We start from the raw sequence: 57671 nt of genomic DNA, 5'->3' as shown, positions 1-57671 counted from the left end.
GAAGGTGCGGCGCGCGGCCCGCCACGCCATTGCCACGGCCTTGGCCTGCACGGCCTTCGGCAGGAGGGTGAACTCGAGCATGTTCTCGGGCATGAAGTGGTTCGTGCCGACGATGCGGATGCCGCGCTTGGCCGCCTCGATCCCGAGGCCGCGGCCGACGATGATGTGCGACTGGAAGTGCACGACGTCGGGCTTCACCTCGTCGAGGATGCGCGCGCTGTTCTGCCGGATGCGCCACGGCATCGCGAAGCGCAGCCAGTCGTGCGGGTACCAGCGCCAGCTGTAGAGCCGGTGCACGATGATCCGTTGGCCCTCGTGCGTCTCGACCCGGGTGCCGCTCCAGCCGTCGGCAGAGGGGGCGACGACGTGGACCTCGTGGCCGCGCTGCGCGAGACCGGCGGCGAGGCGCTCGGCGAACTTCGCGGCTCCGTTCACGTCGGGAGCGAAGGTGTCGCAGCCGATCACGACCGTCAGCGGTCGGGAGTCGGGCGATCCCGGTCGGGACGCGTCGCGGGGATCTGACACGGGAGGTCCTATCGGTGTCGTGCCGCTCGGGGAGAGAAGGGAGCGATCGGCGGAGGTCGGTCGGTTTCGTGGCTCTCGGCGCGGAGCCATTGTAGGCAGAGGAGTCCTCACCACTCGGGATCCCGCGCCGTCAGCGCGCCTGCGGGTGGTGCTTGGCGAGGAGGAAGACGCCGTAGATGGCGACGGCACCGGCCGCGATGAAGAGCGGGATCGCCCACGGGGCCGCGTACTGCGCCTCTCCGAGCACGACGATGCCGATCGCGACGGCGACCAGCGGGTCGATGACGGTGAGGCCCGCCACGACGAGGTCCGGCGGGCCGGAGGAGTAGGCGTTCTGAACGAAGTACCCGCCGAGCGCGGTCGCGGCCAGGAGCGCCACGATGCAGACCACCGTCAGCGGGTCGAACTCGCCGTACTTGATGCGGTTGAGCACGACCTTCGCGAGAGTCGCGACGAAGCCGTAGACCACTCCGGCGCCCACGATGTAGAAGATCGCCTTCGCTCCGCGGCGGAAGACGCGGAAGGCGACGACGAAGACCGTGAGCACCACGGCGAGGATCACGAGGATCGTGATGAGCTCGGGCGTCTGGATGGACTTGTCGACCGCGTTGAACGCCGCTACGAGGACGAACGTGCCGACGCCTCCGACGCAGAGCACGATCGCCCGGATCGATGCCGCGTTCAGGCGCACCCGGCTGACCCGCGCGTTGACGACCGCGGTGATCACGAGCGCCACCGCTCCGAGCGGCTGCACCACGATGAGCGGGGAGAAGCCGAGGCTCGTCAGCTGGAAGACGATCGCGAGACCCAGGAGCAGGGTGCCGATCACCCACGAGGGGCGCGAGAGCAGCGCGACCAGCTGGCCGCCGCTGAGCCCGGAGGAGCCGGAGCGCTTCGAGAACCGCTCCACCTTCGCCACTCCCCGGTGCTGGAACTGCGCGCCGAGGGAGAGGAACACCGCGCCCACGAGAGCGATCGGGATGCCGATGAACTTCGCCGGGTCGTTGAGGAGTTCGGCGAGATCGGCGGGCATGGGTCGACCCTACCCAGAACGCCTCCGGGAGTCCTCCGACGCACGGGTGAGGGGCTGAGCCCAGCGGATGATCCTCGCGGACCCGGTCGGCGGCCCCGCGGTACCCTGTCCACCATGGCCGTCCTCCCCATCCGCATCGCCGGCGACCCCGTCCTGCACTCCCCCGCCGCCCCCGTCACCGAGTTCGACGATGCGCTGCGCACCCTCGTCGCCGACATGTTCGAGACGATGGACACCGCCCCCGGAGTCGGCCTCGCCGGCCCGCAGGTCGGCGTCCCGCTGCGCCTGTTCGTCTACGACTACGCCGACGACGACGGCACCCCCCGCCGCGGCGTCGCGATCAACCCCGAGCTGTTCGTCACGCCGACCCCGCTCGGCGAGGCGGACGAGGACACGGAGTCGGAGGGGTGCCTCTCCTTCCCCGGCGAGCGCTTCCCGCTCCGCCGCTCCGAGCGCGCGATCCTCCGCGCGGTCGACCTCGAGCAGGAGCCGTTCGAGATCGTCGCGGACGGTTGGTTCGCCCGCGTGTTCCAGCACGAGTTCGACCACCTCGACGGCGTGCTCTACATCGACCGCCTCGAGCACGACTACCACAAGCCGGTCGCGAAGATCACCCGCAAGCGCGGCTGGGGCGGCCCCGGCGTCTCGTGGCTGCCCGGCGTGGAGCACCTCGAGGACTGACTCAGGCCAGGTCGACCCCGTGCACGCCGTTGTGGTGGCGGATCGCGGGGAACGAGGCGGTGACGCTCCGGCCGACGCCGGGCGTCCGCTTCTCGGTCACGTCGCCGCCGAAGAGGGCGGCCCGCTCGCGCAGCTCGGCGAGCTCGGGGCTGTCGATGCGCTCGGTGAGCGAGCGCAGGTCCGCCTCGAGAGCGCTGGCGTCCTGCTCCGCCGCGCCGTGCTGCTCGCGGTCGTCGTCGACCTCCACCCGGAGGCCCGTGGTCGTCCATCGGGAGCTGATGCGGACCTCGGTCCCCGCGCCGCCGGTCTCCAGCGCCGAGTCGAAGGCGTACTCGAGCACCCGGAGCACGGCCACCTCGGCGCCGTCCTGCAGCGGGAACGGCTCGCCGAACGACTCCTCGCGGACGCTCAGGCCTCGCTCGCGGGCGCCCTCGATCAGGGGGACGGAGCCGCCGGTGCGCGGCAGCTCCCCCGGATCGACGGAGGCGACGGTCGCGATGCGGCGCAGCTGCGCCAGCGAGGCCTCGGCCGCCCGCACGGCACGCTGCGCCGACCGCGCGGCTGCGGCGGGGTCGCGGTCGATCGTGAGACGGACGCTCTCGGCCTCCTCGACGACGTGCGCGGCGCTGCGGACCGCGAGCTGCTCGAGCTCGCCGACGATGCGGAGCCTCGCCTCCTGCTCGCCGACCGCCAGCTCGAGGCGGACGACGCGCGCCGCCTCCTCCGCACGGCTCTCGGCGGCACGGCGCTCGGCGCCGACGGCGCGGCGCCACAGCACGACGACCGCGACCAGGGCGATCAGGGCGAGGACGAGGACGACTTCGAGCACGACGGCCTCCGGGGGGACGGGACGGGTTCGGCACAGGAGCGCCGGAGAGAGATCGTACCCGCGCCGCGGACAGCGGACCTGAGGCCGCGGAGGGGGTTGCGGAGCCGTACTCAGCCGTCGGAGCGCACGGAGCGGGTGACGATGAAGCGGCGGTCGCGCGCCACCACCGTGGTCGGCCCGACCGCGCGGCGCAGCTCGGCCGGATGCGCGAGGTGGGAGTTGAAGACCGTCCACAGCACGCCTCCGGGGCGCAGCACGCGGCCGGCCGCGCGCAGCATGCGCCGGGCGACGAGGTCGGTGACGGCTCCGTCGGAGTGGAACGGCGGATTGCAGAGCACGACGTCGACGGAGGACGCCTCCAGAGTCGAGGCGTTGTCGTCGCGGAGGACGCGGACGGCCAGCCCATTGGCCGCCGCGGTCGCCCGGGCGGACTCGACCGCGGCACGCGAGGTGTCCGTCGCGGTCACGGCGAGGTCGGGGCGGGCCCGGGCCACCACGGCGGCGAGCACGCCGGTTCCGCAGCCGAGGTCGAGTGCGGTGCCCGCGGGGAGGGAGTCGAGATCGAGGGCGGCGAGGAGGGCGCGGGTGCCGAGGTCCAGTCGTGCACCTGCGAAGGCTCCCGGCAGTGCGACGACCTCGAGGTCGAGCTCGTCCAGACGGCGCCGCTCGGGCCCTGGCGCGGGCGGCTGGTCGGGGAGCGCGCCGCTCGCGAGCAGGGCGCGCGACTTCTGCCGGGCGAGGGAGACGTCGATCCGCTCGTAGCGCACGGCGAGCACGTCGTTCATCGTGCGGGTCATGTGCTTGATGCGGCCGGCGCCGATCAGGGTCGCCGCCGGGTTCGCGAGTGCGGTCCCGGCCGCGACGGCGGCCAGCGCGTCGAGCGAGCGCGGCAGGCGCAGGAGCACCGCGTCGGCGTCGCGGACGGCCTCCGCGACGGAGTCGACGATCTCGATCGGCGCGAGATCGACGCCCGACCCCCGCACCGTCTCGAGGTTCTGCGCGAGAGCGCGCTCGGCGGTGATCGAGTCCTGCACGACGCGCACGGCACGGCCGTCGGCGGCGAGGCCGAGGCTCAGTGCCCCGTAGGCGTCCCCGATCACGGCGAGGCGGCCGCGATCGGCGGCGAGGTCGAGCAGCAGACGGTCACTGGCGTCGACGGCGACGAGATCCGCCGCCTCGACGTCGGGGCGGCGGCGCAGGAGAGCGAGCACGTCCTCGCGCATCGCCCCTCCGATCGTCGGTCCGAGCGGGTGGGCCCTCGAGGGCGACCGCTCGCGGGCACGAAAAAAGGGCCCGAGAGTGGAGTCCCGGACCCTTCGCTCCCCGACTTGGACTCGAACCAAGAACCTACCGGTTAACAGCCGATTGCTCTGCCAATTGAGCTATCGAGGATCATCCGACCGCCCGGAGGCGATCAGCGCGGTACTACTTTAGCAAACTCTCCGCGAACGCAAAATCGGGCGCGCACTCAGTAGCCGGAGCCCGGGTCGACGCGGCCGACGAACGGCCCGCCGGCGGCACAGGCGGCCACGTTGGCGCGCACGCGCTCGGCCAGGAGCGGCGCGGTGATCTCGGGGGTGTCCGCGCTGTGGGGCGTGATCAGGCACCGGGGCTCGCTCCAGAGCGGATGCCCGTCCGGCAGCGGCTCGGGGTCCGTCACGTCGAGCGCGGCGCCCGCGAGACGGCCTTCGGCGAGGGCCGCGACGAGCGCGTCCGTGTCGACGAGGCTCCCCCGGGCGACGTTGACGAGCACGGCGTGGGCGGGGAGCCGCGCGAGCAGACCCGCGTCGACCATCCGCTCCGTGCCCGCGGTGGCGGCGGCGGCAAGGACCAGCACGTCGGCGTCCGCCGCGGCCTCGGCGAGCCGCGACGCCGGCAGGGTGCGGGCCGCGCCCTCCACCGGCTCGTCTCCGCGGCGGACGATCGTCACCCGGCAGTCGAAGACGGCGAGCAGCCGCAGGAGCTCGCGAGCGATCCCTCCTGCTCCGACGATCACCACGGAGGCGCGGTGCAGCGTGACCGCCTTCTTCGGCCCCCACGACGCGGCGCGCGCCCGCTCCGGCAGCGAGCGCAGGAGGGCGAGCACCAGCGCGAGCGCGTGCTCCGCCACCGGCTCCGCGTAGGCGCCCTTGGCGCTGGTCCAGACCACGTCCGCGCGAGACGCGGCGAGCACGGGCGCGAAGACGTCGACGCCGGCCCAGGGCAGCTGCACCCAGCGGATCGACGGGTGCTCCTCCAGCACAGCGGCCAGCTCGTCCGTGCGGCCGTAGGACAGCCAGAGCAGCGCGTCCGGACTCCCGTCGAGTCCGACGACCACTCCCCCGCCCGACTCGACCGCCTCGGCGAACACCGGCTTCGGCCGCGGGAGCACCGCGACGCGCGGGACGGTCACTGGTCGGCCGCCTCGACGCGCTGCGCTCGGGAGGCGTCGAAGCGCTCGTACTCGGCGAAGGCCGCTCCGAGCTCGCGCACGTAGGGGTGCCGGGCCTCGATCAGCACGTCCAGCAGCGGCCCGTACGCGACGACCTCGCCGCCGACGAGCACGGCGATCCGGTCGGTCGCCCGGCTCAGCACGTCGATGTCGTGGCTGACCACGACGGCCGCGAATCCCTCCCGGCGCCGCAGGTCGGCGAGGAGGTCGACGATCGACTCGCGCACCGTCGCGTCGATGCCCGAGGTCGGCTCGTCGGCGATCAGCACCTTCGGCCCGAGCACGAGCGAGCGGGCCACGGCCACGCGCTGGCGCTGGCCGCTGGAGAGCTCGTAGGGGTAGCGGTCGAGCAGGAACAGCGGCAGGTGCACGGAGTCGAGCAGCGTCGCCACCCGCACCGCCGCGGCCTTCGGGTCGTAGTGGCGGTCGCGGAGGAAGATCGGCTCGGCGATCAGCTCCGAGACGGTCAGCTCGGGGCGGAGGGCCGCTCCGGCGTCCTGCGCGAGATGCGCGACGTCGACGGTGAAGCGCTTGAGCTCGCGGGCGGGGAGCGAGCGGAGGCGGTGCCCCGCGACCGTCGCGTCCCCTCCGATGATCACCGGGCGCGTGCGGCCTCCGTCGTGCCCCAGGCCGTCGCCGCCGAGCACGCGCGCGAGCGTGGACTTGCCCGAGCCGCTGCCGCCGAGGATCCCGAGCACCTCCCCCGGCTCCACGCGGAGGCTCACTCCCCGCAGCGCCGTCCACCGGCGGCTGATGCCGCGCGGCGGGTACTCGACGCTGAGGTCGTCGACGACGATGGGGGCCTGATCCTCGGCGGTCCGGCTCACGCCCGGCGCTCCGCCTCGACGATGCTGCGCAGGAGCTCGCGCCTCGAGGCCTGCTCGACCGGGTCGGGCACGGGCAGAGAGGCGAGCAGGCGCTGCGTGTAGGGGTGCTTCGGCGCGGCGAGCACCTCGGCCCCCGTCCCCTCCTCGACCAGCTCGCCGCGGTAGAGCACCGCGATGCGGTCGGCGAGCAGGTCGACCACGGCGAGGTCGTGGCTGATGAACAGGGAGGCGAAGCCGAACTCGCGCTGCAGCTCGGCGAACAGCTCGAGCACGCGGGCCTGCACCGACACGTCGAGCGCCGAGGTGGGCTCGTCGGCGATCAGCAGCTTCGGCTCGAGGGCCAGGGCCCGGGCGAGGCTGGCGCGCTGGCGCTGGCCGCCGGAGAGCTCGTGCGGGTAGCGGTCGCCGTAGGAGCGGGGCAGCTGCACCGCCTCCAGGAGCTCGTCGACGCGCGAGCGCGCCCCGGCGGCGTCGCCGGCCCGTCCGTGCACGATCAGCGGCTCGGCCACGCACTCCGCGATGGTGAGCAGCGGGTTGAAGCTCGACGCCGGGTCCTGGAACACGAAGCCGATGTCGCCGCGGACCGGCCGGAAGGCGCGCTCGCGGATGCCGCGCATCTCCTTGCCGAGGACCTTCAGCGACCCGCCGGTCACCGGCGTCAGGCCCGCGATGGCACGCCCGATGGTGGTCTTGCCCGAGCCGCTCTCGCCGACGAGGCCGAGCACCTCGCCCGCGCGGATGCGCAGCGAGACGCCGTCGACCGCGACGAAGCCGGGACGGCCGAGCCGGCCGGGGTACTGGATCCGCAGGCCCTCGGCGGCGACGAGCGTCTCGGCCTCGGGGGCCTCGGCGCGCTCGACGGCGCGGACGCGGGCGCGCTCGACGCCCTGGCCCACGTGCGGGACGGCGGCGAGGAGCTTCCTCGTGTACTCGGCCTTCGGCGCCGAGAACAGCTCGGAGACCGTCGCCTCCTCGACCAGCTCGCCCTGGTACATCACGGCGACGCGGTCGGCCAGATCGGCGACGACGCCCATGTTGTGGGTGATCAGCACGATCGAGGTGCCGAACTCGTCGCGGCACCGGCGGAGCAGGTCGAGGATCTCGGCCTGCACGGTCACGTCGAGCGCGGTGGTCGGCTCGTCCGCGACGATCAGGCCGGGATCCAGGACCAGGGCCATCGCGATGACGACGCGCTGCTTCTGGCCGCCCGAGAACTGGTGCGGGTAGTAGTCGACCCGCTTCTCCGGCTCCGGGATGCCGACGGTGCGGAGGACGTCGATCGCGCGCTTGCGCGCCTCCTTCTTCGAGACGGAGCCGTGGGCGCGCAGTCCCTCCGCGATCTGCCAGCCCACCGTGAAGACCGGGTTGAGGGCGGTGCCCGGCTCCTGGAAGACCATGGCGACGTCGGTGCCGCGCAGCTCCCGGAGGCGGGCCTTCGGCACGGAGACGACGTCGGTCGCCGCGCTGCCGTCCTTCTTCGAGAGCAGGACCACTCCGGAGGCGGTGGCCGTCTCGGGCAGGAGGCCGAGGATGGTCTTCGCGGTCACGGTCTTGCCGCTGCCGGACTCGCCGACGATCGCCAGGACCTCGCCGCGCTCGACGCGCAGGCTCACCCCGGCGACGGCGCGGACGGCGCCGCGGTCGCTCGCGAAGGCGACCTCGAGGTCGGTGATGTCCACGATCGGACGCGCTGAGGCGTCCCGGACGATGCGCTGGTCGCTCATCGCGTCTCCTCCACTCCGGCGACGGGGTCGTGCCCCGGCGTCTCCAGGCCGTCGGCGGCGAGGACGCCGCCCGGCACGACGGACGTCGCGGCGACGTCGCCGGCACCGGCGGCCACCGCGCGCCGACCGCGCAGGCGCGGGTCGGCGAGGTCGTTCAGGCTCTCGCCCACGAGGGTGATGCCCAGCACCACGAGCACGATCGCCAGGCCCGGGAAGACCGAGGTCCACCAGATGCCGCTCGTGACGTCCGACAGCGCCTTGTTGAGGTCGTAGCCCCACTCCGCGGCCGACGTCGGCTCGATGCCGAAGCCGAGGAAGCCCAGGCCCGCGAGGGTCAGGATCGCCTCGGAGGAGTTCAGCGTGAAGATCAGCGGCAGCGTGCGCGTCGCGTTCCGCAGGACGTGGCGGAACATGATCCGCGGCGTCGACGCTCCGATGACCTTCGCCGACTCGACGAAGGCGTCGCCCTTGATCCGCACGGTCTCGGCCCGGATCACGCGGAAGTACTGCGGAATGTAGACCACGGTGATCGAGACCGCCGCGGCGAAGATGCCGGCCCAGAGGTTCGACTGCCCGCCGGAGATGACGATCGACATCACGATCGCCAGCAGCAGGGTCGGGAACGCGTAGATTGCGTCGCAGATCACGACGAGCACGCGGTCGAGCCAGCCGCCGAGGTAGCCGGAGACGAGGCCGAGGAAGACGCCGAGGAAGATCGACAGGACCACGGCGACGACGATCACGAGGAACGCGGTCTGCGCTCCCCAGATCACTCGCGAGAGGACGTCGTAGCCGCCCACGGTGGTGCCGAGCAGATGCTCCGCGCTCGGCGGCTCCTGCGCGCCGAACGACTCGCCGCCCGAGCGCAGCTGCGAGTATCCGTAGGGCGCGATGAGGGGCGCGAACAGGGCCACCAGCAGGAACGCGCCGGTGATGATCAGGCCGGTGACGAGCATCCCCCGCTGGAGGCCGACGCTCTGCCGGAGCTGGTGGACGACCGGCAGACGGTCGACGAGACGACGGCGCGGACGCGCCGGGGAGGTGGTGCTCATGCTCAGTACCTCACTCGCGGGTCGATGAGCGCCGCGATGACGTCGACGATGAAGTTGGTCAGCGCCACGATGACGGCGAGCAGGGCGACGATGCCCTGCACGGCCACGAAGTCGCGGGCCTGGAGGTACTCGGCGAGCTGGAAGCCGAGGCCCTTCCACTCGAAGGTGGTCTCGGTGAGGACGGCGCCGCCGAGCAGCAGGGCGATCTGCAGGCCGATCACGGTGATGATCGGGATGAGCGCGGGCCGGTAGGCGTGGGTGCGGACGAGCCGGAACTCGCTGACGCCGCGCGAGCGCGCCGCATCCACGTAATCGGTGCCGAGCGTGCCGATCACGTTGGTGCGCACCAGGCGCAGGAAGATGCCCGCGGTGAGCAGTCCCAATGCGACGGCGGGGAGCACCGCGTGCGAGAGCACGTCCGAGATCGCGGCCGGGTCGCCGGTCTGGATCGCGTCGATCAGGTAGATGCCGGTCTTGTTCTCGAGGAACTGGAGCGAGAGCTCGGTGCTCGTCGAGGCGCGCCCGGCGACGGGGAACCACTTCAGCCAGACGGAGAACACCAGCTTCAGCAGCAGGCCCGCGAAGAACACCGGAGTCGCGTAGCAGAGGATCGCGAAGATGCGCAGCACCGCGTCGGGGGTGCGGTCGCGGTGGTAGGCGGCGAGCATCCCGAGCGGGATGCCGACCAGGAACGCCACGATCAGGGCGTAGAAGGCGAGCTCGACCGTCGCAGCGCCGTAGGTGAGGAGCACCTCGGTGACGGGGCGGTTGTCGCTCAGGGTGGTGCCGAAGTCGCCGGTCAGCAGCTTGCCGAGGTACTCGAGGTACTGCACGATCAGCGGCCGGTCGTAGCCGGCGGCGGCTACGCGCTCGGCGAGCTGGTCGGCGGTCAGGCGGCCGCCGAGGGCCGCCGTGATCGGGTCGCCCGTGGAGCGCATGAGGAGGAACACCAGCGTCACGAGGATGAAGACGGTGGGGATGATGAGCAGGAAGCGGACGAGCAGGTAGCGCCCGAGTCCGCCCCCGGAGCCGCGCGGTCGCCGGGTGGGCGCCGTCGCCGCAGCCGTCGTGGCTGTCGTCACGTGATGCCTTTCGTGGAGAACGGCCGGCGCCTCCTGTCGGGGAGGCGCCGGCCGCGAGGGGGGTGGATCAGCCCTTGCTGAGTGCCGCGTAGCGGAACTTGAACGAGGCGTCGAGGGTGTCCTCGGCTCCGCTCACGGTGCTGCCGACGACCGCGACCTGCGAGCCCTGCAGGTAGGGGACGGTCGAGAGCTGCGCCGCGACCTTCTCCTGGATCTGCTCGATCAGCGCGGTGCGCGCGTCGGCGTCGGTGGTCGAGACCTGCTGCGCGATCAGGCTCTGCACCTCGGCGTCGTCGAAGTGGTTGGCGAGGAAGTTCTCCTTGATGAAGAACGGCGAGAGGTAGTTGTCGGCGTCGGAGTAGTCGGGGAACCAGCCGAGCTGGTACGCCGGGTAGACGTCGCTCGAGCGGTCCTTCGAGTACTGCACCCACTCCGTGGTCTGCAGGTTCACGGTGAAGAGGCCGGTCGACTCCAGCTGGTCCTTGATCAGCGCGTACTCGTCGCCCGAGGACGGACCGTAGTGGTCGTTCGAGTACTGCAGGTTCAGGGTGACCGGAGCGGTGACGCCGGCGGCCTCGAGGGTCGCCTTCGCCTTGTCGGCGTCGGGCGCGCCGTTGCCGTCGCCGTAGAGCGACTTGAGCGGCTCGACCGCGCCGGTCAGGCCGGCGGGAACGTAGGAGTAGAGGGGGGTGTAGGTGCCCTTGTAGACCTGGTCGGCGATCTCGTCGCGGTCGATCAGGTCGGCGACGGCCTGGCGCACGGCGAGGGCCTTGGCGCTGTCGGCCTCACCGGTCGTCGCGCCGAAGGGCTGGGTGTCGAAGTTGAAGACGATGTAGCGGATCTCGCCGCCGGGGCCGTCCACGACCTTGACCGTGTCGTTGCCGCGGAGGTCGTCGATGTCCGTCGCCGAGAGGCTGCGGAACGCGACGTCGATGTTCCCCTCCTGGATGTCCAGCTTGAGGTTGGACGAGTCCGCGTAGTACTTGACGTTGACGGTGTCCGTCTTCGCCTCGCCGAGAACGCCCTGGTAGTCCGGGTACGCCTTGTACTGGATGAGGTTGTTCACGTCGTAGTTCGCGATCGTGTACTGGCCGGCGAAGGCGTCGCCCGAGACGATGTCGGCGTCCGCGGTCAGCTCGTCGGCCGAGAAGACCTCCTCGTCCACGATCGGGCCGGCGGGGCTCGAGAGGATCTGGGGGAAGGTCTGGTCGTTCTCGGACTTCAGCGTGAAGACCACGGTCGTGTCGTCCGGAGCCGCGACGCTGTCGAGGTTCGCCAGGAGCGAGGACGGGCCGTTCTCAGCCGCGATGCCGACCTGGCGGTCGAAGGAGAACTTCACGTCGGAGGAGGTGAGGTCGTGGCCGTTGGCCCACTTCAGTCCCTCCTTCAACTTCACGGTGTACTCCGTGGGAGCGGTGAACTCCGCCGACTCGGCGATGTCGGGCTCGACGTCCGGGCTGCCGTAGGGGGTGTTCATCAGGAACGGGAACACCTGGTTCATCACGGCGAACGAGCCGTTGTCGTAGGAGCCCGCGGGGTCGAGCGTCGTGATCTTGTCGGTGGTGCCGATGGTCAGGGCCCCTCCGGCGCTGCCGCCGGACGAGTCGTTCCCGCCGGCGGCGCAGCCCGTCAGCACGAGCGCGACCGCGGCGAAGCCTGCGGCGGCGGCCAGTGCACGGGTGCCGCGAGTGGATGCGGAATTCATCTCCGTCTGCCTCTTCCTGTCAAGGATGGGATGCGGGCGCGCTCCGGGCGCGCGGACTCTCGGCACACAGATCTCCTGTGGGCTGTGGCGTCACGACACTGGACGCCCGCATTGCTGTTCCTCATAGGTAACACAGTTGGAAGCGCTCTCCGAACCGGCACGGGCGTGCGGCCGATTTCTTCACACGACCGCAACACGCTCACTCCGTGCGCAGCGCCCGCTTCTCGCGCTCGAGCTCGACCAGGCGCACCTGCACCGCGCGCGCCATCACCGGATCGGCGGACGCGCGCTGGAGCGCCCCGCGCAGCTCGGCGATCTCGCGGAGCAGATCGCGCTCGATGAGCGAGATCGCCACGTCGCGGGAGTAGCGGGCGAGCCCCTCCTCATCGGCGGCCGGGATCGGCGCCACCGCGAGCTGGCGCACCAGCGAGGCGAAGGGACCGGGGACGTCGCCGGCGACGTGCTCGACCCAGTCGCGGTCCTCCGCCCGCTCGAGGTTCGCGACCACGGCGTCGCGGACCACGCGGAGGGTCTCGTTGGTGACCGCCGCGTGCGCCGCCCGGGCCAGGAGCTCCGGACCCATCGCCTGCGGAAGCTGGAGCATCGCCATCAGCGCCTCGCGCTCGATGCGCGTGACGACGTCGACGGGCAGGTCGGCGATGCGCGCGCCGAGGGGCGCCTCGGCCGCGGGTGATCCGCCGCCGCCCCGGCCGCCCTGCTGGTCGCGGCCCTCGGGTCCGGAGGAGCGGGGCCGGGATCCGGCGGAGCGCACGGCGGAGTTGACCTCGGCCATGTCCAGGCCGAGCATCCGGGCGAGCTCGCGGGAGTAGCCGGGCCGCAGCGCCGGGTCGCGGATCTCGGCGACGACCGGGGCGGCCGCGCGCAGGGCCGCGATCCGGCCCTCGACCGTCTCGAGGTCGTAGCGGTCCAGCAGCTGCCGGATAACGAACTCGAACATCGGCTTCTTGTCGTCGATGAGGCGGCGGACGGCGTCGTCTCCGCGGTTCAGGCGGAGGTCGCAGGGGTCCAGGCCCTCGGGCGCGACGGCGACGAAGGTCTGCGCGGCGAAGCGGTGCTCCTCCTGGAACGCGCGCATCGCCGCCTTCTGGCCCGCCGCGTCGGGGTCGAAGGTGAAGACGACCTCGCCGACGCCGCTGTCGTCGCCCAGCACCCGGCGCAGCACCTTGATGTGGTCGACGCCGAAGGAGGTGCCGCAGGTGGCGACCGCGGTGGTGACGCCGGCGAGGTGGCAGGCCATGACGTCCGTGTAGCCCTCGACGACGACCACCCGGTGCCCGCGAGAGATGTCCCGCTTGGCGAGGTCGAGCCCGTAGAGCACCTGGGACTTGTGGTACACGGGCGTCTCGGGGGTGTTGAGGTACTTGGGACCCTTGTCCTCCTCGAGGAGGCGGCGGGCGCCGAAGCCGACGGTCTGGCCGGTCACGTCGCGGATCGGCCAGACGAGGCGGCCGCGGAAGCGGTCGTAGACGCCGCCGCGGTTGTTGCTGCTGACCAGGCCGGCCGTGGTCAGCTCCTCCTCCGAGAAGCCGCGGCGCTTGAGCGCGGTGGTGAGACCGTCCCAGCCGTCGGGTGCGAAGCCGACGCCGAAGCGGTCGGCGGCGGCGCGGTCGAAGCCCCGCTCGCCGAGGAAGCGCCGGCCGACGTCGGCGCCCGGGGTCGCGAGCTGCTCGCGGAAGTACTCCTCCGCGGCGTCGTTCGCGGCGAGGAGGCGCGCTCGCCCGCCGGTCTCGGGCGCGCGGCCGTCGCCGTCCTCGTACTGCAGCGGGAAGCCGATGCGCCCGGCGAGGCGCTCGACGGTCTCGCTGAACGAGCTGTGGTCCATCTTCATGACGAAGCTGTAGACGTCGCCCGACTCCTGGCAGCCGAAGCAGTGGTAGAAGCCGGCCTGCGGGCGGACGTGGAAGCTGGGGCTGCGCTCGTCGTGGAAGGGGCAGAGGCCCTTCAGCGAGCCGATGCCGGCCGACTTCAGCGTGACGTACTCGCCGATCACGTCGCCGATGTTCACCCGCGCCTTGACCTCCTCGACATCTGACTGTCGGATCCGAGGCATGGGGTCCATCGTATCGGCCGCCGGGGCCGCCGAGCCGGGGTGGGGAGAACTGCACCAGGGCGGCGCGGATCACCCCGGAGACCTGTGATCGGCCCCGCACCCCGAGATCAGGGTCATCCCTGATCCGCACCCGCCCGCCGTCTCCGAGAATCGACCCATGCCCCCTGCCGCCTCCCGCCCGCCTCTCCTGCGTGCTCTGCTCGTCGCCCTGCTCGGCGGTCTCGTCCTGGGCGGGCTCACCAGCCTGCTCCAGGGCTCCCTCCCGCCGTCGGTGAGCTCGTTCGCCAACTCCTCCGGGGGCTGGTCCATGCTCGTGTTCGCGCTCGTGCGCCTCGGCGGCGTCCGACCGGCAGCGGGGGCGGCGCTCGGCCTGCTGAGCTTCTGGGCGCTGCTCGAGGGCTACGACCTGGTGACCGCAGCGCGCGGCTTCGGCTACTCGCCTCCCTTCACGGACGTCTTCTGGCTGCTCGCCGTCCCCGCCGGGCCGATCCTGGGCGCCGCCGCCGCACTCACCCTCCACGGCTCGAGGACATGGCGCGTCCTGGCTGTCGCGCCGCTCTCGGGCGTGCTGATCGGCGAGGGCGTCTGGGCGCTGGGCGCGGTCGCCGACACCACGAGTCCGGTGTACTGGTGGCTCCAGATCGTCCTGGGCGCGGGCTTCCTCGTCCTGGCCGTCGTGCGGAGGAGGCCGCGCGCACTCGTCTCGCTCGCGGCGCTCGGCGTCACCGCGGCGGCCGCCGTCGCCTTCTCCGTCGTCTACTCCGCGCTGTGAACCGCTCGAGAGGGTCGTCGCGGACCCTCCGCGCACTCGCGGGTTCCGCCCTCCTCCTGGCCCTCGCCGGGTGCACCACCACGGCGGACACCCCGGTCGCGCCGCCGTCGTCCGCCTCGGTGCCGTCGGCGACATCCTCCGCCACCCCTCCTCCGATCGACGTCTCCGCCGAGCTGGCCGCGCTCGAGAACGAGTTCGACGCCCGGATCGGCGTCAGCGCCGTCGACACCGGCTCGGGCCGCCGGGTCCATCACCGGGCCGACGAGCGCTTCGGCTTCGCCTCGAGCCTCAAAGCCCTCGCCGCGGCGGAGTTCCTGCGCACCGTCCCCGCCGCCGAGCGGGACGAGGTGGTCACCTGGACCGTGGCCGACGTCGAGGCGGCGGGCTACTCCCCCGTCACGGAGGAGAGCACCGCCACCGGCCTGCCGCTGTCGCAGCTCGCCGAGGCGGCCGTCCGCCGGAGCGACAACACAGCGCTGAATCTCGTCCTCCGGCGCCTCGGCGGACCCTCCGCCCTCGACCGAGGACTGGAGGCTCTCGGCGACACCACCACCGAGGTGGTGAACGAGGAGCCCGCGCTGAACACGATCGAGCCCGGCAGCACCGAGGACACCACCACCCCGGCCGCGTTCACAGCCGACCTCGCCGCGGTCGCCACGGGTGACGTGCTGTCCGCGGAGGACCGGGCACTCCTGCTCGACTGGATGAGCGGCAACGCGACCGGCGACACTCTCGTCCGGGCGGGCGCTCCGGCCGGCTGGAGCGTCGCGGACAAGTCCGGGGGCGCCGGCGGGATCCGCAACGACGTCGCCGTGGTGACGCCTCCCGGGCGGGACGCGGTCGTGCTGTCGATCCTCTCGGCGCGCAACGACCCCGAGGCGGACTACGACGACGCGCTGGTCGCCCGCGCCGCGGCCGTCGTGCTGGGAGCCCTGCGGTAGCGGCCGCGCGGCGTCAGCAGTGCCGGTTCACATAGCCCGCTGCGCCACGGGGGACGACGTCGCGGTCGCGGAGGGTGACCGAGATGCTCCGGCCCTGCGCGGCGCAGGCCTCGGAGTAGGCGGGCCGGCCGTTGTCGGTGTACTCGATCTCGTAGACCTGGCGCCCGTAGACGTCCGTGTACGCCGCGCACTCGTCGTAGACCTGGCACTCCTCGACGACGGCGAAGTCGAAGCCGACCGTCCTCTTCCCGGCAGCGGCGAGATCGGCTCCGTTCTTCTGGCCGATCGCCAGGCCGGAGCGGTGAGCGCGCGCCGTCAGGAGGGTGGCGAACGCCAGCGCCTGCGACTTCGTCAGCCTCCCGCCCGAGCGGGTGTAGCTGTCCAGATTGTCGGCCTCGACGGCGTCGAAGCCGTCCTCGGCGCAGCCGTCGATCCAGGCGCCGACGATCGCGAGCAGAGCGGTCCGCTTCGCGGAGGTCGAGACGTCGAAGAGGTACTCGTCCGGCCAGCCCGGATCGGCGAGGGGCTTCCCGTCCGCTCGCCTCACCAGGAGCTCGGGGTGCCGCTTCGCGAAGGCGGCGCTCTCGCCGGGCTGGGTCTGGAAGGCGTTCACGTAGCAGATGCTGTAGCGGCCGGCGGCGGGCGCGTCCGTGCGGTCGCGGTCGACGATGGTGACGCTCGACACCGGAGCGTAGGCGCCTCCCAGCTGGTAGTCGAGGACGCCGTTCGCGGGAGGGAGCAGCGGTGCCGCCGAGGCCGCGGCGGGCTGGATCAGCAGCAGCCCCGCGACGACCAGGGCGAGGAGGCCGAGCCGGGGCCGACGCGGCCTCATCCGGGAGCTCCCGGCGTGCGCCCTGCGGCTCGCATGCCCGTGGCCGCCGGCAGCGCGCCGAGTGCGAGCTCGCCGATGACCGCGATGCGGTCCGCCGGTGCTCCGTCGCGGGCCTGCGTCGACATCCCGCTGAGCACGGCGACGACGAAGGCGGCGACGGATCCGGCGTCCGTCTCCGGCGGCACGTCGCCCTCCTCGATCCCGCGCTCGACTCGTGCAGCGACGAGCGCCTCCATCTCGCGGCGACGGGCCTCGAGCCGCGGCTCGCTCAGCACGAAGCAGCCGGCAGGAGTGCCGGGCGCGGAGTACCCCTCCGCACTGACTCGGACGACGGCGGCGACGGCCTCGCGCGCCGTCGGCCGGTGCGAGTACAGCATCGGCTTGCTCATCCCCGACCGTGCCGCGATGCGGTCGACCCGCGCTCCCGCCAGCCCGTGCGCCGCGAACTCCTCCGTCGCCGCCTCGAGGATCCGCTGCCGTGTCCGCTCCGCTCCCACGCCCTCACCGTACCCGCCGCCCCGCGCCCCTCCGCGCCTCGCGGTGCGGTGCCCTCCCCGCCCTCCGAGCCGACCGGCCGACCCGCACACCAGCACATCGCCTCAGACGACGCACCCGGCTCCCTGGAACCCACCACCCCGACAAGCCGACCGCGGTGACGCCTGGCGGTGACCGGCGTGCACCGGCACCGCCGAACGGCCGATCCGCGTGCCAGCGGATCGCCCTAGGCGGACGCACCCCGCTCCACGAACCGCACCACCCCGAGAAGCCGACCGCGCCACGCCGGGCGAGGACCGGCGTGCAATCGAGCACCGCCGAACGGACGATCCGCGTAACAGCGGATCGCCTCAGGCGGACGCACCCCGCTCCCTGGAACGCACCACCTCGACAAGCCGACCGCGGTGACGCCGGGCAGGGACCGGCGGCACAGCTGAGCCGGGCGCCGCCCGGCTCAGCGCATCAGCACAGCCTCTCGAACCAGGCGAGGGCGCTCTGGTCGGTGAGGTTGGCGACCTGGTCGACGACGACGCGGCGGCGGGCGTCGTCGTCGGGGGCGGCGTGCCAGTCCTCGGCGAAGCCGGGCTCGAGGGTTCCCGGGCCGCGGTCGAGGAGGGTGTCGGCGAGGCGGGTGAGGACTTCGCGCTGCTGGGCGTAGATGGGCTGGCGGGTGTTCCGCGACATCACGAACGTCGCGACGATCCCCTTGAGCACGGCGATCTCGGCCTGCTGCTCGCGGGGGACGACGACGTGGCCGCCGAAGCGGACGAGGTCGGGGTGCTGGTACGCCTCGCGGGTGGCCTCGGTGGCGGCGGCGGCGAAGCGGCCGATGAGCTGGCTGGTGAGGTTCTTGAGCCGGGCCTGGTCGCGGCGGGAGCCGTCCCAGGAGGAGACCCACACGTCGAGCGAGTCGAGACGGTCGAAGGCGGCGACGAGCTCGTCGTGTCCGACCTCCCCGCCGACCCAGGAGTGCATCGACTGCACGAGGCCCTCGTGGTCGGCGCGGGAGCCGAGTGCTTCGACGTCGATGTAGCCGGAGACCACCGCGTCCTCGAAGTCGTGCACGGAGTAGGCGATGTCGTCCGAGAGGTCCATCACCTCGGCCTCAATGCAGCGCACCCCCTCGGGGGCGCCCTCGCGCATCCAGGCGAACGCGGGGGCGTCGTCGGCGTAGAAGCCGAACTTGGCGCGCCCCGACGGGTCCGCGACCGAGCGCGTGTCGGGCCAGGGGTACTTGCAGCTCGCGTCGATGCTGGCGCGGGTCAGGTTCAGCCCGTAGGGGCGGGCGTCGTCGCCGAACACCTTCGGCTCGAGCCGCGTGAGCAGCCGGAAGGTCTGCGCGTTGCCCTCGAAGCCGCCGATCCCCTCGGCCCAGGTGTTGAGCGCGCGCTCGCCGTTGTGCCCGAACGGCGGATGCCCGATGTCGTGCGCGAGGCAGGCCGTGTCGACGACGTCGGGGTCGAGGTCGAGGCTCGTGGCGAGCTCCCGGCCGATCTGCGCCACCTCGAGCGAGTGGGTCAGGCGGTTGCGCGCGAAGTCGACGCCCGCCGTGGGGCTGAGCACCTGGGTCTTCGCGGCCAGGCGGCGGAGCGCGCTGGAGTGGAAGAGCCGGGCGCGGTCGCGGGCGAAGTCGGAGCGGCGGGTCGAGTGGTCCTCCGGCAGGAATCGCTCGGTGTCGACGAGCGAGTACCCCCAGAGCGCGCGGTCATCCACCGCTGTTGTGGATCTCGGCGGCCGAGACCGCGTCGCGCTGCCCGGCGTCGAGCTCGCGGGACTCGAGCCAGCGGTCCGGGAGGGAGGGGACCTTGGGCGAGCCGGCGCGGCCCCGCTGCCCCTCGGCCGCCTCGCCCGGATAGGGCTGCGTCCAGTCGAGCGTCGCCAGGAGCTCGTCGAGCTGCGCGAGCGACTCGACGGTGGCCAGGCGAGCGCGGAGGTCGCCGCCGACGGCGTAGCCCTTGAAGTACCAGGCGACGTGCTTGCGGATGTCGCGGCAGCCGCGCTCCTCGCTCTCGAAGAAGTCGACGAGCAGCTCCGCGTGGCGGCGGAACGCCTCGGCGACCTGTCCGAGCGAAGGGCGGAACCGCTCGTCGGAGCCGGCGAACGCGGCGGCGAGGTCGCCGAAGAGCCAGGGGCGCCCGAGGCAGCCGCGTCCGACGACGACTCCGTCGCAGCCCGTCTCGGCCATCATCCGCAGCGCGTCCTCGGCCGACCAGATGTCGCCGTTGCCCAGCACGGGCACGCTCGTGACCGTCTCCTTGAGCGTGGCGATCGCCGACCAGTCGGCGTGCCCGCTGTAGAACTCGGAGGCGGTGCGCGCGTGCAGCGCGATCGACGCGACCCCGGCGCCCTCGGCGGCACGGGCGGCCTCGAGGTAGGTGAGGTGGTCCGGGTCGATGCCCTTGCGCATCTTGACGGTGAGCGGGACGTCGCCGGCGGCCTTCACGGCGCCCTCGACGATCTGCCGGAACAGCGGGAGCTTCCACGGCAGGGCCGCTCCCCCGCCCTTCCGGGTGACCTTGGGCACGGGGCAGCCGAAGTTGAGGTCGATGTGGTCGGCCCGGTCCTCGGCGACGAGCATGGTGACCGCTTCGGCGACCGTGACCGGGTCCACTCCGTAGAGCTGGATCGAGCGCACCGACTCGCTGGGGTGGTGGCGGATGAGGCGAATCGACTCCGGCGTGCGCTCGACGAGCGCGCGGGAGGTGATCATCTCGCTCACGTAGAGGCCGTTGCCGAACTCGCGGCAGAGGCGGCGGAACGCCGTGTTGGTGATGCCCGCCATGGGGGCGAGCACCACCGGCGCGTCGAGTTCGAGGGGGCCGATCCGGAGCGCCGGCGCGGTGCGCGCGGGCGGGGCGGCCGTGAGAGTGGAGGACATCGGTATCGATTCTCCCAGATCCTGTGTTGGGGAAGGCGGAGTGACGAGCGGAGAGGTGGAGAGATGAACGGGAGCACACCTGTGGAGGACGGTTCGCAGCGGCTGGAGGCGGACGCGTCCGCCCGCGGCCTTGCGGTCGAGATCGTGGAGAGGCCCGCTGCCGGCAGCCTGCACGAGGCGGCCGCGCTGCTCGGCATCGAGCCCGGCGACATCGTGAAGTCGCTCGTGGTGAAGCGCCACGACGGCGGCTACCTGTTCGCCCTGGTCCCCGGCGGGCGGCAGATCGCGTGGCCGAAGCTGCGCGCGGTGGTCGGAGTGAACAAGCTCCGCCTCCCGGACGAGACGGCCGCCCTCGAGGCGACCGGCTACCGGCGCGGCACCATCACCCCGATCGGCTCCACGACGGCCTGGCCGGTCTACGCCGACGAGCGGATCCTCGGCCGCCGCGTCGCGATGGGAGCCGGCGCCGACGGGCGCAGCGCCTTCGTCGACGCGGACGCCCTCGTGGCCGCCTACGGCGCGACCGTGGCCGACATCACCGTGGAGGAGCCTCCGCGCTGATCGGCGGCACCTCGGCCTGCGCTTCCGCGGCCTGCGGCACGGCGCAGACGCCGTCCTCGCACAGCGGCCCGCCGGAGTCGCCGAGCATCTCGAACGGCCCGCTCACGCGACGGCCGCCCGCTGCTCCAGCACGTGCTCGAGGACCTCGGTGAACGCCGCCGGCTCCTGGGCGCCGGAGACGCCGAAGCGCCCGTCGAGGACGAAGAACGGCACCCCCGAGATCCCGTACTCGCGGGCCTGCGCGATGTCGGACTGCACCCGCCCGAGGTAGCGCCGGTCCTCGAGAGCGCGGCGCGTCTCCGCCGGGTCGAGCCCGACCTCGCCGGCGAGCGAGGCGAGCACCTCCGGATCGGCCAGGTCGCGGCCCTCGACGAAGTACGCGCTCAGGAGACGCTCGACGAGCTCGAGCTGCAGTCCGTTCTCCTTGGCGTGGTGGAGCGCCTGGTGGGCGGTGACCGTCTTGACGTGGCGCACCGACTCGAAGTGGTAGTCGAGGCCGACACTCGCCGCGATCGCCGTGACGGAGTCGAGCATCTGCTGCGCCTGCGCCTCCGGGATGCCCTTGTGCTCGGCGAGGAACGCCGCCTCTCCCCCGCGGTAGTCCTCCGGCGTGTCCGGCGAGAGCTCGAAGCTGCGGTACTCCACGACGACCTCCGGAGCCTCGGGGTGCGCGGCGCGGAAGGCCTCGAGCCCGCGCTCGAACCGGCGCTTCCCGATGTAGCACCAGGGGCAGGCGATGTCGGACCAGACGTCGACGGACAGGGGGCTCGGCTCAGCACTCACCCCCAGGACAACGGAGGGGGCGCCCCGCTATTCCCGCAGCACGCGGACGAGCTCGTCCACGTCGGACTCGTCGTTCCAGAGGTGGAAGGCGATGCGGAGCCGGCCGCCGCGGCCCGAGACGCGCAGACCCGCGGCCTGCAGCAGCTCCAGGTCCGCTCCCCCCTCGTCCGGCCAGGACACGAGCGCCCGGTGCTGAGGCTCCCGGTCCAGCCGCTCGCACAGCAGGTCGCCGAGGCCGGAGGCGTGCGCCCAGACCGCGTCGAGGTCGAGCGAGCGGAACAGAGCGAGCGACGCCTCGGCGCCGGCGAACGCCTGCCAGGCCGGCGAGACGTCGAAGCGGCGGGCGTTCTCGGCCAGGTGCATGGCCGGTCCGTAGCAGGACGACCACACGTCCTCCCCCGAGTACCAGCCCGCCTGCACGGGGACGAGCTCGGCCGCGTAGGCGGGCGAGACGGTGAGGAACGCCACTCCGCGCGGCGAGCACAGCCACTTGTAGGCGTGGGTGAGGGTCGCGTCGAAGCGGGAGGCGTCGACCGGCAGGACGCCGGCCGCCTGCGTGAGGTCGCACGCGGTCCGCACTCCGTGGCGCGCGGCCTCCTCGAGGACGGCGTCGAGATCGGCGAGCGCTCCGCTGCTGGACTGCACGGCGGAGAAGACGACGAGGTCGTCCCCGTCCTCGACGGAGTCGGCCAGCGCCTCGAGCGCGACGGAGCGCACGGTCACTCCGCGGTGCGCCTGGGCGAGGAAGGGGAACACGATGGAGGAGAAGTCGCCGTCCACGCAGAGCACGCGGGCCCCGTCGGGCAGCGAGGCGGCGAGCACGGCGGCCATGGCGGAGGTCTGCGAGCCGATCGCGACACGGTCGACCGGGACGCCGGCGATCGCGGCGAACGAGGCACGCGCGCGCTCGGCGACAACGCCGTAGGCGGCGGCCGTGCTCTCCCCGGACGACCAGCCGTCGAGGTCCGCCCGCAGCGCCTTGACGGTCTCCCGCGGCGGCAGGCCGAGGGTGCAGGCGTTGTGGTAGCCGCGGGCACCGGCGAAGCGCGCGCGCAGGTCGGCGGAGTTCGGCAGTGCGGTGCTCACCTCTCGAGGATGACGCTCCGGAGCCGGATCGCCAAGACCGGGGAGCGACCGGGCGCGCCGGCGGCGGGCCCGGTCAGCGGGCGGCGAGGGCGTGCGCCTGCTCGAGCACGGCGACGACCTCGCGGGCCTCGCGGACGTCGACCGGCGAGGGAGCGCCGTCCTGGAGGGACAGCGCGACCTGCTCGAGGAACGCGGCGTATCGTCCCCGCTCACTCGGCACGGGGTGTGCGCCGGAGTCGTCGACGAGGACGCCCCATCCCTCCGGCGCGACCTCGCCGAAGCCGTCGTCGTCCGGTCGGGCGCCGCCGGTGCGGAGCGCGGTCTCCTGCGGATCGAGACCGTCGACGCTGAAGGCGGCGCGGGTGCCGAGCACGCGGAAGCGGGGGCCGGTCGCCCGGGCGACGCGGCTCATGGTGAGGTGGGAGCGGACGCCGCTGTGATGCAGGAGCGAGACGAACGCGTCGTCCTCGCTCGCGGAGCCCTCGTGGACGGTCCGGGTCTCGGCCGCCGTGACGACCGCCGGGCCGAACAGCAGCAGCGCCTGGTCGACCAGGTGGCTGCCGAGATCGAAGAGGATCCCGCCACCCTCGGCCGGACCCGTCTCGCTCTGCCACCGGCCCGTCTTCGGCGCGCTCCAGCGCTCGAAGGTCGACTCGAAGCGGAGGACCTCGCCGAGGACCCCTTCGCCCAGGAGGCGGCGGAGGGTGAGCAGATCGGCGTCCCAGCGCCGGTTCTGGAAGACGAAGACGGGCGCACCGCTCCGCTCGGAGGCGGCGATGATCGCGTCCGCGTCGGCCGTGCTCGGTGCGAAGGGCTTGTCGATCACGACGGCGACTCCGGCCTCGAGCACTCGGACGGCCTGCTCCCGGTGCACCGACGGCGGCGAGGCGAGCACGACCAGCTCCGGCCGCTCGGCGAGCACCGCGTCGAGGTCGGGCACGATCCGGGCCTCGGGATGCGCGGCGGAGGCCGCGGCCCTCCGACCGGCGTCGCGGGTGGAGACGGCGACGACCTCGAAAGCGGGATCCGCCGCGAGGAACGGACCGTGGAAGACGCTGCCCGCGAGCCCGAAGCCGACGATTCCGGCCCGGATCACGAGGAGGCCCCCGGCACGTCGACCGCGCCGCCGAAGCGGCGGGAGCGGCCGGAGTAGTGCTCGATCGCGTCCCAGAGGTCGGTCCGCGTGAAGTCCGGCCAGAGCCGGTCGAGGAACACCATCTCGGCGTAGGCGCTCTGCCAGAGCAGGAAGTTGCTGGTGCGCTGCTCGCCGGAGGAGCGCACGAAGAGGTCGACGTCCGGCATCTCCGGCACGTACAGCGCCTTGGCGATCGTCTTCTCGGAGATGCCGGAGGGCTTGAGCCGCCCCGCCTGGACCTCGGCGGCGAGCCGCTGCACCGCGTCGGCGATCTCGGTGCGCCCGCCGTAGTTGACGCACATGGTGAGCGTCAGCACGTCGTTGTCCGCGGTCATCCGCTCGGCGAACTGCAGCTCGTTGATCACCGACGCCCACAGGCGCGGCTTCCGGCCGGCCCAGCGGATGCGCACGCCCCACTCGTTGAGCTGATCGCGGCGGCGGTGCAGCACATCGCGGTTGAAGCCCATCAGGAAGCGCACCTCCTCGGGCGAGCGCTTCCAGTTCTCGGTCGAGAACGCGTAGACGCTGAGGTGCTTCACGCCGATCTGGATCGCTCCGGCCACGACGTCCAGCAGCGCCGTCTCGCCGCGCTTGTGCCCCTCGATCCTCGTCAGGCCGCGGGAGTTCGCCCAGCGGCCGTTCCCGTCCATCACGATGGCGACGTGCCCCGGAACGGCCTTCCGCGGGATCGCGGGCGGGTGGATCCCGGTCCAGTCGAGAGGGCGGTACGGCTCGGCGTCCTTGTGGGTGAAGGGCTTCATCGGGTGACGTGCTCCAGGGATCTCAGACCGCGTTCGAGATGGAACTGCGTGTAGGCGGCGACCACTCCGCTCGCCCGCGACCGCGTGGTCGGCTCGGTGGTCTCGGCATGGGCCCAGTCTCCCGTGAGCAGCGCACCCAGCAGGACCACGACCTCCGGAGCGACCCGCGGTGCGCCGGGCGGCGTGCAGTCGGCGCAGACGACGCCTCCGAGCTGCACCACGACCGCGCCGTGGGGCCCGGGGGCGCCGCAGCGCGCGCAGTCCTCGAAGCTGGGCGCCCAGCCCGCGATCGAGAGCGCCCGCAGGAGGTAGGAGTCGAGCGTCAGCACCGGCTCGTGCTCGTGCTTCGAGAGCGAGCGCAGGGCCCCGACGAGCAGCAGGTACTGCTGCAGGGAGGCGTCCGCGTCGGTGAGGCGGTCCGCCGTCTCGACCATCGCGCTCGCCGCCGTGTAGCTGTCGTAATCGGCGGCGATCAGCGCACCGTAGGCGCCGAGCGACTCGGCCTGCGTGACGATGTCGAGGCTCCGGCCCTCGTAGAGCTGGAGGTCGGCGACCATGAACGGCTCGAGCCGCGAGCCGAACTTGGAGCCGGTCTTGCGCACGCCCTTCGCCACCGCGCGGATCTTGCCGTGGCTGCGCGAGAGCAGCGTCACGATGCGGTCGGCCTCGCCCAGCTTGTGCGTGCGGAGCACCACGGCTTCGTCGCGATAGGTGGGCATCCTCCGATTATCCCCCCGACCCCCGACACCCGGCTGGCAGCCCGGCCGGAGCAGGGCCCGCGCCGTGGAACGATGTCCGGGTGGCAGCCTCCCTCTTCGAGATCCCGGCCTGGGCCGACCTGCTCGCGATCGCCATCGGCTGCCTCCAGGGCGCGATGTTCGCGGGCGAGTTCCGCGACCGCCGGATCGACCTGCTCGGCGTCACGATCATCGGCACGGCCACCGGCCTCGGCGGCGGCGTGCTCCGCGATCTGCTGCTCCAGACGCCCCTGGTGGCCCTGCACACCGACGCGTACCTGATCGTCGCGGTGACCGCCTCCCTGCTCGGGATGCTGCTCCAGCACCTGCTGAACCGGGTCGACGGGACGATCACCGCCCTCGACGCGCTGACCCTCGGGCTCTTCGGCGCGATCGGCACCACGAAAGCCCTGTCGCTCGGCGTGCCGGAGGTGCCGGCCGTGTTCGTCGGCACCGTCTCGGCCGTCGGCGGATCCGTCGTCCGCGACATCCTGCTGAACCGGCCGATCGCGCTGATGCACGTCGGCTCGCTCTACGCCGTCGCGGCCTCGGTGGGCACGGGCGTCCTGGTCCTCGCGCTGCGCTTCGGAGTGACGATCGACTTCGCCGCGCCGCTCGCGGTGGGCGTGACCACGGTCATCCGGCTGCTCGCGGTCCGCTACGGCTGGAGCCTGCCCGAGCAGCGCGCGCTCAGCGGCGTGCCGCGCCTGCGCTGGCGCCGCCGGACCTAGCGGCGGCCGACCCGGACGCAGGGAGCGGAGTCCCGCGCGGTCCGCGCACGGGAACGCCGGGGGAGCCGCGACGCATCACGGCTCCCCCGTCGGGGATCGGGCCCGATCAGGCGGAGGCGCCGGCCAGCTCGCGGACCGGGACCTCCTCGCGCAGGGCGCGGTTGACGGCCGAGACGATGGCCTTGAGGGAGGCGGTCGAGATGTCGGCGTCCACGCCCACGCCCCACAGGGTGCGGCCGTTCACCGTGCACTCGACGTACGAGGCGGCCAGCGCGTCGCCGCCGGCGCTGAGCGCGTGCTCGACGTAGTCGAGGACCCGGACCTCGACGCCCTGCTGCTCCAGCACGGCCTCGAAGGCGTTGATCGGGCCGTTGCCCCGCGAGCTGGCCGAGACGCGCTCGTCGCCCACCCGGAGGACCGCGTCCAGCGCGATGCTGCCGCCCAGATCGCTCGACGTGTTCGTGCGCAGCAGCTCGAAGCGGCCCCACTTCTCGTCGGCGCGCTCGGCGGGCGCGGGCAGGTACTCGTCCTGGAACACCGTCCAGATCTGCTCGCTCGTGACCTCGCCGCCCTCGGCGTCGGTCTTGGCCTGCACGACGCCCGAGAACTCGATCTGCAGTCGGCGCGGCAGGTCGAGCGCGTGGTCCGTCTTCAGCAGGTACGCGACTCCGCCCTTGCCGGACTGCGAGTTGACGCGGATGACAGCCTCGTAGGAGCGGCCCAGGTCCTTCGGGTCCACCGGCAGGTAGGGCACGGCCCAGGTGAGCTCGTCGACGCTGCGGCCGGTCCGCTCGGCCTCGGCCTGCATCGCCTCGAAGCCCTTCTTGATGGCGTCCTGGTGCGAACCGCTGAAGGCGGTGAAGACCAGGTCGCCCGCCCAGGGGCTGCGCTCGGGCACGGGCAGCTGGTTGCAGTACTCGGCGGTGCGCTTGATGCCGTCCATGTCGCTGAAGTCGATCTGCGGGTCGATCCCCTGGGTGAACAGGTTCACGCCCAGCGCGACCAGATCGACGTTGCCGGTGCGCTCGCCGTTGCCGAAGAGGCAGCCCTCGATCCGGTCCGCGCCGGCCAGGTAGCCCAGCTCGGCGGCCGCCACGGCCGTGCCGCGGTCGTTGTGGGGGTGCAGCGACAGCACGATGTTCTCGCGCTGCGCGAGGTTGCGGCTCATCCACTCGATCGAGTCGGCGTAGACGTTCGGGGTGGCCATCTCGACGGTGGCGGGCAGGTTCAGGATGACCTTGCGCTCGGGAGTCGGCTCGAAGACCTCGACGACGCGATCGCAGATCTCGCGTGCGAAGTCGAGCTCGGTGCCGGTGTAGCTCTCGGGCGAGTACTCGTAGTAGACGGCCGTGCCGGGGACGGTCGACTCCATCTCGCGGCACTTGCGGGCGCCGGCCAGCGCGATGTCGATGATGCCCTGACGGTCCTTGCGGAACACGACCTCGCGCTGCAGCACGCTCGTGGAGTTGTAGAGGTGCACGATCGCCTGGCGCGCGCCGCGGATCGACTCGTAGGTGCGCTCGATCAGGTGGTCGCGGGCCTGGGTCAGCACCTGGATGGTGACGTCCTCGGGGATCGCGCCCTCCTCGATGAGGCTGCGCACGAAGTCGAAGTCGGTCTGGCTCGCGCTCGGGAACCCGACCTCGATCTCCTTGTAGCCCATCCGGACCAGCAGATCGAACATGATGCGCTTGCGCCCGGGGCACATCGGGTCGATGAGCGCCTGGTTGCCGTCGCGGAGGTCCACGGCGCACCAGCGGGGCGCGGCGGTGATGCGCTTCGACGGCCAGGTGCGGTCGGGCAGGTCCACGGCGATCAGCTCGTGGAAGGGACGGTACTTGCCGATCGGCATGGGCGACGGCTTCTGGTTGTTCAGCATGAGGTGCTCTCCCGGCGCAGTGGTGCGCACGTGTCTGTTCTCGCTCGTGACCGATCCCGCTCGCGTGCGGCTCCGCTGGTGGGCGGTGCCGGTCGGGCGGTCTCGCGGGGATCCGGATGCGGATCGACCTCGCGGGCGAGGGATGGTTCAGCCGACGACGGACTCCGCGACGAGGATGGCCTGAGGATCAGATCTCGTCGCGGCGGAGAAGGAGGAGCTGTCCGAAGCGCACCCGGTCAGGGTAGCACCGCCCCCGCGGCGCGTCACCCCGGCGTCCCGCGCTAGGAGACCAGGCCGTTCTCGTAGGCGTAGACCACCAGCTGCACGCGGTCGCGCAGGCCGAGCTTGCCGAGGGTGCGGCTGATGTGCGTCTTCACCGTCGCCTCGCTCAGGAACTCGGCGCGCGCGATCTCGGTGTTGCTCATCCCCCGCGCGGCCAGGTGGAAGATCTCGCGCTCGCGGTCGGTGAGGGTCGCGAAGGCGGGCGGGGTCTCGCGTCCGCTGCCCGCCGCCCCGAAGTGCTCGAAGAGCTCGCGGGTCGCGGAGGCGGCGACCACGGCGGTCCCCGCGTGCACGGTGCGGACGGAGGCGAGGAGGAAGCCGGGCTCCGTGTCCTTCAGGAGGAAGCCGCTCGCGCCCGCCCGGATGGCGCGCGCGGCCGCCTCGTCGAGGTCGAAGGTGGTCAGCACGAGGATGCGCGGAGGCTCGACCCGCCGCTCCTGCGCGTCCGCGAGGATCCGCCGGGTCGACTCGATCCCGTCGACGCCCGGCATCCGGATGTCCATCAGCACGACGTCGGGGGCCAGCCGCGCGACCAGCTCCGCGCCCTCCGCTCCGTCCGACGCCTCGCCGACCACCTCGAGGTCGGGCTGCGAGCCGAGCAGCATGCGGATGCCGGCGCGGAAGAGGGCCTGGTCGTCGACGAGGACGAGGCGGATGGTGTCGGTCATGCGGGGCTGCCTCCGGAGGCGAGGGGTGGGGCGGTGCGGGCGAGGGACGGGGAGGAGGGCAGGCGCGCGTCGACGACGAAGTCGTCCCCGACCGGGCCGGCGGCGAGCACTCCCCCGACGAGCGCGGCGCGCTCGCGCATGCCGACCAGTCCGTGGCCCTCGCCCGGCAGGGAGTCGCGCTCGACGTCGGCGCACCGGGCGTTGCGCACGGTCAGGGCGAGCTCGCCGCCGTCCTGGCGCAGGGCGATGTCGAGCGGCGAGCCCGGGCGGCCGTGGCGGAGAGCGTTCGTGGTCGCCTCCTGGGCGATCCGGTACAGGGCCAGACCGACGGCGCGCGGCACCGCCTCCAGGTCGACGGCGAGCTCGGCGCGGACGGGGGCTCCGGCTCCGCCCACGCTGTCGAGGAGGGCCGGCAGGTCGCGGGCGCCGGGCTGCGGGCCGTCGCTCTGCGAGTGCCGCAGCTGGGCGAGGAGCACGCGCACGTCGCCGAGGGCGTCCCGGGCGACGGAGGAGATGGTCAGCAGCGCGGCGTCGGTCTGCTCGGGGCTGGTGGAGCCGAGGTAGCGCGCGCCGTCCGCCTGCGCGATCACGACGGCGAGGGAGTGGGCGACGACGTCGTGCATGTCGCGGGCGATCCGGTTGCGCTCCTCCACGGTGTCGAGCTCGCGCTGCGCCCGGGCGCGCTCCTGCTCGGCCTGCGCGCGCAGGGTCTGGCCCTCCCGCGCCCGGCGGACCGAGCGGGAGAGCAGTCCGATGGTCCAGGAGAGGCCGAGCGTCGCGAGGATCCCGCCGAAGGTGGCGCCGGCCGACAGCAGGCCGTCGTAGGCGCTCGCGACGAGGTCGAAGACCAGGACGAGGTAGACGACGGCGATCACGGCGCCGAGGACGGCCGACACCGCGCCCGCGATCCGCACCCGCCGCGACTCCGACGCGCCGGCGCCGAAGAGGACGGCCAGGATGGCCAGATCCGCGGGTCCGGGAGCGAGGCTCGCGCTCATCTGGAGGGCGGCACCGGCCCAGGCGATCGAGAGGGCGAGGACCGGGGACCGCCGGTGCAGCACCAGCGCGACCGCGAGCACGCCCGCGACCAGCAGCTGCATCGCGCCGTCCACCCCGGCGAACGGGAGGCCGGCGACGAGGAGGAGCACCAGCGCCTGACCACCGGCGACCCCCACCGCGAAGGGGTCCTGCGGACCGGCGACCCGGGTCAGCAGCGCGTCGATCCGATCGCCCGCGAGGACCGGCGCCCGCAGCGCGTTGAGGTACACGAGGACCTTCGCCGCACCGAGCACGGAGGCGACCGCGAGGGCGACCAGGGCGAGGACCACGAACTCCACGCGCGCCGCGAGCCCGGACGGATCGAGCGGGCCGGAGAGGCCGAGCGCGACGGTGACGCCGCCGATCCCGGCGAGGATCAGGCCGCCCGCGAGCGCCAGGGCACGGGTCCAGGGGCCCACCCGGCGGGTCGTCTGCCAGAGGACGACCAGGCCGACGAGCACCCCGTCGACGGGGACGCCGCCGAGCAGGACGCCTCCGTCGGCGAGCGCGCCGACCGCGACGAGCGAGGGGGCGAGCGCGGGCAGGAATCCCGCGACGGCGAGGGCCAGCGCGAGCACGAGGCCGCCGGCGATCCGCTCGGTCGGAGTGACCCCGGTGAGCCCGAGCAGCAGGTGGAGGGCGGCGAGCAGCGCCCCGGCGATCGGCAGGGCCGCCGGTCGGTCGAGGAGGGCGCGCATGAGGACCACGCTACGGGTCCGCGCGCCCGGGGGCGTCGTCCGCGAGGGTGACCGCCGTCGTCCCTCCGGCGTCAGAAGCCCAGGCGCCCGAGCAGCTTCGGGTCGCGCTGCCACTCCTTGGCGACCTTCACCCGGATGGAGAGGAACACGCGGCGGCCCAGCAGGCGCTCGATCTGCTCGCGGGAGACGGCTCCCACCTCGCGCAGGCGCTGGCCGCCCTTGCCGATGATGATGCCCTTCTGGCTGTCGCGCTCCACGAAGACGTTGGCGTAGATGTCGATCAGCGAGCCGTCCTCGCGCTCGACCATGTCGTCGAGCGTCACGGCGAGGGAGTGCGGCAGCTCGTCCGAGACGCCCTCGAGGGCGGCCTCGCGGATGAACTCGGCGATCCGCGAGGACAGGTCCTCGTCGGTCACCGCCTCCTCCGGGTAGAGGGCGGGCGAGACGGGCATCAGGCGCAGGAGCTCGACGGCGAGGACGTCCAGCTGCTCCTCGGTCACGGCCGAGATCGGCACGATCGTGTCCCACTCGCGCAGCTCCGAGACGGCGAGCAGCTGCTTCGCCACGGACTTCTTCGAGGAGAGGTCCACCTTCGAGACGATCGCGACCTTCCGAGCGCGCGGGAAGGAGTCGAGCTGCTCGTTGATGAAGCGGTCTCCCGGGCCGATCGGCTCGTCCGCGGGGAACAGCATCCCGATGACGTCGACGTCGCCGAGGGTCGAGGTGACGAGCGAGTTCAGCCGCTCTCCGAGGAGCGTGCGCGGCCGGTGGATGCCGGGGGTGTCGACGACGATCAGCTGGCCGTCGGTGCGGTGCACCACTCCGCGGATCGCGCGCCGCGTGGTCTGGGGCTTCGAGCTCGTGATGGCGATCTTCTCGCCGACGAGGGCGTTCGTGAGCGTCGACTTGCCCACGTTCGGGCGGCCGACGAAGGACACGAAGCCCGCCCGGTAGGGAGCGGCGGCGGGAGTGGTGTCGGTCATCGTGCGTCCTCGTGCTGATCGCCCGTGGCTCCGCGGGTGGGAGCCGTGCTCGGGCTGGGGGTGGTGGTGCCGCCGTCCGCGATGATCGCGACGGGGCCGGTGCCGGGCTCGCCGACGGTGTCCAGATCGGGATCGCGGCGGACGATCACCGTGGAGATGGTCCCACGGCGCGGGTCCGCCTGCTCGGCCTCGAGCAGCACTCCGCCGATCCGCGCCGTCGCGCCGCGCTCGGGGAGGCGCCCGTAGGCCTTGGTCAGCAGTCCGCCGACCGAGTCGACGTCGTCGTCCTCGAGGTCGAGCTCGAACAGCTCGCCGAGCTCGTCCACCGGCAGGCGCGCCGAGACGCGGTAGACCCCGGGCGCCGTCTCCTCGAAGAGGTCGACCTCGCGGTCGTACTCGTCGGAGATGTCGCCGACGAGCTCCTCGATCAGGTCCTCGAGCGTCACCAGGCCCGCGATGCCGCCGTACTCGTCGACCACCATCGCGAGGTGGTTGGACTCGAGCTGCATCTGGCGGAGCAGCTCGTCGGCCTTCTTCGACTCGGGCACGAACAGCGCGGGGCGCGCGAGATCGGCGACCGTGTCGTCGTCGTCCGGCCGCTCGTAGGTGTGCCGGGCCACGTCGCGCAGGTAGAGCACGCCGAGGACATCGTCGACGCCGTCGCCGATGACGGGGAGCCGGGAGATGCCGCGGCTCAGCAGGAGCCCCATGCCGGCGCCGACGGAGGAGGTCGCCTCGATCGTCACCATGTCGGTGCGGGGCACCATCACCTCGCGGACGAAGGTGTCGTTGAACTCGAAGATCGAGTGGATCAGCTCGCGGTCGTCCTGCTCGAGCACGTCCTGCTCGGTCGCCTCGTCGACCATGCTGAGCAGCTGCTCCTCGGAGGAGAACCCCGCCGAGCGCCCGGTCCCCGGCGTCACCCGGTTGCCGAGGGCCACGAGCCCGTGCGCGACCGGGCCCAGCGCGAGCCGGAGCACGTGCACGAGCGAGGCGCTGGTGGACAGGACCGCGCGGGCGTTCGCGCGCCCGACGCTGCGGGGGCTGGAGCCGACCAGGACGAACGAGACCGCCGCCATGATCAGGACCGCCAGCAGGAGCGCGAGCCAGAGCTGCGGGACCTCGACGACCAGCACCGTGGTGACGAACACCGCGGCCGTCGTCTCGGCCGCGATCCGCGAGAAGTTGACGACGTTGACGTGGGCGCTCATGTCGCCCGCGATCGCGCGGAGAGCGCGGGCGCTGCGGGAGTGCTGGGCCATGTCGAGCAGGTCGCTGCGCGAGAGGACGCCGAGTGCGGCGTCGGTCGCGGCGAACCAGCCGCCGACGGCGACGAGCGCGAGGGCGGCGATGAGGAGCTGGAGAGTGGGCACGGCGCGCTCTAGCGGCGTCGCTCGCTGATGTGGAAGCCGACCAGGATGTCGCGCTGGATGCCGAACATCTCGCGCTCCTCCTCCGGCTCGGCGTGATCGAAGCCGAGCAGGTGCAGGAGCCCGTGGGCGGTCAGCAGCTGCAGCTCGTCGAGCACGGAGTGGCCGGCCGACTCGGCCTGGGACTGCGCGACCTGCGGGCAGAGCACGATGTCGCCGAGGAGCCCCGCGGGGGTCTGCTCGTCCTCGGTCCCGGGACGCAGCTCGTCCATCGGGAAGCTGAGCACGTCGGTCGGCCCCGGCTCGTCCATCCACTGCACGTGCAGCTGCTCCATCGCGCCCTCGTCGACCAGCACGATCGCGAGCTCGGCGTCGGGGTGCACGTGGAGCGAGTCGAGCGCGTAGCCGGCGAGGCGCAGCAGGGCGGCCTCGTCGACGGGGACGCTCGACTCGTTGTTGATCTCGATGCTCACGGGGACGGGTCTTCCTTCGGTTCGGGAGGGGCGGGCGGGCTCAGCCGCGCGGAGGCTGGCGGTCGCCGGGCGGGCGGGCGGCCTGGCCGCGGCGCTCGGCGCGGTTTGCGAACTCCCGGGCCTGCTCGCGCTCGAAGTGCTGCGCCTGCTTCTGCTGGTCGTACTCGGTGTACGCGTCCACGATGCGGCCGACCAGGCTGTGGCGCACCACGTCCTCGCTGGTCAGGCGCGAGAAGTGGATGTCGTCGATGCCGTCGAGCACGCGCGTCACGAGGCGGAGTCCGCTCGCGCCGGTCGGCAGGTCGACCTGGGTGATGTCGCCGGTGACGACCATCTTGGAGCCGAAGCCGAGGCGGGTGAGGAACATCTTCATCTGCTCGGGCGTCGTGTTCTGCGCCTCGTCGAGCACGACGAACGAGTTGTTGAGCGTGCGCCCGCGCATGTAGGCGAGCGGTGCGACCTCGATCGTGCCGGCCGCGAGCAGCTTCGGGACGATCTCGGGGTCCATCATCTCGTTCAGCGCGTCGTAGAGCGGGCGCAGGTACGGGTCGATCTTGTCGGTGAGCGAGCCGGGCAGGTAGCCCAGCCGCTCCCCCGCCTCGACCGCCGGGCGGGTCAGGATGATCCGCTCGACCTCCTTGCGCTGCAGCGACTGCACGGCCTTCGCCATCGCCAGGTAGGTCTTGCCGGTTCCGGCCGGGCCGATGCCGAAGACGATGGTGTTCTGATCGACCGCGTCGACGTACTCGCGCTGCCCGAGCGTCTTGGGCCTCACGCTCCGTCCCCGCGCCGTGAGGATGGCCTGGCCGAACGCCTCGGCCGGGCTCACCGGCCCGCCGTTCTGCAGGATGCGGGCGGACTCGCGCACGCCCTCCGGGTCGAGATCGTGCCCGCTCGCGGTCATGCGCACCAGTTCTTCCACCAGGCGCGTCGCAGCGGCGACGGGCTCGCGCTCGCCGTCGAGCGTCACCTCGTTGCCGCGCACGTGCACCCGGACATCGGGGAATCGTCCTTCGACCGCCCGGATGAGGCGGTCCTGAGGTCCGAGGAGGCGCACCATCGCGACTCCGTCGACGGCGACGACGCGCCGCGTCGTCTCGGACGCGTCCGCGCCGGGGGCGGGACGCTCGTCGGGGCTCGCGCCCGTGTTCTCAACCGGTGGCAAGGGAGCCTTCCGTCTGGTGGCCGCCCAGGACGTGGGCGTGCACGTGGAACACGGTCTGGCCCGCCTCTTCGCCGGAGTTGAAGACGAGGCGGAACTGACCGTTGCTGTGGGCGTCGGCGAGCGACTGGGCGACCTGCACCATCTCGGCGAGCAGGGCGGGATCGGCGGCGGCGAGGGCGGCGACCGTGGCGTGCTCCTGGGTCTTCGGGAAGACGAGGAGGTGGACGGGCGCCTTCGGCTCGATGTCGGTGATCGCGAGGATGCGCTCGTTCTCGAACACCACATCGGCCGGGATCTCGCCCTGGACGATGCGCGTGAAGACGGTGGGTTCGCTCATAGAACCATCTTAAACGGGGCCCGTGCGCGACGGGCGCCGCGTTCGCCCACGGCACTCTGCTCCGGAGCCCCGAGTCGGCTGTGGAGGAGCGTCACCAGCGGCCCAGGCGGGCCGAGAGGACGGCGATGGCAGCGGGACCTGCGGTCGAGGTGCGCAGGACGGAGTCGCCGAGCGCGACGGCCTCGGCGCCCGCCTCCGCGAGCAGCCGCAGCTCCTCCGGAGCGATGCCGCCCTCGGGCCCGACGACGAGCACCAGGTCGCGTCCGTCCGGGACCACCTGGGAGAGCCGCGCCTGCGCCGAGGGCTCGAGGACCAGCACGCGGGACGTCGCGGCGCGCGCGACGAGACCGCGCACCTGCTCGAGCAGCGCGACCTCGGGCACCCGGGGGCGCAGCGACTGCTTGCTCGCCTCGCGCACGATGGCGCGCCAGCGCTCGCGCCCCTTCTCCTCCTTCGGGCCCGACCACCGCGAGATCGACCGCGCGGCCTGCCACGGGACGACCTCGTCCACCCCGAGCTCGGTCGCCGCCTGCACGGCGAGCTCGTCGCGGTCGCCCTTCGCGAGGGCCTGGACGAGGACAAGGCGCGGGGACGGAACCGGGGACTCCTGCACCGACTCCACGACGAGCACCACTCGCGCCGGCTCCGCGCTCTCGACGACCGCGGTCGCGACGAGTCCGCGCCCGTCGCCGACCCGGACGCTCTCGCCCGCGCGGATCCGGCTGACGGTCGAGGCGTGCCGTGCCTCCGCGCCGGTGAGCGCGAGCCGGCCCCCGACGACGAAGCCCTCAGAGTTCAGCGACTCGTCGATGTAGTGGTGCGCCACGGGCTCAGCCCAGGAAGCGGTCGCGGAGCTTCGAGAAGAGGCCCTGCTGGAAGTGGGTCAGCGCGGGCTTCTGCGGCTTGTAGTGCTTCGCGAGCTCCTGGACCAGCTCCCGCTCGCGGTGGCCCAGCTTCGTCGGGGTGACGACCTGGATGCCGATGCGGAGGTCGCCGCGTCCGCTGCCCCGCAGGCGCGTGACTCCGCGTCCCTTGATCGTGACGATCTCGGTGCTCTGCGTGCCCGGCTTGATCTCGATCTCGATGTCGCCGTCGAGCGCCTTGAGCGACGCCGTGGAGCCGAGGATCGCGTCCGTCATCTGCACCTCGAGGGTGCAGAGCAGGTCGTCGCCGTTGCGGCTGAAGACGTCGTGGTGCTTGACCTTGATCTCGAGGTACAGGTCGCCGTTGGGGCCGCCGGCCGGGCCGACCTCGCCGCTGCCGGGCATCTGCAGGCGCAGGCCCGTGTCGACTCCCGCGGGGACGTCGACGGGGATGGTGCGGCGGGCGCGGACGCGTCCCTGGCCCTGGCAGGTGGAGCAGGGGGTCGCGATGACGGTGCCGTAGCCGCGGCAGGTGCCGCAGGGGCTCGCCGTCATCACGTTGCCCAGGAGCGAGCGGACCGTGCGCTGGATCTGGCCGGAGCCGTGGCAGATGTCGCAGGTCACCGGCGAGGTGCCGGGCTGGCAGCACGAGCCCTGGCACGTCTCGCAGAGCACCGCCGTGTCGACCTCGAGGTCGCGGTGGGTGCCGAAGATGACCTCGTCGAGCGAGACCTCCACGCGCAGCAGGGCGTCCTGGCCGCGCTCGCGGCGGGAGCGCGGCCCGCGGGACGAGCCCTGCGCGCCCTGCCCGAAGAAGGTCTCGAAGATGTCGCCGAACCCGCCGAAGCCCTGGGCGCCGCCGCCGAAGCCCTCCTGGGGCCCGCGGTCGTACTGCGCCCGCTGCTGGGCGTCGCTCAGGACGTCGTAGGCGTGCGTGACGAGCTTGAAGCGCTCGGAGGCGTCCGCGCTCGGGTTGACGTCGGGGTGCAGCTCGCGGGCGAGTCGGCGGTACGCCTTCTTGATCTCGTCGGCGGAGGCGTCGCGGTCGACGCCCAGCACTTCGTAGTGATCGGCCACAGGTGGCTTCGTCCTTCGTTCGTGGGTCGGTGGGCCGAGCACGCCCAGGCGCGAGACCTGGCCGCCCGCGGTGTTGTACCCGCTCGTGAGCACCGAGGTCTCCTGCAGCCCGAACGGCGCGTTCTCGCGGCCGATGCGCACCGAGATGCCCCGGGGGTCCGGGGTCATCTCGGCGAAGAGGCGCAGCAGCTCCACCTGCTCCTCGATCGCCTCGAGCACGGGGTAGATGCTGCCCGAGAAGTCCTCCTCGGTGCGGACGAGGTTGGCGGCGCCGGCCATGACCAGGCGGTCCTGCCGGTTGGCGCCGACCTGCTCGAGCAGGGTCTGCACGATCGGCGTCAGCACGTGGCGCCGCTCGGGGCTGAAGCGCTCCGCGACGGAGCCGAGCGTCTCGGCCGCCTGCTGGAGCCCGAGGCCCAGCACGGCCGTGTTGAGCTTCGCGCGGATCTCGCCCAGGAGAGCGTCGTCCACGTCCTCCGGGGTCTCGAGCACGCGCTGGTCGACCCGGCCGGTGTCGGTGATCAGCACCGACAGGAGGCGGCGGGGAGCGAGGGCGACGAGCTCCACGTGGCGCAGCCGCGCGGCCCCGAACGACGGGTACTGCACGAGCGCGACGCTGTTGGTGAGCTGCGAGAGCAGGCGGACGGTCTTGACCAGCACCTCGTCGAGGTCCGGGCTCTGCCCGAGGAACGTCTCGATCGCCTGGCGCTGCGCGGAGGTCAGCGGGCGCAGGTCGGCGAGCTGGTCGACGAAGAGGCGGTAGCCCTTGTCGGTCGGCACGCGGCCGGACGAGGTGTGCGGAGCCGCGATCAGCTCCTCCTCCTCCAGCTGGGCCATCTCGTTGCGGATGGTGGCGGCCGAGACGCCGAACGCGTGGCGCTCGACGATCGACTTGGAGCCCACCGGCTCCCGGTTCGCCACGTAGTCCTGCACGATCACGCGCAGGACCTGGAGACCGCGCTCCGTGACCATACGACCGACCTCCCGCCGGACTCCGAGTGCCCGCGGGCACGACCGTCTGCGGCGCTGACGCCGCGCGGAGCCTGGCACTCCGCAACTCTGAGTGCCAATCATAACCGGGAGGCGGACCGCCCGGCGGGGTTGCGCGGGGATCGGCCGGGGTGCACTCCTGCAGGGCCGCGGGGAGGAGCCCCGTCATCCCCGAGGAGGAGGTCCCGCGCGGCCCCGTGCGGAGGGAGTCGCCGCATGCCACGATGGACGCCGAGCGCACGGGGGACGCCCGTCGCCGCCGCCGGAACGGAGACCATCATGTCGGCCACCCCTCCCCCGCCCCCCGTCTACGGGACCCCGGCTCCGCCGCTGAACCCGGCGGACGAGAAGACCTGGGCGATCGTCACGCACGTGACCGGCATCTTCTTCAGCTTCCTGCCCTCGCTGATCGTCTTCCTGGTCTTCAAGGGGCGCGGACCGTTCCTCGAGGCGCACGCCAAGACGGCCCTCAACTTCCACCTGACGACGCTGATCGCCTACGTCGCCGGGACGATCCTGTCCTTCGTCCTCGTCGGCTTCATCGTGTTCCTGGTCGTGCCGATCCTGGTGATCGTCTTCGCGATCATCGCCTCGGTGCGCGCCAGCGCGGGCGAGTACTACACGTACCCGCTCAGCATCCCGTTCTTCAAGTAGCCGCGGCATCGGGGCGGCCGCGCGTCGCCCGCCCCGGGATCCGGCCTCAGCCGTCGGTGAGGCGGCGCACGACCGCGTCGGCCAGCAGACGGCCGCGCAGGGTCAGCACGATCCGGCCGCCGAGCGCCGCCCGGCCGTCGACGAGGCCGTCGGCGATGAGCCCCGCCACCTCGCTGCGCCGATCGGCGTCGATCGCGTCGATGGGCAGCCCGTCCGCCAGGCGCGAGCGCAGCAGCACGTCCTCCACCCGCCGCGTCCCCGCGTCGAGCGTCTCCCGCCCGGCAGCGGGCGAGACCCCGGTGCTCAGCCGGTCGGCGTAGGCCGCCGGGTGCTTCACGTTCCACCAGCGCACGCCTCCGACGTGGCTGTGCGCGCCGGGACCGACGCCCCACCAGTCGTGGCCGAGCCAGTACGAGAGGTTGTGCCGGGAGCGGTGGGCGTCGTCGCGCGCCCAGTTGCTGACCTCGTACCAGGAGTACCCGGCAGCGGTCAGGCGCGCGTCGGCGAGCTCGTACATGTCGGCGGTGAGGTCGTCGTCCGGGGTCGCGACCTCGCCGCGGCGGATCTGCCGGGCGAGCTTCGTGCCGTCCTCCACGATCAGGGCGTAGGCCGAGAGGTGGTCCGGCCGGTTGGCGAGCGCGGAGTCGAGCGACCGCTCCCAGTCCGCGAGGGACTCCCCCGGCGTGCCGTAGATGAGGTCGAGGCTGACCTGCAGGCCGGCCTCCCGCGCCCACTCGACCACGAGCGGGACCCGCTCCGGGTCGTGGGTGCGCTCGAGCGTGGCGAGGACGTGCGGCACGGCCGACTGCATCCCGAAGCTGACGCGGGTGAAGCCCGCCTCGGCCAGCGCGCGGATGTAGGCGGCGTCGACGGAGTCCGGGTTCGCCTCGGTGGTGATCTCGGCGTCGGGCGCGACCCCGAAGTGGGTGCGGAGGCCGTCCAGCATCCGCACCAGGTCGCCGGCGGGCAGGAGGGTGGGCGTCCCGCCGCCGAAGAAGACCGTGCGGGCGGGGCGTCGGGGCAGACCCGCGCGCTCGAGCACCTCGGCACCGAGAGCCATCTCGGTGATCGCCTCGTCGGCGTAGTCCTGCTGCTTCGCCCCGCGGAGCTCGGTCGCCGTGTAGGTGTTGAAGTCGCAGTACCCGCAGCGGACCCGGCAGAACGGCACGTGCACGTAGAGGCCGAGGTCGCGCTGCTCCACGCCGTCGACGACGGATGCGGGCAGTCCGCCGTCGAGCGGAGCAGGATCGGCGATCGGGAGGGCGCTCCCCACGTCAGCTGACGCGCGCCGGCAGCAGCGCGCGCAGGTACTTGGCGACCTGGCGCTTCTGCACGGCGCGCAGCACCGGCGCGCCCAGGCGGTAGAGGCGGGTGGAGGGACGCGAGAAGACCCGGATGACGAGCCAGACGGAGTCGTCCGCGCGCTTCTCGACGACGAAGGACTCCTCGCCGCTCTCGGGGTGGCCCTCGAGGGTGCCGTAGGCGAAGCCGACCTGGTCGGGCTCGTCGACGACGTAGACCACGCGGACCGGGGCGTCGAAGACGCGGCCGAGCAGGGTCACGCGGAGCACGGCGGTCACGCCGGAGGTGATGTAGGGGGTGCCGTCGGGAGCGAAGTGCTCCTCCGTCGGCCGGCTGACGAGGTCGATCGGGGTGCCCGCGGCGTCGAAGTTGACGCCGGTGTACTGCACGCCGCTGCCGCTGGTGATATCGGTCACCTCGATGCCGCTGCCGCGCTGCACGCCCCAGGTCATCAGGGAGGCGGTGGTGATGGCGAAGCGCTCGTCGCCCGAGCCGAGACGGGCCTCGAAGCGCTCGGCCGTGAAGCCGTCCGGCGGGTACTCGAGCAGGTCGGGTGCCAGAGTGCCGCCGACGGCCGCGTAGGTGACCTGCGGCTGGCCCTCGAAGTTGGAGCGGCGGATGCTCACGTCCCGACCTTCTTCCCGGACTCCTCGAGCGCGGCGCGCGTCGAGTCCGCGTGCCGGGTGGTGCTGTCCATCCGACCCAGCGTATCCGACCGTCGGCGCCCCGAGCCGGGAACGACCGAGGGCCCTCCCCCGCCGGAGCGGGAGGAGGGCCCTCGTCGTGGTGCGGGTCGGTTCAGCTGCAGGGAGTCAGCTTCGCGACGGCGTCCGACAGGGTGCCGGTGCCGCCGAGGAGGACGACGCTCGTCGCTCCGCCGGCCTTGATGTCCTGCAGCACCTTGACCGGCACGCAGGTCGGGGGCACGGCGAAGAGGGGGCTCCCCGTGCGCCCGGCGGCCGCGGCTCCGGCCAGGGCGTCGGGGAAGTTCTCTCCGGTGGCCAGGAACACGGTCTCCGACCCGCGGGGGAAGGCCGCCCGGTTGAGCTGCTCCGAGGTGTCGTAGCGGTCGACCCCGCCGAAGCGGGTGACGAGCGGTCCGGCCGGCACCGTGAGGGAGTTCTGGATGCCGGCGCTGACCGACAGCTCGGATCCCGCGATGGTGAGCACCGGCGGCCGGAGCCGCGTCAGGATCCCGACAGTGGTCGGGTCGGCCGCCGGGAGGCCGCCGTTCACGAGGACGACGGGGGCGGAGTTCTTGCCCGCGGCGGCGGTGGCGCTGAGCGCGTCGGGGAACTTCTCGCCGGTCGCGAGCCAGGCCCCCTTCGGCGAGGTGCCGCCGAAGGCGCTCTCGATGATCTTCCGCGACGTGTCGTAGCGGTCGGTGCCTCCGAGGCGGAAGACCCTCCCGTTCGCGTACTGGCCGAGGTCGGTCGCGAGGGCGTCGCTGACGCTGAGGTCGGAGCCGACGACGACGATCCGCTGGGGCTTGAGACGGGTGAGCTCGTCGCGCACGACCTGGCTCACCGAGTCGCGGTCGACCAGGAGGAGCGGGCCGCCCTGCTTCGCGGCGGCGGGACCGGCGCTGAGCGCGTCGGGGAAGTTCGCGCCGGTGGCGATGTAGACGACGGGGACGCCGGGGGTGTCGAAGGTCGCCTTCGAGATCTCGACGGCGGTGCCCTGGCGATCGGTGCCCGCGAGGCGGACGACCTCCGGGCCGGTGCCCGGCGTCGGCGTCGGGGTGGTGGTCGACGGGACGACGCGCAGCGGCGCGCGCACGATGACGCCGGTGCCGGAAGGCTGCTCCCCGCCGCGGCTGAGTCCCTTCACCTCGACCGACGGGGCGCCGAGCGGCGTCGTGTCGCTGAAGGTGAGGTAGCGGTCGAAGAACTCCTGGGTCGGACGGATCGCGATGCCCCGTCCGCCCTCGACGACCGTGGGGGCGGCCTTCAGGCGGCCACCGTCCTCCGTTCCGACCGTGGCGCTGAGGCCCGCGAGGTCGAAGAAGCCGGGGACACCGGAGTCGAGGACGATGACGTCGCCCGCGCCGGCCTCGGTGACGGTGCCGCCGCCGGCCCAGAATTCGCCGCCGGCGGGCTCGGAGGAGGTGGACGTCGACAGGTCGAGGTCGGCCTCCGCGGACCCGCTCGCAGCAGTCACCTGGAGGTCGGCGGAGAGGGCGAGGACGAAGCCGGTCCGGTCGATGCCGGACGGAGCGTAGGCGTCGGCCGCCTTCTTCTCGGAACCGTTCAGGAGGAGCGACAGCGAGGTGCCGCCGAAGGAGCCGGCGGCGCGCCCGATCGGGATGTCGATCGAGTTGGTGGCGGTGTCGACGACGGATTCGCCGCTCGCGAGGTCCGTCGCGGTGCTCCTCAGCTGCCACGTCACGACCCGGTAGCCGGGGTGCGACCACTCGGTGAAGGTGTCGGGAGCGGTGGAGTCGGGCAGCTCGACGGTCAGCGTGGTCGCGTCTCCGGGCACCGGCAGCGGCTCGGTGCCGCCGAACCGGGCGTTGTCCGACCAGGAGTACGGCGCGGGCGCGACCGGGATCACCTTGTTCGCTGCGGAGGCCGGCCCTGCCGCCACCAGCGATCCCGCTGCGACGGCCGCGATGCTCGCGAGCGCCGCCCCCGTCCTGATCCAGCGCTTCCTCGTGCTCGTAGGCACCACGGACTACCACCCTTCGTCATGGTGGAGGACCGGTCGTCGACGCTGCAGCCCCCCATGCGGATCGATCCCGATCCACGGCCGCGTCCTGGCGTCCGAAAGCTACCGGTCCGCTGTGAGGCACCGCAATCCCCGAGGACACGATATCCCGGACGGGGGGGGTGCGTCGCCCGTCCGGGAGGGGGGACGGGCGCCGGCGACGGGGCTCGCGCTACTTCTTGTCCTTGGTCTCGACGTCACCCGAGAGCGCGGCGATGAACGCCTCCTGGGGGACCTCGACGCGGCCGACCATCTTCATCCGCTTCTTGCCCTCCTTCTGCTTCTCGAGGAGCTTGCGCTTGCGGGTGATGTCGCCGCCGTAGCACTTGGCGAGGACGTCCTTGCGCATCGCGCTGATCGACTCGCGGGCGATGATCCGGGCGCCGATGGCGGCCTGGATCGGCACCTCGAACTGCTGACGCGGGATCAGCTTGCGCAGGCGCCCCGTCATCAGCACGCCGTAGGCGTAGGCCTTCTCCCGGTGCACGATCGCGCTGAACGCGTCGACCTGCTCGCCCTGCAGCAGGATGTCGACCTTCACGAGGTCGGCCTCCTGCGAGCCGGCGGGCTCGTAGTCGAGCGAGGCGTAGCCGGCGGTCTTTGACTTGAGGTTGTCGAAGAAGTCGAAGACGATCTCGCCGAGGGGCATGTGGTAGCGGATCTCGACCCGGTCCTCGCCCAGGTACTCCATGCCGATCAGGGTCCCGCGGCGGCTCTGGCAGAGCTCCATGATCGTGCCGACGTAGTCCTTCGGCGCGAGGATCGCGGCCTTGACGATCGGCTCCGTGACGGCGGCGATCTTCCCGACGGGGAACTCGCTCGGGTTCGTGACGGTGACGGTCTTCTTGTCCTCCGTCGAGACCTCGTAGATGACCGAGGGCGCCGTGGTGATGAGGTCGAGACCGAACTCGCGCTGCAGGCGCTCGGTGATGATCTCGAGGTGCAGGAGGCCGAGGAAGCCGCAGCGGAAGCCGAAGCCGAGCGCCACCGACGTCTCGGGCTCGTAGACGAGCGCCGCGTCCGAGAGCTTGAGCTTGTCGAGGGCCTCGCGCAGGTCCGGGTAGTCGCTGCCGTCGATCGGGTACAGGCCCGAGAACACCATCGGGAGCGGCTCGGTGTAGCCGGGCAGCGCCTGCGTCGCGGGCTTGGACGCCGTGGTGACGGTGTCGCCGACCTTCGACTGGCGCACGTCCTTCACACCGGTGATCAGGTAGCCCACCTCGCCGACCGCGAGACCCTGTGTCGCGACGGGCTCGGGGCTCGACACGCCGATCTCGAGGATCTCGTGCGTGGCGCGGGTCGACATCATCTGGATCTTCTCGCGCGGCGAGAGCTTGCCATCGATCATCCGGACGTAGGTGACGACCCCGCGGTAGGCGTCGTACACGGAGTCGAAGATCATGGCGCGCGCAGGGGCGGAGGGGTCGCCGACGGGCGGCGGGATGAGCTCGGTGACGCGGTCGAGCAGCGCCTCGACGCCCATGCCGGTCTTGCCGGAGACGCGGAGGACGTCGTCCGGGTCGCCGCCGATGAGGCTCGCGAGCTCCTTCGCGTACTTCTCGGGATCCGCGGCCGGCAGGTCGATCTTGTTCAGGACAGGGATGATCGTGAGGTCGTTCTCGAGCGCGAGGTAGAGGTTCGCGAGCGTCTGCGCCTCGATGCCCTGCGCCGCGTCGACCAGGAGGATCGCGCCCTCGCAGGCCGCCAGCGAGCGGCTGACCTCGTAGGAGAAGTCGACGTGACCCGGAGTGTCGATCATGTTCAGGGCGAACGTGCGCCCGTCGCGCTCCCACGGCATCCGCACGGCCTGCGACTTGATCGTGATGCCGCGCTCGCGCTCGATGTCCATGCGGTCGAGGTACTGCGCGCGCATCGCCCGGTCCTCGACGACACCCGTGATGCCGAGCATCCGGTCGGCGAGGGTGGACTTGCCGTGGTCGATGTGGGCGATGATGCAGAAGTTGCGGATGGACGCCGGATCGGTCGCGGCGGGCTCGAGCCCGGAGTGTGCACGTGGAGACATCGTGGGACCAGTGTCCCATGCCCGGCGGCGGAGGCCGGGACCGGCGGCTACAGATCGAGTCCGTAGGTGCGGGTGGGCTCGACGCCGGGCGGGTTCTCCCGCTCGCCGAGGCGGACGAAGCCCATGCTCTCGTAGAGGGCGTGCGCGGTGGTCATCAGCGTGCCGCTGTTCATCACGACCCGCTGGAGGCCCCGCTCAGCGGCGAGCATCACGACGAACTCCGTGAGCAGCCGCCCGAGACCCCGCCCGCGTGCCTCCGGGGCGACGGCGAGCAGCCGCCAGTCCAGCTCGCCGGGGCGGCCGAGCTCGTAGAGGTTCGCGCCCGGGCGCGCGGTGGTGACCGTGGCGAGGATCCGCCCGTCGCCCTCGACGGCGACCCAGACCTCGCCCTCGACGTCGTGCCGGGCGACCGCGGCGACGTCGGCGGCGTACTCCTCCCCCAGCTCGTAGTCGTGGGCGTAGGCGGCGAGCCGCAGGCGCGAGACCTCGTCGTACTCCTGGGCCCGGACGCGCCGGACCAGCACCTCGGCGGCGCTCATCCGCGCACCGGGGCCGGGAGGGCGCGCAGCCCGTGCTCGAGCGCGGCGGGATCCGCGGCGAGGCAGACGCGGATCCAGCCCTCGCCGGTGCGGCCGAAGGCGCTGCCGGGCGCGACGGCGACGAGGGTCTCGAGGAGGAAGGACTCGACCCACGAGGCGACGTCCCCGCCGGTCGCGTGCGCCATGTCGATCCACAGGTAGAACGCGCCCTCGGGCTCGCGGTAGGCGATCCCCCGCTCGTCGAGCACGCCCGTCGCGAGCCGCAGGTTGGCGAGGTAGTGGTCGGAGGCGGACGCCACCGCGTCCTGCGGCCCGGTCAGAGCGGCGAGGGCGGCGCGCTGGTCCGGAGTGGCGACGCAGCTGATCGCCGCCTCCTGCACCGTGACCATGATCGACGTGAAGCCGGGAGGCGTCACGAGGTAGCCGACGCGGACGCCGGTCATCGCGTAGGTCTTCGAGAAGGAGAAGACGCTGAGGACGCGGTCGGCGTCGTCCCCGCGCTCCTGCGCGATCGCCGCGAGGCTCACGTGCGGGCGCCCGTAGGTGAAGTACTCGTAGACCTCGTCGCTGAGCACCCACAGGTCGTGGCGCCGGGCGATGTCGAGCAGGCGCTCGAGGACCTCCCTCGGGAACACCACGCCGAGCGGGTTGGACGGGCTGTTGACGATCAGGACGCGGGTCCGGTCGGTGATCAGGCGCTCGACCTCCTCGGGATCGGGGAGGAAGGCGTTCTCAGCGCGCAGCGTGTACGGCACGGGGACGGCGCCGATGGTCCGCGCGTTGGTCGTGAAGACGGTGTAGCCCGGGTCGGGGATGAGCACCTCGTCGCCGGGCCCGAGCAGGAGCGTCATCGCCTGGTGCAGCGCCTGCGTGGCGCCGACGGTCACCCAGACCTGCTCGACGTCCGCCTCGATGCCGTTGTCTCGTGCCAGCTTCTCGACGATGGCGCGCCGGAGCTCGGGGACTCCGCCGTTGGGCCCGTAGCGGGTGTCATCGGCCGCCCACGCCGCCCGTGCCGCCTCGATGATGTGCGGCGCGGTCGGCACGTCGGGCTCGCCCACCGCGAGGAGGGTGACTCCGTCGAGCCGCAGCGCGATCTCGAACAGGTGGCGGATGCCCGAGGGCGGCACCGCGGAGAGGTGATCGGCGAGACGGGGCACCGGCGTCACGTTACCGGCGGGCCCGGACCGCGAGACGCCACGGCGGTCCGCCTCCCCCGGCGTGTCGCCCCGGCGGCCCCGACCCGGACGGCGCCGCACCCGCGGGCGCGGCGCGGTTGAAGGGTGACGACGGGTGCGCTAAAGTTCCTTGTTGGCTTGCGCTCCCCCTCCGGACACCCGGCAGGCGTGGAGTGATCAGAAGCCGGCGACCTCCAGTCGCACCGCAGGGCGTTCAGACGCCCGCGGAAGGGGCACTCCGTCGAGTAGCCGGCTGCACACACGCACATCCGAGAAGAAGGTAATCCACGTGGCAAACATCAAGTCGCAGATCAAGCGCAACCTCACCAACAAGAAGGCGAACGAGCGCAACAAGGCCGTCAAGAGCGAGCTGAAGACCGCCATCCGCTCGGTCCACACCGCCATCGCCGCCGGCGACACCGAGAAGGCCGGCACCGCCCTCGCCTTCGCCGCCAAGAAGCTCGACAAGGCCGCCAGCAAGGGCGTCATCCACAAGAACCAGGCCGCGAACCGCAAGTCGGCCATCGCGAAGCAGGTCGCCGCGCTGTAGTACTGCGCGAAGCTGCAACGACGAAGGGTCCGGCCTCTGGCCGGGCCCTTCGTCGTTCCCGCTTCGCGGTCGACGGGCTCCTCGTGCCTCGTCGCCCGTCGCGCGGTCGGCTCACAGGGGTGGTCGCGGTGGGAGGAGCGTCCTGCGTTCCGGGTACGACGATCCGCTGACACGCGGATCGCCGGTGACCCTGCGAGGGCATCGTCCGGCTCTCGATCGGCTGCGGCCCGGTCGGCTACCGCGGAGGGTCGCGGGGGGGAGGAGCGGAGAGCGTTCCGGGGTACGACGATCCGCTGACACGCGGATCGCCGGTGACCCGCACCGATCTCGACGAGCTCCTCGTGCCTCGTCGCCCGTCGCGCGGTCGGCATGCAGGGGTGGTCGCGGTGGGAGAAGCGGGAAGCGCTCCGGGTACGACGATCCGCTCGCACGCGGATCGCCGGTGACCCTGCACCGATCTCGACGAGCTCCTCGTGCCTCGTCGCCCGTCGCGCGGTCGGCTTCCAGGGGTGGTCGCGGTGGGAGGAGCGGGGAGCGTTCCGGGTACGACGATCCGCTCGCACGCGGATCGCCGGTGACCCTGCAGGGTCGTCGTCCGACTCTTCGTCGGCCGCGGTGCGACCCTGCGAGGGGAGGTGATCCCCTCACTGCTGGTCGAGTGGACGCGGAGCGGCGTATCGAGAACCGCCGGGGACGAGGTCGGTGCGGATCGCGGGAGCAGGGCCTTTCGGGCGGGTCAGAGGCCCCGGGCGGAGACGACGGAGACCATGCGCTCGAGGGCGTACACGGGGTCGCGGGTGGCGCCCTTCACGTTCGCGTCGGCGTCGGCGACCGTCAGGATCGCGGTGCCGAGGCCCTCGCCGGTCCAGCCCTGCAGGTCGCGCCGGGCCCGGTCCACCTGCCACGGAGCGAGGCCCAGACGCGAGGCGACCTGGCCCGAGCCCTCGCGCGAGCCGGCGACCTTCGCCATGGTCCGCAGCTTGCTCGCGAACGCGGCGACGATCGGTACCGGGTCGGCACCGGAGGCGAGGGCGTGGCGGAGCCCGAGCAGCGCCTCGCCGTGACGGCCCGCGATCGCGGAGTCGGCGACGGTGAAGGCCGTGGTCTCGACGCGGCCGCCGTAGTACTTCGCCACGGTCGCCTCGGTGATCTCGCCGGTGACGTCGGACAGCAGCTGCTGGCACGCCGACGCGAGCTCGTCGAGGTCGTCGGAGAAGGCAGACACCAGGGCTCGGACGGCACCGGTGGTCGCCGTGCGGCCGGCGGTGCGGAACTCGGCGATCGCGAAGTCGACCTTGTCGCTCTCGCGCTTGAGCTCGGCGCAGACGATCTCGATGCCGCCGCCCGTGCCCGAGCGGATGGCGTCGAGGAGCTTCTTGCCCCGGTTGCCGCCGCCGTGGCGGAGCACCAGGGTCGCCCCGTCCGCGGGCGCCGAGAGGTAGTCGAGGGTCTCGAGGAGGAACGCGTCCGTGCACTTCTCGACGTTCGAGACGCGGATGAGGCGGGGCTCGTCGAAGAGGGACGGGCTCGCGAGCGTCAGCAGCTCCCCCGGCGCGTAGCCGCCGGCGTCGATGTCGCTGACCTCGAGGCTCGGGTCCTCGGCCCGGAGGAACTCGCGGAGGAAGCGCAGCGCGCGGTCGGCGAGGAACTGCTCCGGGCCGGTGATCAGCACGATCGGCGCCGGCCGGGTCTGGTTCCAGGCGAGCTGCGGGATCGCCGCCTTCGAGGGCGCTGCCTTCGCGCGCGCCGGGGCCCTGCCTGCCATGCCGTGTCCTTCCGTGCCGCGCCCGTCCGAGCGCCCTCCACCCTACGGCCCGCTCACGGCGCCCCGAGGCCGCCGCGGGAGCCGTCGCGCCGCTCACCCAGACCGCGATCCCGTCGCTGCGGGACGCGAGCACGACCGTACCCTCGACATCCGACCTCAGCGCCTCGACCCCGCGCTCGGCCAGCAGAGCGAGGAGCGACGGATTCGGATGACCGTAGTCGTTCTCCGCCCCGACGGAGATCAGCCCGACGCTCGCGCCGAGCGCGTCGTAGAGGGCGGGCGACTGGTCGGCGGAGCCGTGGTGCGCGACCTTGACGACGTCGACCCGGCCGACCGGCAGTCGGGAGACGCGCCCCTGCTCCTGCTCGCCGAGGTCGCCCAGGAGTGCGACGGAGAGCGGGCCGCCGCGGGCGTCCGCGCCGATGTCGACCCGGAGGGTCACGCTCGCCTCGTTGCCCCGCAGCGCGCTCCGCCGCTCCGGCCACTCGACCCGCCAGCGCAGCGAGCCGAGCGCGCCGCTGTCGCCGCGGACCGCCTCCTGCACGGCGACCCCGGCGCCGGTGAGCGCCGCCCGGTCGCGCTCGTCCTCGCGGCCCGCGGCGGGCCCGACGAGCGCGGCATCGGTCCGTCCGAGGACGGCGTGGAGCCCGCCGACGTGGTCGAGGTCGTAGTGAGTGAGCACCAGCAGCGGGATCCGGTCCACTCCCATCAGGCGGAGGCAGGCCTCGAGCGGTGCGGGCTCGGGCCCCGTGTCGACGAGCAGCACGCCCGCGTCTCCGCGGAGGAGGACCGCGTCGCCCTGCCCGACGTCGCACATCGCGACACGCCAGTCCTCGGGAACCGAGGCGGCGCGGAGGAGCGGCGTGGCGACGGTGGTGCCGCCGGCGGCCGCGATCGCGCACGCCAGCCCGACGGCGGCGATCCGGCGCACCCGCGCGAGCCGCGGCGACTGCGTGACGAGCACGAGGGCGAGCAGGGTCAGCACGGTGAGCGCGAGCGCTCCTCCCACGCCGGGCCACCAGGCGATCCTCGGAGCGGGCCACGAGTCGACGGCGCGGGCGATCGAGGCGATCCACCAGGCGGGAACGGCGGCGAGACGGATCGCCGCGTCGGCGGCTCCGGGCCACCAGGGAGCGAGCAGGCAGCCGATGAGCCCGAGCCCGGTCGCGGCGGGTGCCGCGGGCTCGGCGAGCAGGTTGGCGAGCACTCCGTACACCGGCACCGACGGGTCCACGAGCAGCAGCACGGGCTGGCAGGCGAGCTGCGCCGCGGTCGGCACCGCGAGCAGCAGGGCGAGAGGCCGGGGCAGCACCCGACCGAGAGCGCCCGCGATCGGCTCGGCGAGCAGCAGGAGTCCGGCGGTGGCGAGGACGGACAGCACGAAGCCGAGCCTCCCCCGCGATCGAGGGGTCGGCGGCCACGAGGAGGACGACGGTCGCGAGCAGAGCGGGCACGGCCGCTCCGGAGCGACGCCCGAGCCGCGCGAGGAGGACCACCGTCGCCATCACGGCGGCCCGCACCACGCTCGGCTCGGGGGTCACCAGCACCACGAAGCCGGCGAGCAGGGCGAGGGCGGCGACGGTCCGGAGGCGGCGCCCGGCGCCGAGGAGCGCCGCGATCGTCCAGCCGGCGACCACCACCACGGCGCAGTTGGCGCCCGAGACGGCGGTCAGGTGGGTGAGCGACGCGGTGCGCATCGCCTCCTCGAGCCCCGCGTCGAGCGCGGACGTGTCGCCGGTCGCGAGGCCCGGCAGCAGCCCCGCCACGTCGCCGCCGACCAGCGCCGCGCGTTCGAGGAAGCGCGAGCGCAGCACCTCCGCGACGGCCGCCGCTCCCCCGGGACCGCGCCGGTCCTGAACGGACGCCGCCCTCAGCATCGTCGCCTCGCCGACGGGCGCCTCCTGCGCCGCAGCACGCGCCTCCAGGTCGAGCTCGGCGCCCACCGGCAGCCGACCGCCGGGATCGGCGAGCAGCACGCGGACGGGGGCCGCGGTCGACGCGTCTCCCACCCGCAGCGCCGTCGCGTCGAACCACACTCCCCCGGTCGCGAGCGGTCGGGCACCCGTGTCGACGCGCACGGTGACCGGGGTGAGGGCGCGATCCTCCTGTGCCTCCCGCAGCGACGCCGGGTGGTCACCGGGCGCCGCGGCGACGACGGAGGTGAGGGCGAGGGCGGCACCCGCGCCCCCGACGAGCACCGCTCCGACCAGCCGCCCGCCGAGGCCGCGCCGGAGCAGGACGCACGCCGCCCCGAGCAGCACCCAGCCCGCGGCGCACCACGAGAGGCCCCCGTCGAGCACTGCCGCGACCGGCAGCATCCCGGCCGCCCACGCGGTGGTCCAGGCGGCCACCGCTGCCGGCAGGAGCCGCAGGTCCGCCGCCCGCACGCTCCTCACGGCGCGACCTGGTCGCGGAACGCGGCGAGCGTCTTCTCGCCGATCCCGGGGACCTCGAGCAGCTGGTCGACAGAGGAGAACGGGCCGTTCGCCTCCCGGTGGGCGACGATCTTCTTCGCGGTCGCCGGGCCGATCTCGGGCAGCTCCTCCAGCTGGGCCGCCGTCGCCGTGCTCAGGCTCAGCACGGATCCGGCGGCGGAGGACCCTCCTGAAGCGGCCCCGCCCGGAGCCGCTCCCGCCGCGGCCGGCGCCGCTCCCACGGCCGGCACGACGATCTGCTCGCCGTCCACGAGCCTCCGGGCCAGGTTGACCGCCGCGCGCTCCGCCGACTCCTGGAACCCTCCGGCGGCGGCGACCGCGTCCGCCACCCGCGCCTCCGGCGACAGGACGTACAGCCCGGGAGAGGCGACCTCCCCGGCCACGTGCACGTACAGCGACTCGACCACCGCAGCAGCGGGCGCGCTCGTCGATACGGCGGGCTCCAGGACCCGCTCATGACCGCTCGACCGCGCTCCCGCGAGCAGCACCGCGACCACCGCGGCGCCGATGACGAGCACGACCGCCGCTCCCACTCCCACGCGCCAGCGCGGGCGGGCGCGCCGAGGCCGCAGCAGCGCCGTCAGCTGCTCGTCGTCCGTCCCGCTGGTCTCTGGCATCCGCCGACGGTAGGACCCGTGTCCCCGCCCGGAGCGGCCGCCGACGCCGATCCGGGGAGAGCCCGCCGGATCGCCTCCCTGTGGAGGAGAGGGCAGCACCGGCGCAGAACGCACGACGGGGCCCCTCCCGCGAGAGGAGGAGCCCCGTCTGGACGGATCGGCGGCTAGACCGCCTTCGTCACCAGGTTCACCAGGCGCGGCGCCCGCACGATCGCCTTCACGACCTCGCGGCCGACGAGAGCCCGGGCGACGCCGGCCGTGGCCCGCGCCTTCTCCTCGAGCTCGTCGGAGGAGATCTTCGGCGAGACCTCGAGCCGGTCGCGGACCTTGCCGTCGACCTGCAGGATCGCCGTGACCTTCTCCTCGACCAGCAGCGACGGGTCGGCCTTGCGCCACAGCGCGTGCGCGACGGTGCCCTCGTAGCCCAGGCGGTGCCACATGTCCTCCGCCGTGTACGGCGCGAACAGGTTGAGGGCCATCGCGACCACCTCGACCGCCTCGCGGACCGCGGGGTCCCCGGCCCCGGCGCCCGAGTCGACGACCTTGCGGGTCGCGTTGACGAGCTCCATCAGCCGCGCGACCACGACGTTGAACTTGAACGCCTCGATCAGCGACGGGGACTCCGCGAGGAAGCGGTGGGTCTGGCGGCGCAGAGCCGCGTCGCCCGACTTCCACTCGACGTCGGGCCTCGAGGTGACGTCCTTCGCCAGGCGCCAGGCGCGGGCGAGGAACTTCGCGCTGCCGCCGGGCGAGACGTCGGCCCAGTCGATGTCGTCCTCGGGCGGGCCGGCGAACGCCATCGTCAGGCGCACGGCGTCGACGCCGAACTCGTCCAGCTGGTCCGAGAGGCGGACGATGTTGCCCTTCGACTTGGACATCGCCGCGCCGTCCATCTGCACCATGCCCTGGTTCAGCAGCGCCGTGAACGGCTCCGTGAACGACACGTAGCCCAGGTCGAACAGCACCTTGGTGATGAAGCGCGCGTACAGCAGGTGCAGGATCGCGTGCGTCACGCCCCCGACGTACTGGTCGACGGGCGCCCACTTCTCGGCGAGCTTCGGATCGAAGGCCTGCGTGTCGTCCTTCGGCGAGAGGAAGCGGAGGAAGTACCACGAGGAGTCGACGAAGGTGTCCATCGTGTCCGGGTCGCGGCGGGCGGGCGAGCCGTCCACCGGGTGCGGCACGTTCACCCAGTCCTCCGCCGCTCCGAGCGGCGACGAGCCCTTCGGCTGCAGGTCGAGACCGTCGGTGGAGGGCAGGACGACGGGCAGCTGGTCCTCGGGAACCGGCACGAGCTCGCCGTCGGCTCCGTGGATGATCGGGATGGGGGTGCCCCAGTAGCGCTGACGCGAGATCAGCCAGTCGCGCAGGCGGTAGTTCTTGGCCGAGCGGCCGCGGCCGCGCTCCTCGAGCATCCTGATGACGCGCTCGATGGCGGTGCGCTTGGAGAGCCCGTCGAGCGGCCCGGAGTTGATCAGGCGGCCGTCGCCGGTCAGCGCCTCGCCGGTCGTGGCGGGGTCGAGCGAGTACTCCTTCTCGAGCGCGGCCAGCTCCTCCGGGTCCTCCGGGATGACCGGGATCGCCCCGGTGACGGACGCGTTGGTGTCGACGACCACGCGCACGGGCAGGTCGAAGGCGCGGGCGAAGTCGAGGTCGCGCTGGTCGTGCGCGGGCACGGCCATGACGGCTCCGTGGCCGTAGTCCGAGAGGACGTAGTCGGCGGCCCAGATCGGCAGCCGCTCGCCGTTCACGGGGTTCACCGCGTAGCGGCCGAGGAACACGCCGGTCTTGGGGCGGTCGGCAGTCAGGCGCTCGATCTCGCTCGACTTCTGCACCGTCTCGAGGTAGCTGCGGAACGCGTCGCGGATCGCGGGCTCGGAGCCCTCGACCAGCTCGGAGGCGAGGTCGGAGTCGGGCGCGACGACCATGAAGGTCGCCCCGTAGAGCGTGTTGGGGCGCGTGGTGAAGACGGTGACGCGCTCGTCGCGGCCCTCGATCTCGAACTCGACGTCGGCGCCGATGGAGCGGCCGATCCAGTTGCGCTGCATGGCGATGACCTTCGACGGCCAGGAGCCCTCGAGCTGGTTCAGGTCGTCGAGCAGCCGGTCGGCGTAGTCGGTGATCTTGAAGTACCACTGCGTGAGCTTCTTCTTGACCACGACCGCGCCGGAGCGCTCGGAGGTGCCGTCCGCCAGGACCTGCTCGTTCGCCAGGACCGTCTGGTCCACCGGGTCCCAGTTGACCCAGCTGTCCTTGCGGTAGGCGAGGCCCTTCTCGTACATCTTGAGGAACAGCCACTGGTTCCACTTGTAGTACTCGGGGTCGGAGGTGTGCAGCACGCGGTCCCAGTCGAAGGACGCGGCGTAGCGCTTCATCGAGCGCTTCTGCTGCTCGATGTTGTCGTAGGTCCAGGTGACCGGGTTCAGCCCGCGCTTGATCGCGGCGTTCTCGGCGGGCAGGCCGAAGCTGTCCCAGCCGATCGGGTGGAGGACGTTGAAGCCCTGCTGGCGCCAGTAGCGCGCGATCACGTCTCCGAGCGCGTACGCCTCGGCGTGGCCCATGTGCAGGTCGCCCGAGGGGTACGGGAACATGTCGAGCACGTACTTGCGGGGGCGCTTGTCGTCGGGGTCGTCCGTCGCGAACGGGCGCGTCTCCTCCCAGATCGGGAGCCACTTCTCCTGGAGCGCTCGGAAGTCGTAGCGCTCCTCGTCGCTCGCGCCGGTCTGCCGGGAGGTGTCTTCTGCCACAGGTGCTTCTCACTTCTGAAGGAGGGGGAGAACGCGCACGCGTGGGCGGCTGCGTTCGACCATCAACCCTACTGGCCCTGCGCGCACGGGAGACGAACGCGGCGCCCGCTCACTCCTCGGCGGCGCCCAGCACCGCGAGGAGCGCCCGCGCCTTCAGCCGCGTCTCCTCGACCTCCTCCTCCGGCACCGAGAGCGCGGTGATGCCGCCGCCGGTCCCCAGGCGGGCGCGCTCGCCGTCGAGCACGAGGGTGCGGATGGTCATCGCGAGGTCCAGCGAGCCGTCCGAGCCCAGGCGGCCGAAGGCGCCGGAGTAGACGCCGCGGGGACCGCCCTCCCACTCCCGCAGCAGCTCCACCGCCCGGCGCTTGGGCGCTCCCGTCATCGAGCCGGCCGGGAAGAGGGCTGCAATCAGCTCGGCGATCCCGACGCCCGGCGCGCGGCGGGCCGAGACCTCGCTGACCAGCTGGTGGACGTGCGGGTAGCTCTCCACCTCGAGCAGGCGGTCGACGACGACGGAGCCGGGGGCGGCGATCCGGGCGAGGTCGTTGCGGACGAGGTCCACGATCATCACGTTCTCGGCCCGCTCCTTCACGCTCGAGACGAGCTCGTCCCGGAGCGCGCGGTCCTCGTCGGCGTCCCGGCCCCGGGGGCGCGTGCCCTTGATGGGATGCGTGGTGACGCGTCCGTCGGCCCCGCCGGTGAGGAACCGCTCGGGCGAGGCGCTGACGAGCGCGAGCGGGCCGAGGCGGATCAGCGCGCCGTGATGGCTCGGGCTGGAGCGGCGGAGGCGACGGTACGCCTCGACCGGATCGAACCGGCCCTCGACGACGATCTCGTCGGTGAGGCAGAGCTGGTAGGCGTCCCCCGCGCGGATGGCCTCCTGGCAGCGGCCGATCAGCGCCGTGTACTCGGCGGCGGAGTGACGGCGGACCGAGACGCCGGCGGGCTCGGGATCCGCGGGGTCCGCGGGTGCGAGCGCGCCGACGAGCTCGAGCAGGCGCACGGTGAGCTCCTGCGCGTCTCCTGTCGCGACCAGGCGGACGGTCCGGGTGCCGTGGTCGAACTCGAGCACGGGGTCGCCCCGGAGCAGGGCGAGGGCCGGCGGATCCGCGGGGCCGGTCGGCGCCGAGGGCAGGGAGACGGAGGCGGCTCCCGCCTCGTAGGAGATCCAGCCGTAGCGGCCGAGCGCGCGGTCGCCCGCGGGGGCCTCGTCGTCGACCGCGGCGAGCGCCGCCGCCACGTCGCCGCCGGCCTCGACGAGGAGCACGTCCTCGCGGGCGCACGCCCCGAGGTAGGAGCGGCCGCTCGTCGCTCCGAGGCCCGAGTCGAGCCAGAACGACGCCTCGGCCGTGGCGAACAGGGCGTGGTGCGCGAGCTCCGGATCGACCCAGGGCAGCTCGACCGAGCGGACGTGCCGATCCTCCGAGACCACTGGGCTAGCGTAGGCGGTCGTGGACGGCGAGCAGGTTCGGGAGTGGGACGGGCGGGCCCTGACGAGCGTTCCCGAGCCACCCGGCACCTCCCTGGACGCGGCCGACTCCTGGCTGGTGGACGAGGGCCGGGTCCGCGGACTCGACCTGCACCGCGAGCGGTTCGCCGCCTCCGTCGCCTCGGCGGGAGGGCACCCGGACGTCGAGGCGTTCCTCGACGCCGCGATCGCCGCCCTGCCCCGCGAGGGCCGGTCCTTCCCGCGCGTCGAGCTCTCAGGAGGCGCCCTGCGGCTCCGGCTGCGACCCGCCCCGCCGACGACCCGCTCCGTGGTGCTGTGGACGAGCCCCGCGGATCCGCGCCGGACACCCTCCTGGAAGGGGCCGGACATCGCACGTCTTGCCCTCCTCCGCACGCGCGCGCACGCCGCGGGAGCGGACGAGGCCGTGCTGCTCGACGCCGACGGCGCAGTCATCGACGGAGCGAGCAGCGCGATCCTGTGGTGGCTGGGCGATGCGCTGGTCGTCCCTCCGGCGACGAGTACGCGCGTGCGCAGCGTGACGGCCCGCACGGTCTCAGTGCTCGCCGGCGCGCTCGGCGTGGACGTGATCGAGGCCCCGGCCGAGCCGGAGTCGCTCGAGGGCCGTGAGGTCTGGACGGCCAACGCCCTGCACGGTCTGCGGCTGGCGACCGCCTGGGCGGACGGACCGGCGCTCGCCGCGGAGCCGGGCCGCCTGGACGCCTGGCGGAAGCGGCTGGACGCTCTCAGGCGGCCTCTCCCGGCGCTCTGACCCGCGGAGGACCTCAGCTCCCGCGCGTCCCCCAGACGGAGGGCCCCCGTTCCGGTCCCACTCGTGCGTCCGCCGTGCGAGCATCGAGTACCCCCTCTTCCGGCCCCTGCCGGCCACTCGAGAAAGTCCTGCGATGACGCGTTCCCCCTCCCTCCGCCCCCTCGCCTCCGGGCTGATCGCGCTCGTCGCGACCGGTGCCCTGCTCTTCGGCGCGACCCCGGCCCTCGCCGCGGAGAACCCGCAGAAGCCCCTGTCCTCCTCCGAGGAGGCGCCGACCGGCCTCGCTCCCGCGAGCGAGTCGCCCGAGGCCGCCCAGCAGACCGCCCGCGCGGCCGTCAGCTACTACAACGCCCTCGTCGGCGGCGAGGAGCTGGCCGCCGGACAGCGGATCGTCTCGGGCACGAACGGGTACTCGTTCCGGATGCAGACCGACGGCAACGCGGTCGTCTACGACCCGCAGGGCCGCCCCACCTTCGCGACGAACACCCAGGGCCGCGGCGACCACCTGGTCATGCAGACCGACGGCAACATGGTCGTCTACTCCGCCAAGGGCGGCCCCGTGTGGAGCACGAACACGATCAACGAGGCGGGCGCCTCGGTGATCATGCAGCCCGACGGCAACCTCGTCGTCTACCGCGAGAACGGCTCGCCCGCCTGGGCGAGCAGCGTCCGCCGCGTCATCGCCGAGCCGGTGACCGACACGCTGTTCACGGAGCAGACCCTCCGCCCCGTCCACCAGCTCACCTCCGCCGACGGCCGCTTCAGCGCCGTCATGCAGAACGACGGCAACTTCGTCGGCTACGGCCCCCAGGGCGCCGTCTGGGGCACCGGCACCGGCGGCTCCGGCAACCGCATCACCATGCAGAAGGACGGCAACGCCGTCGTCTACGGCTCCGACGGCTCCGTCAAGTGGTTCTCGGGCACGCGCGGCAAGGACCTCCGCCTGGGCATCAACAACGCCGGCTCGCTGATCATCGTGAACCCGTCCGACGACGTGATCTGGACCAGCCAGGCCGCCTTCCCCTCGACCACCCTCTACGCGGCGAACTCGCTCGAGGCGGGCAGCTTCCTCCGCTCCGCGAACGGCGTCTACCGAGCGGTGATGCAGGCGGACGGCAACTTCGTCGTCTACGGCAAGAACGGCCCGATCTGGGCGTCGAAGACCACCCGCGCAGGCGGCTTCTTCGCCCTCGACACCAGCGGGCAGATCGCCGTGGGCACCGAGACGACGAGCGGATGGTCGGTCGTCCCGCCCGCCGCGTCGGTCGGCCCCTACAAGCTCGTCATGCAGGACGACGGCAACCTCGTCGAGTACGACAGCCGCCGCGCGGTCTGGGCCAGCCGCGGCTGACGCCCCTCCGCCACGACGCCCCCTGGTCCCCGGACCGGGGGGCGTCGTCGTCTCCCCCGCCGTGGGACGATTCCCCCGACCCCGCCGCCC

49 protein-coding genes, 1 tRNA gene and 3 pseudogenes (1 of these 53 running past the window's edge) are annotated in these 57671 nt (G+C 72.8%); 9 read left to right on the top strand and 44 right to left on the bottom strand.

What is annotated here, in order from left to right; all coding sequences use genetic code 11:
* Together C5C30_RS08630 and C5C30_RS08625 are read right to left on the bottom strand one after the other, a co-directional pair.
* Positions 1-525 carry the beginning of a glycosyltransferase gene (locus C5C30_RS08630; RefSeq protein ID WP_258063521.1) on the bottom strand. It extends 720 nt beyond the left edge of the window, so only the first 525 of its 1245 coding nucleotides appear in the window; the start codon lies at positions 523-525; the stop codon falls past the left edge of the window.
* A gap of 130 nt (positions 526-655) precedes the next feature.
* On the bottom strand, positions 656-1558 hold the full coding sequence (locus C5C30_RS08625; RefSeq protein WP_104234188.1) for a DMT family transporter: 903 nt from the start codon (positions 1556-1558) through the stop codon (positions 656-658).
* A gap of 114 nt (positions 1559-1672) precedes the next feature.
* Here C5C30_RS08625 and def point away from each other — a divergent pair, with 114 nt between their 5' ends.
* A complete protein-coding gene (def, locus tag C5C30_RS08620; RefSeq protein ID WP_104223450.1) occupies positions 1673-2239 on the top strand; it encodes a peptide deformylase in 567 nt (188 codons plus the stop codon).
* 1 nt (position 2240) lies between these two features.
* Here def and C5C30_RS08615 read toward each other — a convergent pair whose 3' ends face one another.
* The 10 genes from C5C30_RS08615 to dnaG form a co-directional block, all read right to left on the bottom strand.
* Positions 2241-3068 carry a hypothetical protein gene (locus C5C30_RS08615; RefSeq protein ID WP_104333544.1) on the bottom strand — a complete coding sequence of 276 codons (828 nt, stop codon included), beginning with the start codon at positions 3066-3068 and terminating at the stop codon, positions 2241-2243.
* 110 nt (positions 3069-3178) lie between these two features.
* Positions 3179-4291, bottom strand: a complete 1113-nt coding sequence (locus C5C30_RS08610; protein ID WP_104333543.1) for a class I SAM-dependent methyltransferase — start codon at positions 4289-4291, stop codon at positions 3179-3181.
* Positions 4292-4387: 96 nt separating this feature from the next.
* Positions 4388-4460, bottom strand: a tRNA-Asn gene (locus C5C30_RS08605).
* A 76-nt stretch (positions 4461-4536) separates the two neighbouring features.
* Positions 4537-5460, bottom strand: coding sequence for an NAD(P)-dependent oxidoreductase (locus C5C30_RS08600; RefSeq protein ID WP_258064092.1), 924 nt, complete (start codon positions 5458-5460; stop codon positions 4537-4539).
* Positions 5457-6326 (bottom strand): ATP-binding cassette domain-containing protein, encoded by an 870-nt coding sequence (locus C5C30_RS08595; protein WP_167305248.1) that lies wholly within the window; start codon positions 6324-6326, stop codon positions 5457-5459. Before C5C30_RS08595 ends, C5C30_RS08600 begins: the two co-directional genes overlap by 4 nt.
* Positions 6323-8050 carry an ABC transporter ATP-binding protein gene (locus C5C30_RS08590; protein ID WP_104226684.1) on the bottom strand — a complete coding sequence of 576 codons (1728 nt, stop codon included), beginning with the start codon at positions 8048-8050 and terminating at the stop codon, positions 6323-6325. The genes C5C30_RS08595 and C5C30_RS08590 overlap by 4 nt, the downstream gene beginning before the upstream one ends.
* Positions 8047-9102 (bottom strand): ABC transporter permease, encoded by a 1056-nt coding sequence (locus tag C5C30_RS08585; RefSeq protein ID WP_104226685.1) that lies wholly within the window; start codon positions 9100-9102, stop codon positions 8047-8049. The genes C5C30_RS08590 and C5C30_RS08585 overlap by 4 nt, the downstream gene beginning before the upstream one ends.
* A 2-nt stretch (positions 9103-9104) precedes the next feature.
* Complete coding sequence (locus C5C30_RS08580) at positions 9105-10184, bottom strand: ABC transporter permease (protein ID WP_104223444.1); 1080 nt, start codon at positions 10182-10184, stop codon at positions 9105-9107.
* Positions 10185-10251: 67 nt separating this feature from the next.
* Complete coding sequence (locus tag C5C30_RS08575) at positions 10252-11889, bottom strand: ABC transporter substrate-binding protein (RefSeq protein WP_104223443.1); 1638 nt, start codon at positions 11887-11889, stop codon at positions 10252-10254.
* A 199-nt stretch (positions 11890-12088) separates the two neighbouring features.
* The gene (gene dnaG / locus C5C30_RS08570; protein ID WP_104333542.1) at positions 12089-13960 is read right to left on the bottom strand and encodes a DNA primase; all 1872 of its coding nucleotides are present in this window, start codon (positions 13958-13960) and stop codon (positions 12089-12091) included.
* 157 nt (positions 13961-14117) lie between these two features.
* Here dnaG and C5C30_RS08565 point away from each other — a divergent pair, with 157 nt between their 5' ends.
* Entirely contained in the window at positions 14118-14732 is a 615-nt protein-coding gene (locus C5C30_RS08565; protein WP_181131516.1) for a DUF6518 family protein, read from the top strand.
* Positions 14729-15673 carry a class A beta-lactamase gene (gene bla, locus C5C30_RS08560; protein WP_104333541.1) on the top strand — a complete coding sequence of 315 codons (945 nt, stop codon included), beginning with the start codon at positions 14729-14731 and terminating at the stop codon, positions 15671-15673. The genes C5C30_RS08565 and bla overlap by 4 nt, the downstream gene beginning before the upstream one ends.
* A 13-nt stretch (positions 15674-15686) precedes the next feature.
* Here bla and C5C30_RS08555 read toward each other — a convergent pair whose 3' ends face one another.
* From C5C30_RS08555 to dusB, 4 genes are all read right to left on the bottom strand, one after another.
* Complete coding sequence (locus C5C30_RS08555; RefSeq protein WP_104333540.1) at positions 15687-16505, bottom strand: endo alpha-1,4 polygalactosaminidase; 819 nt, start codon at positions 16503-16505, stop codon at positions 15687-15689.
* Positions 16502-17002, bottom strand: a complete 501-nt coding sequence (locus C5C30_RS18020) for a TetR family transcriptional regulator (protein WP_181131514.1) — start codon at positions 17000-17002, stop codon at positions 16502-16504. Before C5C30_RS18020 ends, C5C30_RS08555 begins: the two co-directional genes overlap by 4 nt.
* Positions 17003-17462: 460 nt before the next feature.
* Positions 17463-18713, bottom strand: coding sequence for a deoxyguanosinetriphosphate triphosphohydrolase (locus C5C30_RS08545; RefSeq protein WP_104333538.1), 1251 nt, complete (start codon positions 18711-18713; stop codon positions 17463-17465).
* Positions 18706-19878 (bottom strand): tRNA dihydrouridine synthase DusB, encoded by a 1173-nt coding sequence (dusB, locus tag C5C30_RS08540; protein ID WP_104333537.1) that lies wholly within the window; start codon positions 19876-19878, stop codon positions 18706-18708. The genes C5C30_RS08545 and dusB overlap by 8 nt, the downstream gene beginning before the upstream one ends.
* Before the next feature lie 63 nt (positions 19879-19941).
* Between dusB and C5C30_RS08535 the strand changes: the two genes are divergently transcribed.
* Positions 19942-20439 carry an aminoacyl-tRNA deacylase gene (locus C5C30_RS08535; protein WP_104223436.1) on the top strand — a complete coding sequence of 166 codons (498 nt, stop codon included), beginning with the start codon at positions 19942-19944 and terminating at the stop codon, positions 20437-20439.
* A 102-nt stretch (positions 20440-20541) separates the two neighbouring features.
* On the opposite strand, the gene C5C30_RS08530 is transcribed toward C5C30_RS08535, so the two are convergent.
* The 5 genes from C5C30_RS08530 to recO form a co-directional block, all read right to left on the bottom strand.
* A complete protein-coding gene (locus tag C5C30_RS08530) occupies positions 20542-21222 on the bottom strand; it encodes a DsbA family protein (protein ID WP_104238217.1) in 681 nt (226 codons plus the stop codon).
* A 27-nt stretch (positions 21223-21249) separates the two neighbouring features.
* Complete coding sequence (locus C5C30_RS08525; RefSeq protein ID WP_104333536.1) at positions 21250-22308, bottom strand: aminotransferase class V-fold PLP-dependent enzyme; 1059 nt, start codon at positions 22306-22308, stop codon at positions 21250-21252.
* Between the two features lie 73 nt (positions 22309-22381).
* Positions 22382-23404, bottom strand: coding sequence for a Gfo/Idh/MocA family oxidoreductase (locus C5C30_RS08520; RefSeq protein WP_104315349.1), 1023 nt, complete (start codon positions 23402-23404; stop codon positions 22382-22384).
* On the bottom strand, positions 23401-24204 hold the full coding sequence (locus tag C5C30_RS08515; RefSeq protein ID WP_104234456.1) for an isoprenyl transferase: 804 nt from the start codon (positions 24202-24204) through the stop codon (positions 23401-23403). Before C5C30_RS08515 ends, C5C30_RS08520 begins: the two co-directional genes overlap by 4 nt.
* Positions 24201-24923, bottom strand: coding sequence for a DNA repair protein RecO (recO, locus tag C5C30_RS08510; protein WP_104223431.1), 723 nt, complete (start codon positions 24921-24923; stop codon positions 24201-24203). Before recO ends, C5C30_RS08515 begins: the two co-directional genes overlap by 4 nt.
* Positions 24924-25003: 80 nt before the next feature.
* On the opposite strand from recO, the gene C5C30_RS08505 reads away from it, so the two are divergent.
* Positions 25004-25672 (top strand): trimeric intracellular cation channel family protein, encoded by a 669-nt coding sequence (locus C5C30_RS08505; protein ID WP_104223430.1) that lies wholly within the window; start codon positions 25004-25006, stop codon positions 25670-25672.
* Positions 25673-25778: 106 nt separating this feature from the next.
* Here C5C30_RS08505 and leuA read toward each other — a convergent pair whose 3' ends face one another.
* The 11 genes and pseudogenes from leuA to hrcA form a co-directional block, all read right to left on the bottom strand.
* Positions 25779-27551, bottom strand: coding sequence for a 2-isopropylmalate synthase (leuA, locus tag C5C30_RS08500; protein WP_104333535.1), 1773 nt, complete (start codon positions 27549-27551; stop codon positions 25779-25781).
* A 281-nt stretch (positions 27552-27832) separates the two neighbouring features.
* A complete protein-coding gene (locus C5C30_RS08495) occupies positions 27833-28501 on the bottom strand; it encodes a response regulator transcription factor (RefSeq protein WP_104234459.1) in 669 nt (222 codons plus the stop codon).
* Positions 28498-30237 (bottom strand): sensor histidine kinase, encoded by a 1740-nt coding sequence (locus C5C30_RS08490; RefSeq protein WP_146081500.1) that lies wholly within the window; start codon positions 30235-30237, stop codon positions 28498-28500. Before C5C30_RS08490 ends, C5C30_RS08495 begins: the two co-directional genes overlap by 4 nt.
* Positions 30238-30308: 71 nt before the next feature.
* On the bottom strand, positions 30309-31220 hold the full coding sequence (gene era / locus C5C30_RS08485; RefSeq protein ID WP_104223426.1) for a GTPase Era: 912 nt from the start codon (positions 31218-31220) through the stop codon (positions 30309-30311).
* On the bottom strand, positions 31217-32593 hold the full coding sequence (locus C5C30_RS08480) for a hemolysin family protein (RefSeq protein ID WP_104333533.1): 1377 nt from the start codon (positions 32591-32593) through the stop codon (positions 31217-31219). Before C5C30_RS08480 ends, era begins: the two co-directional genes overlap by 4 nt.
* 8 nt (positions 32594-32601) lie before the next feature.
* Positions 32602-33063 (bottom strand): rRNA maturation RNase YbeY, encoded by a 462-nt coding sequence (gene ybeY, locus C5C30_RS08475; protein ID WP_104223424.1) that lies wholly within the window; start codon positions 33061-33063, stop codon positions 32602-32604.
* Between the two features lie 40 nt (positions 33064-33103).
* Positions 33104-34123 carry a PhoH family protein gene (locus tag C5C30_RS08470; RefSeq protein WP_104225204.1) on the bottom strand — a complete coding sequence of 340 codons (1020 nt, stop codon included), beginning with the start codon at positions 34121-34123 and terminating at the stop codon, positions 33104-33106.
* A 91-nt stretch (positions 34124-34214) separates the two neighbouring features.
* On the bottom strand, positions 34215-34565 hold the full coding sequence (locus C5C30_RS08465; RefSeq protein WP_104225201.1) for an HIT domain-containing protein: 351 nt from the start codon (positions 34563-34565) through the stop codon (positions 34215-34217).
* A gap of 91 nt (positions 34566-34656) precedes the next feature.
* Positions 34657-35391: a 16S rRNA (uracil(1498)-N(3))-methyltransferase gene (locus C5C30_RS08460; RefSeq protein ID WP_104227484.1), complete on the bottom strand. Its 735-nt coding sequence runs from the start codon at positions 35389-35391 to the stop codon at positions 34657-34659.
* A 4-nt stretch (positions 35392-35395) separates the two neighbouring features.
* Entirely contained in the window at positions 35396-36505 is a 1110-nt protein-coding gene (gene dnaJ, locus C5C30_RS08455) for a molecular chaperone DnaJ (protein ID WP_104251191.1), read from the bottom strand.
* A 90-nt stretch (positions 36506-36595) separates the two neighbouring features.
* A pseudogene (gene hrcA, locus C5C30_RS08450) lies at positions 36596-37477 on the bottom strand (heat-inducible transcriptional repressor HrcA); the annotation flags it as partial.
* Between the two features lie 297 nt (positions 37478-37774).
* Here hrcA and C5C30_RS08445 point away from each other — a divergent pair.
* On the top strand, positions 37775-38149 hold the full coding sequence (locus C5C30_RS08445; protein ID WP_104223130.1) for a DUF4870 domain-containing protein: 375 nt from the start codon (positions 37775-37777) through the stop codon (positions 38147-38149).
* 46 nt (positions 38150-38195) lie between these two features.
* On the opposite strand, the gene hemW is transcribed toward C5C30_RS08445, so the two are convergent.
* The 6 genes from hemW to C5C30_RS08415 all read right to left on the bottom strand — a co-directional run bounded on the left by hemW (position 38196) and on the right by C5C30_RS08415 (position 45879).
* On the bottom strand, positions 38196-39422 hold the full coding sequence (hemW, locus tag C5C30_RS08440; protein WP_104315705.1) for a radical SAM family heme chaperone HemW: 1227 nt from the start codon (positions 39420-39422) through the stop codon (positions 38196-38198).
* Position 39423: 1 nt separating this feature from the next.
* Positions 39424-40077 (bottom strand): DUF1990 family protein, encoded by a 654-nt coding sequence (locus C5C30_RS08435; protein ID WP_258065851.1) that lies wholly within the window; start codon positions 40075-40077, stop codon positions 39424-39426.
* Between the two features lie 172 nt (positions 40078-40249).
* Positions 40250-42121 carry a cell wall-binding repeat-containing protein gene (locus tag C5C30_RS08430; protein WP_104333532.1) on the bottom strand — a complete coding sequence of 624 codons (1872 nt, stop codon included), beginning with the start codon at positions 42119-42121 and terminating at the stop codon, positions 40250-40252.
* A gap of 208 nt (positions 42122-42329) precedes the next feature.
* Positions 42330-44180 carry a translation elongation factor 4 gene (lepA, locus tag C5C30_RS08425; RefSeq protein ID WP_104223127.1) on the bottom strand — a complete coding sequence of 617 codons (1851 nt, stop codon included), beginning with the start codon at positions 44178-44180 and terminating at the stop codon, positions 42330-42332.
* Between the two features lie 47 nt (positions 44181-44227).
* Positions 44228-44719, bottom strand: a complete 492-nt coding sequence (locus C5C30_RS08420; RefSeq protein ID WP_104223126.1) for a GNAT family N-acetyltransferase — start codon at positions 44717-44719, stop codon at positions 44228-44230.
* Complete coding sequence (locus C5C30_RS08415; protein WP_104261544.1) at positions 44716-45879, bottom strand: pyridoxal phosphate-dependent aminotransferase; 1164 nt, start codon at positions 45877-45879, stop codon at positions 44716-44718. The genes C5C30_RS08420 and C5C30_RS08415 overlap by 4 nt, the downstream gene beginning before the upstream one ends.
* Before the next feature lie 307 nt (positions 45880-46186).
* Between C5C30_RS08415 and rpsT the strand changes: the two genes are divergently transcribed.
* Complete coding sequence (gene rpsT / locus C5C30_RS08410) at positions 46187-46447, top strand: 30S ribosomal protein S20 (protein ID WP_097165711.1); 261 nt, start codon at positions 46187-46189, stop codon at positions 46445-46447.
* Between the two features lie 736 nt (positions 46448-47183).
* Here rpsT and holA read toward each other — a convergent pair.
* From holA to pabB, 6 genes and pseudogenes are all read right to left on the bottom strand, one after another.
* Entirely contained in the window at positions 47184-48212 is a 1029-nt protein-coding gene (holA, locus tag C5C30_RS08405; RefSeq protein WP_104225645.1) for a DNA polymerase III subunit delta, read from the bottom strand.
* Between the two features lie 562 nt (positions 48213-48774).
* Positions 48775-49596: pseudogene (locus C5C30_RS18220) on the bottom strand (ComEC/Rec2 family competence protein); the annotation flags it as partial.
* Between the two features lie 25 nt (positions 49597-49621).
* Positions 49622-50089 (bottom strand): annotated as a pseudogene (locus C5C30_RS18215) (ComEC/Rec2 family competence protein); the annotation flags it as partial.
* A gap of 515 nt (positions 50090-50604) precedes the next feature.
* Entirely contained in the window at positions 50605-51264 is a 660-nt protein-coding gene (locus C5C30_RS08380) for a ComEA family DNA-binding protein (protein ID WP_104333531.1), read from the bottom strand.
* Positions 51265-51428: 164 nt separating this feature from the next.
* On the bottom strand, positions 51429-54011 hold the full coding sequence (gene leuS, locus C5C30_RS08375) for a leucine--tRNA ligase (protein ID WP_104333530.1): 2583 nt from the start codon (positions 54009-54011) through the stop codon (positions 51429-51431).
* 109 nt (positions 54012-54120) lie between these two features.
* On the bottom strand, positions 54121-55443 hold the full coding sequence (pabB, locus tag C5C30_RS08370; protein WP_104333529.1) for an aminodeoxychorismate synthase component I: 1323 nt from the start codon (positions 55441-55443) through the stop codon (positions 54121-54123).
* A 19-nt stretch (positions 55444-55462) separates the two neighbouring features.
* Between pabB and C5C30_RS08365 the strand changes: the two genes are divergently transcribed.
* On the top strand, positions 55463-56230 hold the full coding sequence (locus tag C5C30_RS08365) for an aminotransferase class IV (protein ID WP_258065850.1): 768 nt from the start codon (positions 55463-55465) through the stop codon (positions 56228-56230).
* Between the two features lie 133 nt (positions 56231-56363).
* Positions 56364-57581, top strand: coding sequence for a hypothetical protein (locus C5C30_RS08360; RefSeq protein WP_104333528.1), 1218 nt, complete (start codon positions 56364-56366; stop codon positions 57579-57581).
* Positions 57582-57671 lie beyond the last annotated feature (90 nt).

Source organism: Rathayibacter sp. AY2B5 (assembly GCF_002931645.1).
Classification (GTDB): domain Bacteria; phylum Actinomycetota; class Actinomycetes; order Actinomycetales; family Microbacteriaceae; genus Rathayibacter.
Note: the sequence above shows the minus strand (reverse complement) of the source record. Positions and strands in the feature narration are given on the sequence as shown.

Excerpts from the sequence above, each read along its gene's own strand:
- lepA (WP_104223127.1), bottom strand. The coding sequence starts at position 44,180 with ATGTCTCCACGTGCACACTCCGGGCTCGAGCCCGCCGCGACCGATCCG.
- C5C30_RS08420 (WP_104223126.1), bottom strand. The coding sequence starts at position 44,719 with ATGAGCGCCGCCGAGGTGCTGGTCCGGCGCGTCCGGGCCCAGGAGTAC.
- def (WP_104223450.1), top strand. The coding sequence starts at position 1,673 with ATGGCCGTCCTCCCCATCCGCATCGCCGGCGACCCCGTCCTGCACTCC.
- C5C30_RS08490 (WP_146081500.1), bottom strand. The coding sequence starts at position 30,237 with ATGCGCGCCCTCCTCGACCGACCGGCGGCCCTGCCGATCGCCGGGGCG.
- C5C30_RS08445 (WP_104223130.1), top strand. The coding sequence starts at position 37,775 with ATGTCGGCCACCCCTCCCCCGCCCCCCGTCTACGGGACCCCGGCTCCG.
- C5C30_RS08515 (WP_104234456.1), bottom strand. The coding sequence starts at position 24,204 with ATGAAGCCCTTCACCCACAAGGACGCCGAGCCGTACCGCCCTCTCGAC.
- C5C30_RS08495 (WP_104234459.1), bottom strand. The coding sequence starts at position 28,501 with ATGACCGACACCATCCGCCTCGTCCTCGTCGACGACCAGGCCCTCTTC.
- C5C30_RS08590 (WP_104226684.1), bottom strand. The coding sequence starts at position 8,050 with ATGAGCGACCAGCGCATCGTCCGGGACGCCTCAGCGCGTCCGATCGTG.
- dusB (WP_104333537.1), bottom strand. The coding sequence starts at position 19,878 with ATGTCCTCCACTCTCACGGCCGCCCCGCCCGCGCGCACCGCGCCGGCG.
- era (WP_104223426.1), bottom strand. The coding sequence starts at position 31,220 with ATGACCGACACCACTCCCGCCGCCGCTCCCTACCGGGCGGGCTTCGTG.
- C5C30_RS08380 (WP_104333531.1), bottom strand. The coding sequence starts at position 51,264 with ATGCCAGAGACCAGCGGGACGGACGACGAGCAGCTGACGGCGCTGCTG.
- C5C30_RS08585 (WP_104226685.1), bottom strand. The coding sequence starts at position 9,102 with ATGAGCACCACCTCCCCGGCGCGTCCGCGCCGTCGTCTCGTCGACCGT.
- leuA (WP_104333535.1), bottom strand. The coding sequence starts at position 27,551 with ATGCTGAACAACCAGAAGCCGTCGCCCATGCCGATCGGCAAGTACCGT.
- recO (WP_104223431.1), bottom strand. The coding sequence starts at position 24,923 with ATGCCCACCTATCGCGACGAAGCCGTGGTGCTCCGCACGCACAAGCTG.
- dnaG (WP_104333542.1), bottom strand. The coding sequence starts at position 13,960 with ATGCCTCGGATCCGACAGTCAGATGTCGAGGAGGTCAAGGCGCGGGTG.
- C5C30_RS08535 (WP_104223436.1), top strand. The coding sequence starts at position 19,942 with ATGAACGGGAGCACACCTGTGGAGGACGGTTCGCAGCGGCTGGAGGCG.
- C5C30_RS08625 (WP_104234188.1), bottom strand. The coding sequence starts at position 1,558 with ATGCCCGCCGATCTCGCCGAACTCCTCAACGACCCGGCGAAGTTCATC.
- holA (WP_104225645.1), bottom strand. The coding sequence starts at position 48,212 with ATGGCAGGCAGGGCCCCGGCGCGCGCGAAGGCAGCGCCCTCGAAGGCG.
- C5C30_RS08465 (WP_104225201.1), bottom strand. The coding sequence starts at position 34,565 with ATGAGCGAACCCACCGTCTTCACGCGCATCGTCCAGGGCGAGATCCCG.
- C5C30_RS08565 (WP_181131516.1), top strand. The coding sequence starts at position 14,118 with ATGCCCCCTGCCGCCTCCCGCCCGCCTCTCCTGCGTGCTCTGCTCGTC.
- C5C30_RS08555 (WP_104333540.1), bottom strand. The coding sequence starts at position 16,505 with ATGAGGCCGCGTCGGCCCCGGCTCGGCCTCCTCGCCCTGGTCGTCGCG.
- C5C30_RS08470 (WP_104225204.1), bottom strand. The coding sequence starts at position 34,123 with ATGGTGCGCCTCCTCGGACCTCAGGACCGCCTCATCCGGGCGGTCGAA.
- C5C30_RS08575 (WP_104223443.1), bottom strand. The coding sequence starts at position 11,889 with ATGAATTCCGCATCCACTCGCGGCACCCGTGCACTGGCCGCCGCCGCA.
- C5C30_RS08610 (WP_104333543.1), bottom strand. The coding sequence starts at position 4,291 with ATGCGCGAGGACGTGCTCGCTCTCCTGCGCCGCCGCCCCGACGTCGAG.
- C5C30_RS08360 (WP_104333528.1), top strand. The coding sequence starts at position 56,364 with ATGACGCGTTCCCCCTCCCTCCGCCCCCTCGCCTCCGGGCTGATCGCG.